Genomic DNA, 56877 nt, shown 5'->3' with positions numbered 1-56877 from the left:
TCGGTCGCGCCATCCCTGGCGCTCCACGTTTTTGGGAGCCCCTTTCCCACACCCTCTCGAACAACGGCGTTATCGCAGGCAACATAACCTGCACCCGTAGGTCGGATTAGCGAAGCGTAATCCGACAAATGTCATTGATACGGACTCATGATGTCGGATTACGCTTCGCTGATCCGACCTACGTTCTGGCGATATCTGTGAGGCCGGAAGTGGTTCGTCGGGTGGGCTTTCCAAAACTGTGCGGAGCCATGGATGGCGCAGCCCAAGCGCCACATAGATGTGCTTGAGCGTGTTTTGGAAAGCCCACCCGACGAATCACATCCCCCACAACTATCAGGTCTAAAAGCAGGCAAAACTCAAACATCCCGCCGCAAATCCGAAGGAATCGGAAAATCCGGAACATGGGGCTTCTGCCCGCGCCCCTTGCGGAACTGGCGGAGCTGGAACACATAGGCCAGAACCTGGGCAATGGCCATATACAGGCCATCCGGGATTTCACCGCCCACTTCGGTATTGTGATAGACAGCGCGAGTCAGCGGCGGCGTGCGGAGGATATCCACCTTGTTCTCACGGGCGATCTCCATAATCTTGAAGGCGGTCTCGTCAGAGCCTTTCGCTACCACAATCGGCGCTGCCATTTTGTTCTGGTCGTATTTCAGCGCCACCGCGTAATGGGTCGGGTTGGTGATCACCACGTCCGCGCCGGGCACGTCCTGCATCATCCGGCGCTGGGCCATTTCACGCTGCAGCTGGCGGATTTTGCCTTTCACTTCCGGTTTGCCTTCGGTGTCCTTGTACTCGTCTTTCACTTCCTGCTTGGTCATGCGCAACTTTTTCTGGTGATCGAAGATCTGGAACGGCACGTCGATGGCGGCAATGACGATGGTGGCACAGGCGAGGATGAAAAAGCTCCAGCCCAGGGTCCACAGCACGTGTTCCATGGCGGACCTGGCCGGTTCTTCGGAGATGCTGAGCAGGTCTTCGGTGCGCAGGTTGAGAATCAGGATGGCCACAGCCATGACCAGGCCTACTTTGAGGATGGCTTTGACCAGTTCGATCAGTGAGCGCACGGAGAACATGCGCTTCAGGCCTTTGAGCGGGTCCATGCGATTAAGCTTCGGAGCAATGGCCTTGCCGCTGACCAGCAGGCCGCCGATGCCGATGGAGCCGGCGACGGCGGCAATCAGCAGCAGGATGAGTAGCGGTGCGAGAGACCAGGCAGCTTCTTTCGCCGACGCTATCAGCTGGACGCTCATGTGCCGGGTGTCGAAGATGGCGGAGCGTTCGATGATGAAGCTGTCCCGCATGATGCTTTCCATGGCAGCGCCCATTGACGCTCCGAACACCAGCAGGCCGCCGGCGCCAGCTATCAGGACGGCCATGGTGGCCAGTTCCTTGGAGCGCGCGGTCTGGCCATCCTCCTTGGCTTTTTCAAGCCTTCGGGGGGTGGCCTCTTCGGTTTTTTCCTGGCTGTTGTCGTTTTCTTCGGCCATGTTTTGCTGTCTTAGCTCTGGTGTGTCGGTCGGTGGGGATGGCTATCCAAAACACGCTCCTTCGGCACATCCATGTGGCGCTTGAGCTCCGCCATCCATGGCTCCGCACAGTTTTGGATAGCCATCCCCACCGCCCTCTGCGAACTCCAGCGTCAAATCCGCCTCAATACCATCTTTCCTGTCATTTGATGGTTAACGGTTACGGCTGGCCCTGCAGGTTTCGCATGAATTCGAACGTTTCCCTGGTGTACTGCTCGAAGTGCGGCAGAAAATTGGCGTGCAGTACCCATATGGCAAATAATCCAAAAATCAGGCCAATCGGGAAGCCAAGGGCAAAAATATTCATCTGGGGGGCGGCGCGGGTCATTACGCCGAAGGAGATGTTGACGATGAATACCGCGGTTACTGCCGGCAGCGCCAGCAGCACTGCGGATACGAACATCCAGCTGATGCGGTGTGCCAGTTCCCAGACGCCCCTCTGTCCCAGGCCTTCAAGACCGATGGGAAGGGTGCGGAAGCTTTCGATGAACACTTCGAAAGCCACCAGGTGTCCGTTCATGGCCAGGTACAGCAGGGTGATGGTGATGGTGTAAATCTGCGCCAGTACGGGCACGTTTATGCCGTTGGCGGGGTCGACCATGGAGGCGAAGCCGAGGCCCATCTGCATGGCGATCATCTGTCCGGCCACCACGAATAACTGGAACAGCGCGGTAAGGGCGAAGCCCATACCGACGCCGATCAGAATCTGCTGGAGAGTTATTATGACCGCATCTGCACTGAAGGGATCCACCTGGGGTACCGGCGGGATCATCGGTACCACCAGGATGGTAATCAGCAACGCCAGTCCCAGGCGGACCCGTGCAGGGACCAGTTGGGTCCCGATAAAGGGGATCACCATCATGAAGCTGGCCAGGCGGAACAGCGGCCACAGGTGTTGCCCAATCCACTGGCTAATCAGGTCGGCCGGTATTTCCGTGGGCATGTCCGGTCAGCCGATCAGGTAAGGAATGCTGGTGATCAGCCGTTCCGCGTGATCAAGCAATTGGGTCAGCATCCAGGGGCCGGCAACAATGATGGTGATCAGGGTGATCAGCAGGCGCGGCAGAAAACTCAGGGTCTGTTCGTTAATCTGGGTGGCGGCCTGGAAGGTGCTGACCACCAGGCCAATGACCAGGCCGGGGCCGATTATCAGGCTTGATAGCAGCACGATCATCCACAGCGCTTCGCGCAGGATATCGATCACGGTTGAAGGCGTCATGGGTGCATACCCCCCTATATCCCGTAACTGGCGGCGAGGGTGCCCATGATCAGCGCCCAGCCGTCTACCAGTACAAACAGCATGATTTTGAACGGCAGCGATATGATGATCGGCGACAGCATCATCATACCCATGGCCATCAGCACGCTGGCGACCACCATGTCGATAATGAGAAACGGAATGAACAGAATGAAACCGATCTGGAAGGCGGTTTTCAGCTCGCTGGTCACGAAGGCCGGCAAAAGCACCCAGAAAGAGACGTCCTCGGCGGAGTCGTATTGCTCATCGGCAATCCGCATGAACAGCCCCAGGTCGCTCTCCCGTGTCTGGGCCAGCATGAAGTCGCGGAACGGCTGACTGGCCTGTTCCACGGCTTCCAGCGAAGACAGCTCCTCCTGCATATAGGGCTGAAGGGCCACTTCGTTCACCTCTTCCAGAACCGGCTTCATGATGAAAATCGTGAGAAAGAGTGTCAGGCCCAGAAGGATCTGGTTGGACGGCGTGGACTGCAGGCCAAGGGCCTGGCGCAGTATCGCAAACACCACGATGATGCGGGTAAACGAAGTCATCATCATCAGCATCGCAGGCAGGAAGGTCAGCGCGGTCATCAGCGCCAGGATCTGCAACGATACCGAGTATTCCTGGACGCCCTCTTCCTCTCCCGGCGTTACCGTAAAGGCGGGAATACCCGGAATATCCGCCAGCGTGGCTGGCGCCCAGGTGGTGAGAAACACAAGTACCAGTAACGCCAGGCCCCGCCCCGACACATGCGCCAACATCTCAGGAATCTTCCTTCGATGAAGGCCCGGAGCCCCAGGACTTGCCGATCATACCCTGTAGCTTGCGGGCAAAATCACCGGATACAGGATCACCGGCGCTGACTACGGGTTCGTCGAATACATGGAGAGTGCGGATTGTGGAGGGAGTGACACCTACCAGTATCTGGGTACCGCCTACTTCGATCAGTGCTACCCGCTCCCGTGTCCCCATGGCCATCACCGAGACCACCTTGATGGCGCGGCTATTGCCTCCGGTCATTCCGCCCATGCGCCGCACTATCCAGGCACAACCGAAAATAAGGGCGAGCACCGCCAGCAGGCCGACACCCAGGGTCAGCATGGTGATCAGGGTATCGGGTGCTGATGTCACTTCCTGCGCGGGGGTTTCCTGCTCCTGGGCTGTTGCCAGGGCCGGTACCAGCAGCGTCAGCAAAAGCGCGGTAACCGTGTTGCGCATCAGGAGACCGGATAGCAACGCCATATCACTTCTGCAACCGCTTGATGCGTTCGCCGGGGCTGATCACGTCCGTCAGGCGGATGCCGAACTTTTCGTTGACCATCACCACCTCGCCATGGGCAATAAGAGTTCCGTTAACCAGCACATCCAGCGGCTCGCCCGCCAGACGGTCCAGTTCAATCACCGAGCCCTGGTTCAGCTGCAACAGGTTGCGAATCGGAATCTGGGTGTTGCCAACTTCCATGGAAATAACGACCGGAATATCGAGAATAACGTCCAGATCCGGCGCCGGGCCGGTGCCCTGAGTGAAGTTCGATCCTTCCGGAAATTCTTCCATGGGCGCGGCACGGACATTGTCCCTGCTACCACCACTGGACTCATCGCCGTCATCGGTTTCACCGGCTTCCGCCATTGCAGCCGCCCATTCATCCTCGCGATCGTCGTCGGCATCGCCAGATTCTTCCATGGCAGATTCCCACTCGGCAGCGAGCTTCTCGTCCTCACTGAGCTCCTGCCCGTTTTTCTTGTCGTCATCAGCCATTGCTGCGTCCCACCTTCAGTTGCTTTTTCAGCTTGGGCACGGTTGCCCGCTCATGAATTCTCAGTGCCAGCTTGCCATCGCGGGTGCCCATCGTGGCTTTGTAGATGGGGATGCCGTTGGCAGTCAGGGTCAGTAACTCGGGGATTTCCACCGGGATAATGTCACCCTCTTTCAGCTTGGCAATCTCGCGCAGGGAAATGCGGCGCCTGCACACCGTGGTATTGATGGGAACGTTGACTTCCTTGATGTCCTCCTGGAGAGCGCTGACCCAGCGCTCGTCGACATCATCAATATCACTCTGGACACCCGCGTCCAGCACATCCCGGATCGGCTCGATCATCGAGTAAGGCAGCGCCATGTGCAGCTCTCCGCCACCGCCATCCAGTTCGATATGGAAGGTGCTGACCACCACCACCTCGCTGGGGCTGACAATGTTGGCCATGGCCGGGTTCACCTCGGAGCTGAGGTACTCGAAATCCACCTTCAGCACGGCATGCCAGGCTTCCCGCATGTCGTGGAAAACCTGGTCCAGCACCATCTGCACGATGCGGGTTTCCGTGGGCGTGAATTCGCGGCCCTCGATCTTGGCGTGGCGGCCCTCGCCGCCAAAGAAGTTGTCCACCAGTTTGAACACCAGCTTGGCATCAAGCACAAACAGCGAGGTGCCCCGAAGTGGGCGAACCTTGCAAAGGTTCAGGCTGGTGGGCACATACAGGGTGTGGATGTATTCCCCGAACTTCATGATCTGAACACCACCGGTGGACACATCGGCATTGCGACGCAACAGATTGAAAAGACTGATGCGGGTATAACGGGCAAAACGCTCGTTGATCATTTCAAGCGTTGGCATCCGGCCACGGACGATACGATCCTGGCTGGCGAGATCGTAGGACTTGATACCGGCTTCGTCGGCTTCCTCGTAGGTATCGATATCGCCGTCGTCCACACCGTGGAGGAGCGCGTCGATTTCGTCCTGTGACAGTAAGTCCTGCATACGTTTCTCTGCCCCCGTGTCCGCCCTGGCCGGGCTGTATTGCGCTATCTGTTGCAGTTATTGAACGACAAAATTCCTGAACAGCACCCGTAGCAACGGAGGCTCTCCCTCCTGTTCGAGAGCGCTGTTGACCGCCATCAGCATATCAGCGGCCAGCGCCTGCCGGCCTTCGGGTGTCTGCAACTCATCAAAATTCCGGTCCCCCAGCACACCGATCAGCCGGCTGCGCAACAATGGCATGTGCTGGCGGGCGGCCGCCAACGCCTGCGGATTATCCGCTTCGAAAGCAAGATGAGCCTGCGCGTAACGCTGCCGACCCTCAGCCTGTACTGTTGTGACCAGCGCCTTTTGCAACACGGTATAGGTGCTGGGGACAAAGACCTCGGCCTGCTCCGTCTCCACTTTCTCGTCACCACCCGTGAGTCCGGGAATGCTTCCCCCCAGGAACCACATTGTTCCGGCCACAGAAAGCCCGATAGCCAGAATAACTACCAGTACCAGCAGTAAAACAAGCTTGAGTCTGCCTTTCTTTGCCGGCGCCGCCGCGGGCGCATTATCTTCAGCCATAACGTGCTTCTGCCAGAAATCCGTCAACCGGACAGTTTATATGAAGATATAAGCAAAGGACGGGCCAGGTTTCCCCCATCCTCCTTATCCGGAGAGCAGTCTAGCGTTGCTGCGGAGGATGGGCAAAAGAAGAATTACGCGGGAAGCAAATTCGCTCAGGCAAAGATATCAACTTCGCCTTTCCAGGTCAGATCCAGGGAATCGGGTTGCAGGTCCTGATCCTGGCCGCCCGTGTCTGCCAAAGCACCGCTGCCTTTCCCGTTATTTTCATCGGCGCCGTTCTCCCCTGCCTGTTGCTGCGGGGAGTCGGATACATCGAACTGTTCAAGAGACAGCCCCTGCTCGTTCAACATATCCCGGAGGCGATGGCTGTGAAGTTCCAGCTGGTCCCGTACAGCCGGGTTGGCCGAATGCACGGTGATATTGGCCTGTTCCTGCTGAACCTGGACGCGCACTTCCATAGGTCCCATATCCGGTGGTGTCAGATGTATTTCCGCGACAGACATATTGCGCGCCGTCAGCCAGGTCAGCTTGCCAACCAGCTTGTCGCCCCACTCCGCATGATTGACCGGTACATCGATGGAAGTGGTATACCCCCGCAAGGCAGCTACGTCAGCTGGCAGCTTTGCAGTGTCGGGACCGGTCAGCTGCTGGCTGGCCAGTTCTGCCGCTGCCTGAAACCGAATGCCCCCCTGAACCGGCGGTGTTTCCTGGGTACGGCTGGTGTCAGCAGCGACGCCAGACATCAGCGCTTCGGTCAGGGCCATCCCGGCTCCTGTCCCGGCACCCTGCGCCCCCTGGCCGGGTTTACTGCCGGCTGCGCCAGGCAGTCCCGGCATGATTCCGGCAAACGCCTGCATCCCCGGCATTACGCCATTAGCGCCGGCCTGGCCCCCGTTTGGCCCTGGCGCTGACGGCAGAGTACCGCCATCAATGCCGCTGGCCGGCATCAATAAAGCCTGAAGGCCGGCAAAGGTCAGTGGCATGCCCTCTTCCGGCAATGTCTCATCAGTATTGCCTTGCCGAATGACCTCTTCGGCCCCGGCACTGTCGCCGTTGTTGCCGGTTGCCGTTGCCGCGGTGGCTTGCTTGTGATCATCCGCGCGGCTGTCGCTGCTCTTTTCCGGGCGCGCCGCCTCGTTACGGGCATTCTCGTCAGTATGCGCCTGCTCCCGTTTTTCGGTCTGTTTCTGGTCGAGCCGCTGCTGCTCGGAACGGGAAACAGTATCAAAATCACTGTCACCGTTTTTTTCACGGCCGCCCGGAGCCGGCTTTACGCCCTTATCGGACTGCGGCCCCTGCGGGGATGTCTGGGGAAGAACCATTTGGGACATGGCAACCTCTTGCCGCTTTTTGCTGATCGGAGCGCATTTTTCTGCGCTACCAGAGTATTTAGCAAAAGCGATGCCATTCCGGGCAACAGCGGTGTCATTCTGTATTGCTATTCCAGAAACCGTCGGAGACTGTCCTCTACCTGCCGGAATTCGTTTTCAATGGCTTCGACCATGACAGCGGCTTCACTCAGGCGGTTGCTACGCCCGGCCTTTTCAGCCTCAGAGCAGAGTTCGCCCAACCTGGGCGCGCCAATATTGATGCAACTGCCCTTGAAGCTGTGTGCGGACCTGGAAAACCTGTCCGCGTCCTCCTGTTCCAGGGCCGAACGCAGGTGAGCGATGCGATCGGAGGAATCCATGATGTAAGTGTTGATCAGGATATCGAACTCATCCTCCATCACATCCTGCAACTCGGCCAGTGCTTCCTGGTCAAGGTGTGGCTTGTCTGTCATGGCCAACTCCCTTTTTATGTGTTGGTACTGCCCTACCGGGCAGCGACCTCAGAAAAATCCCAGTCGTATACGATTTCCGCCCGGGTGCCCTGTTCCCGGAAGTTGAGGGAGTGCCCCAGCTTGCGTAGCAGCATCAGCCCCCGTCCGGAATAACCACCCTCGTCAGTGACAGTGAACGGATCAAGATAATCGAATCCACTGCCACTGTCTTCGCACACGATGGTTAGCTGGCCGCCCCGGTCAGTCGTGGTATGGGTCAGGGTAAACCGGACATAGTGCTCCGATACCGACTTCAAACGCCGCTCCCGCTCGGCATAATAGCGACCGAACCCCTCGGGCGTTGCCTTCCAGTGCGAAGACAGGCCCAATACACCGTGCTCCAGGGCATTGGTATAAAGCTCTGATAACAATGTGTAGATCTCGCCACTCTTGCGGCGCAATCCCGGCACCTCCATACAGATATGGAGCAGCAATGGCAGCGGGTTGAACTGTGCCAGCGAACGGTCACGGATCTCATAAACACAGTGCCATTCCGCGGGACCTTCCAGTGCCGACTGCGGTAGCCGGTCCGACACCCCGACCAGCTCGGCCTCCTTCACCATCTGCAAAGACAGCAAGGTTACGTCATCCTGCTCAGGTTGCCTGCCGGTGAACGCATTAATGCCCGCCATCACCGCGTCGAAAGCTGAACCGCCACTGCCGCTGTCATCAAGCGACTGCTTCAGACGTTCTTCCCCGTACATTTCGCCGTATTGATTCTCGGCTTCCATAACACCATCGGTCATCATCAGCAGAGTATCCCCCGGCTCGGTGCGAAACACCTCCGTTCGGGCATCGAAACGCGCAGCGCCAAGCACACCCAGCGGCAGATGCCGGGATACAATGCTCTCAAACATTCCATCCTTTCTTATCAGGACGCCATCCGGCAGCCCTCCGTTCCATACCTGCAACTGATTGAGGTGAAAATCTGCCTGAATCATCGCTGCGCAACAAAACATTCCGGTAGGCAGGATCCGCACCAGCTTCTGGTTGATCTCCCGCAGCACGTCGCTGCCGCTGAAGCCCTTGCTGGTCATGCCGTAGAAAATCTCGGCCACCGGCAAGGCACCGACTGCGGCAGGCAGTCCATGGCCGGTAAAGTCGCCAACCAGTATCTGCATGCCCCCCGCGGGGCGCGGACAGGCGAAGAGAACGTCGCCGTTAAAAATGGACATGGGAGAGGCGTGATAGCGAATATTCGGCGCGTTCAGACAGCCGGTGTGGGCGACATTATCGAATACCCGCTTGGCAACTTCCTGTTCTTCAAGAAGCTGGCGGTTGCGGTCGTGGATCAGATCGCGATGCTGGCTCAGGGTCCGGTGCATCAGCCTCATGCGGTTGAACGCATTGATCTTCGCTTCAATGATGACGCGGTTGTAGGGCTTCGTCAGAAAATCGTCACCACCGGCTTCCAGACAGCGGGCCAGTGCGTCGGCATCGGACAGGGAGGTCATAAAGATAAGCGGTACCAGACGCTCTCCGGCCAGAGCCTTGATGTGATGGGCGGCCTCCATTCCGTCCATAACCGGCATCAATGCATCCAGCAGCACGATGTCTGCGCCGGACCGGCGGAAAATATCGACAGCGTCCTTACCATTTTTTGCGTCTTCAACCTCATGGCCAAGACGGCGGAGAAGGGTTTTGAGAATCAGACGGTCACTGTCACTATCGTCGGCAATCAGAATTCTCAGCGGCCGACTGTCCGAGAGTGAATGATCCACGGCGAACCTCCGCAGCCCTGCGATGTGGTGATTCAGCGAATCGAAAACAACTGATCGAAATTGGATATGGACAGTATACGGCGCACGTCGCTGTTGCAGTTTTCGATGCGGATTTTCGCACTGTCACCACCTGCGTAATCTCTGAGCAACAGCAGCATACCCAGCGCCGAGCTGTCGAGGTAGGTCGTGTCGGAAAGGTCCACCACAAAGTTCGTTACGTTTTCATCACCATGTTCATAGGCATCACGAAAGGCCTGATGGGTACTGAAGTCGAAGCGACCCTCGATTTTTATGGTCAGGGTCTTACCGTCCTCACTGCGATGCGTCTGAATCGGCATTACGGAGCCTCCATGAATTGCGAGAGTGTAACAGGGAACAGCGTAAGCCTCGGGGGCATCCTGCATTAAAGGATAGTCCACCATACCGGATTTGCCTCCGTATTACATATCTCAGCCACACCTTTTAGCGTCGCCTTGACAGAAGTCGCCCGGCGGCCTCGTCCATCTGTTTCTGTTCCCTCAGGTCCTGCTCCCGCTGCTCCTGCCGGCGGCAGGTTTCAATATACTTTTCCATCCCACGGCGCCGTTCCCAGGCCTGTTGCCACTCCTCCCTGCGCACCCGAAGCCGGTCTTCCGCCTGCTCAAGCAGTTTCTGTTGCTGGCCAATCACCTGATCCAGTTGAGCGATGAAAGCCTGCCAGCCCTGTAGCCTGGCGACTGGCACCACGCCCTGCTGATTACTTCGTATCTGGTCCCGGTACTCCTTCTGGTAACGCTCCAGGTTTTCTATCTGTTGGCGCTGGGCCTCGTAGTGTTGCCCGGCCTCCGCCATTTTTTCAAGAGCGGTTTTTTCCTTGCGCTCCTCAAGTGTCAGTACCACTGCCAGACGCTGTGATCGCAACATCAGTTATTCCCCCGGGCAACGGATGGCGGGATTTTGGCGCGGTCGGGCGAGCGCCTTTCCGGCACTACCGCCAGCAGTTGCTGGATACTTTCCTCAAGGGGGGCGCTTTCATTCAACCCCTGTTGCAGAAACTGCCCCATGTTGGCGATGTGGGCAATGGCAAAATCGGTTTCCGGATCCGACCCCTTCACGTAGGCGCCAACGCTGATCAGATCCCGGGCCTGCTGGTAGCGGGAGTAGACCTGTTTGAAACGCTGGGCGCGGGCGAAGTGCTCTGGCTGCGTTACCTGGGGCATGACGCGGCTGATCGACGCCTCGACATCGATGGCGGGATAGTGTCCCTCTTCCGCCAGCCGGCGGGACAGCACAATGTGACCGTCCAGAATGGCCCTTGCGGCATCGGCAATGGGGTCCTGCTGATCGTCACCTTCCGTCAGCACGGTATAGAACGCGGTTATCGAGCCACCACCGGGGCGACCATTGCCGGTTCTTTCCACCAGTTGTGGCAACTTTGCGAACACCGAGGGCGGGTAGCCCTTGGTGGCAGGCGGCTCGCCCACCGCAAGCGCAATTTCACGCTGGGCCTGGGCATAGCGGGTGAGGGAGTCCATCAACAACAGCACCCGCTTACCCTGATCCCGATAATACTCCGCAATTCGGGTAGTCAGCATGGCGGCGCGCAGCCGCATCAGTGGCGAGTCGTCGGCGGGAGAGGCCACCACCACGGAGCGATCCAGGCCCTCATCTCCCAGAATATCCTCAATAAATTCCTTTACCTCGCGGCCGCGCTCACCGATCAGCCCGACCACGGTTATATCCGCGTCGGTAAAACGGGTCATCATGCCCAGCAACACACTTTTGCCGACACCACTGCCGGCGAACAGCCCCAGGCGCTGCCCCTGACCCACCGTCATCAACGCATTGATTGCCCGTATGCCCACATCCATGGACTGGCGAACCGGGGCCCGGTCCAGCGGGTTGATGATATCGCCACTCAGCGACACGCGGGCTTCTGCCTGCAACGGCCCCTTGCCATCAAGCGGCTCGCCGTTACCGTTCACCACCCGCCCCAGCAGTTCTGGTCCGACCGGCACCCGGCTGGCGGCCGATAACGGCACCACTCTGGCCCCGGGACGCAATCCTTCAATGGCGGTCAGCGGCATGAGATAGACGCGATCATCCTCAAAACCCACCACCTCCGCTTCCACGGTGCCGGCACCCTGCCCGGTAATCACGCAGCGGTCACCCACCACCATGGGACAACCCACACACTCAAGGGTGAGGCCGACCATCCGCGTCAGCCGGCCGGAAAGTTCCGGTTGTGGTGCTTCGGTGAAACAGGACTGCAATCTTGCGAGGCGTTCAGCCAGATGTGCCGTCATCGCCCTCTCCCTCACCTTTGCCTTTGCCTGCATCCCTGTCCTCGCCGGAATCAAGTACGCCATGCTGGAAGTCGGTGAGGTCGCTCATCATGGCATCGATTTCTTCGGCCTCACCGGTTTTTTCGGTATCCAGCTGTTTGTCCAGCATCCCCTGAACGGCTTTCTGGAACCGCTTTTCCACGGTGAAGTCCACCAGGCTGTGGCGGGTTTCCAGCTTACAGCCACCCCGCAGAACTGCCGCATCTTCCAAAATGGACGTGACTGCCTCGAACTTCCCGGCAATCTCGCTGACCCACTGATAATCGTCAGGATGGATATGAATGCGCACGTTTTCGGTCGTTGAAGGCAGCGACGCCATGGCGCGACGGACTACTTCAGCGATATGGGACGAGTCCAGCGACAGCTCGCGAAACACCACAGCACGGGCAAGCGCCGTAGTCAGGTTCATCAGGGCGATTTCCACTTCGTCTTCGTGGCGCTGGATGGGAATCAGCAATTCGCCCAGCAAATGCTCCAGCCGGTCCAGCTTGGTGTCCACTTCCTTGCGGGTTTCCGCCAGACCCAGTTCGCTTCCCCGCTCGCGGCCTTCTGCCAGACCTGCCTCATACCCTTCCTGATACCCTTTGTCCCGACCCTCATCAAAACCGGCCTGATATCCCGCTTCCCGACCTTCCGTATGCCCGTCTTCATGAGCAGCCTGCCGGATTTCGTCGATGTCGGCAGCGGTCAGGGGCTTTACCTCACGCTCCTCTTCCTGGACAACTTCGTTGCCCCGGGCATCCAGCAACGGCAGTTCCCAGCGCTCATAGGCGGTGAGATTTTCCCTGGGGATGCGATCGAGATTGCGGCGGGGATCTTTCATCACATCATTTCTTCGCCAGCACCACCGAGGGTGATTTCACCGGCTTCAGCCATACGACGGGCAATGGTGATAATGTCCTTCTGGGCAGATTCCACTTCACTGACCCGCACCGGCCCCTTGGCTTCCAGGTCATCCTGCAGCAGTTCCGCCGCCCTTTTGGACATGTTCTTGAAAATTTTCTCCTGGACACCATCGTCCGCGCCCTTGAGAGCCACCACCAGTACTTCCGATGAAACTTCTCGCAGGAGCGCCTGGATACCGCGGTCTTCGATGTCTTTCAGGTTATCGAAGACAAACATCAGGTCTTCGATGGTGGAAGCCAGGTCAGGATCCATGTCCTTGATGGAGTCCATCAGGCCACCTTCGATATTGCGGTCCATGAAGTTCATGATATCCGCGGCTCGCTTGACCCCGCCAATGCGGCTGGTCTGGGCAGCAGAGCCGCCGGAGAACTGCTTCTCGAGGATGTCGTTGAGTTCCTGCAGGGCCTGGGGCTGGATGCTTTCCAGGGATGCGACACGCATCATCACGTCCAGGCGCACCTTGTCATCCAGCGTGCCCAGAATCTCGGCCGCCTGATCCGGATCAAGGTAGGAAATGACAATGGCCTGAATCTGCGGGTGCTCATAGCGGATGATGTCACCCACGGCACGGGGCTCCATCCACTTCAGGGTATCCAGGCCGGTGGTGTTACCACCAATGAGAATCCGGTCAATCAGGCTGGAGGCCTTGTCGTCACCCAGTGCCTGGGTGAGCATGGTGCGGATGTAGTCATCATTGCCAACACCCAGGCCGGTCTGGCCGCCAACCGCCTCAACGAACTGGTTGAGCACGTAGGTAACGTCGTCCTTGCTGACGTCTTTCATCTGGGCCATGGCCACACCGACCCGCTGCACCTCTTTCGGCCCCATATGCTTGAGCACTTCGGCAGCGTCGTTTTCGCCCAGCGACATCAGCAGGATTGCCGCCTGCTCTACCCGCGGGATTTTCCGCTGGAGCTTTTGCGGCGCATCAGGCTGGAGGTTGTTCTCATCAGTCATCGACATTCACCCACTGGCGCATCACCTGGGAGACCCGTGCCGGGTCTTCCGCAATCAGGCCTTTCAAAGCATTCAGCTGCCTATCATAACTGTCTGTTGCGCCGGGCAAAAGCAGATCATCCTGGGAATGCATGGCCTCCCGCATGGCGTCGCCACCCTCAATGCCCTCCAGCCCCTCGTAGCCACCATCGTCGGAATCGCCCCTGCGTTCGCTGCGGCCACCGCCGGACAGGCTTTTGAGAGTCGGGCGCAGCAGCCCCAGCACCAGCACAAGGATCACCAGTCCTGCCAGCACCTGCTTCATCAGGTCCCAGAACCAGGGCTGTTCCCAGAATCCCGGGGCCTCGAACTCTACCTGCTCCTGCGCTGCAAATGCGGTATTCATCACGGTAACGCTGTCGCCCCTGGCCGCTGAATACCCCACCGCATCACGGACCAGCATGGTCAGCCGCTGCAACTCCTGTTCAGGCCAGGGTTCATAGCTGACCTCGCCGGTCTGGGGATCCACCACCTTCATATCATCGACGGCCAGCGCCACCGACAGGCGCTTTATGCCGCCAAGCTCCTGGCGGACATAGCTGACAGTCCGGTCCATTTCGTAGTTGCGGGTTGACTCCTCACGCACGTTTACCGGAGCTGCCTGGCCTTCGCCCTCCCCATTACCGTTGGCCTGCTCCGGCACGGTCGCCTGGGCCGGTGGCTGATTGGCCAGGGCGCCGGGAATACCGCCTGCGACGCCGCCGACGCGTCGTTCGGACATCTGGCGCTCACTGCGTACTGCCTGCTGCTCGGGATTGAACAGTTCCTCCGCCTGCTCCACCGAGGAAAAGTCGAGATCTGCTGTAACTTCGGCCCGGAACCGGCCATCACCAACGACGGGGCGTATCAGAGAGGCCACCCTGCGGGTGAGCCGGTCCTCGACACGGGCGGTAAAGTCGTACTGATCCTCCATCTGGCGGCTGTCACCCTTGTCCTCGCGGCCAGTCAGCAGATTGCCGCTCTGATCAACCACGGTGACATTGTCCTTGCTCATTTCCGGAATGCTGCCGGCGACCAGATTCACAATCGAGGCAATCTGTTCCTGCTCCAGGCGGCGGCCGGCAACGACTTCGAGAAAGACAGACGCCGTTGGTGTACGGGCATCCCGGACGAACACCGAGCGCTCGGGGATGGCCAGATGAACCCGCGCCGCCCTGACCGTTCGCATGCTGCCGATGGTGCGGGCCAACTCTCCCTCGAGGCCGCGGCGGAAGCTGATGGTTTCCATGAACTGGGAGGTGCCCAGACCGCGGTCCTGGTCAAGAATCTCGTAGCCCATGGTCTGCTCGTCAGTTACACCTTCGGCCGCCAGCTTCAAGCGGGCGTTGTAAACCTCGTCGGAAGGCACAAGCAAGGCACCGGTGCGGGGCTCCATACGGTAATCGATACCATTGGCCTCGAGGATGGTGGTGACATCCCGGGGATTGTAGCCGGACATATCTCCCACCACGGGCTGGTAATTGGGTTCCTGGGCCCAGAGCACCACGGCAACACCAAGGGCGACGCTGGCAGCAAGCCCGACCATCAGCCCCACCTGCCGCAGCAGGTTCAGCCGATTAAACCCGAAGATCAGATCACTGCGGCTCTCGCCGGTGTCGTCATCCCGCGACGCGGGCATATTCGAGGATGAGGTTTCGGCAGGTAAAGTGGCCATGGGTCTGCTCCGCTATCAAACCGGCATGTTCATGATGTCTTCGTACGCTTTCACAACCCGGTTGCGAACCTGGGTCATTGCCTCGAAGGAGATGGATGCTTTTTCAGACGCGATCATGACCCGGGTAATGTCCACATTGGGGTCACCCATGTCGTAAGCAGTCTTGAGATTACTGGACGACTGCTGCAACTCGTTGACGGACCCCACGGCCTGGCTGAGCATGTCACTGAATTTCGGAGTGTCAGAGGTTTCCTGAATCCGCGAGGGCCCGTCCATCCGGCCACGGATATTGTTATCCTGCTCTACCCGCTGATTTTCCATCATCTGCGAGCGCATGTTGCGGATTTCAGAAAGAACACTGTTGATGTCAGCGCGCTGGACCATGATTCACTCTCCCGGGTCGCCTCTTAGCGGGCAAGCCATTGAACTGGATATTGCTTTGCGGGAATTAAAGCAAACCACAGGCCAATATGAATTATTTCCGGTTTTTCATAATGTTAATGAGGTTTCTGGAAGGAGACCCGAGCGCAACGACAGTCTTTTGACGAACCCATAAAAAACGGCACCCGCAGGTGCCGAACGAAGGAGTTCTCAGGGAATTCAGGCGGCAGACAGCTCGGCATCCAGATCGATGCCAGCGTCCCGCATCTGGGCCAGCTTGTACCTGAGTGTCCGGGGACTGATGCCCAGTTGCTCCGCAGCCCGGTTGCGGCGGCCACGTTCCTTTTTCAGCGCCTGGATAATAATCCGGAACTCACGCTGCCGGACCTCGTCACCAAGAGACGTCGGCGACAGATCCTCAGCGCCGGGCCCGGCGAATTCTTCGGCTGACTGTTCAATCTCGTCCGAAAACGGCTCCGGGGCAGCATGCCGGGGATTATCCGATGCCGGACTGCTGTCCATCCGCCCGGTAATGCCCAGCTCCAGGCACAGATCACAAGCATGGATAACATTACCCTGATGCAGCACCAACGCCCGCTGGATGGCGTTGTCCAGTTCGCGGACATTACCCGGCCATTGATGCGCCATCAGTGAATTCCTGGCGTCCGGCGCAAAGGTCACACCGGTCAGTTTCATCTTGCGACAGTGGTTTTTCAGCAAGGCACTGGCCAGCGGCATGATATCGAGAGTGCGCTCCCGCAGCGGCTGCCAGTGCATGGGAAACACCGTCAGCCGGTAGTACAGGTCTTCGCGGAATTTGCCTTCGCGCACATAGTCGGACAGATCCCGGTTGGTGGTGGCAATAACCCGTACGTCCAGGGTAATGGTTTTGCGACCACCGACCCGCTCAACCTCACGCTCCTGCAATACCCGCAACAGTTTCGACTGCAGGCCCAGTTCCATTTCCGAAATCTCGTCCAGCAGGATAGTGCCACCGTTGGCCTGCTCAAACTTGCCGGGGGACGTCGCCACGGCACCGGTAAAGGCACCCTTCTCATGGCCAAACAGGATGGCCTCCAGCATATTCTCGGGAATCGCCGCGCAATTGATGGCAACGAAAGGCTGCCCGGACCGTGGGGACTGCTGATGAATATAACGGGCCAGCACCTCTTTGCCGGTACCGCTCTCACCGGAAATCATCACTGTCGAGTCGCTGGCCGCCACTTTTGCGGCCAGCTGGAACATACGCTTGCTGACAGGATCCTCTGCAACCGGCTGATCGCCACTTTTCTGGCGGCCACCGCCCACTACCTTGCTGACAGCATCCACCAGCACTGCCGGCTCAAACGGCTTGACCAGATAATCGATGGCGCCTGCCTGCATGGCGGAAACCGCATGGCTGATCTGGCCGTAGGCGGTGATCAGCATCGTCGGCAGGCCGGGATACAGGCGCTGCACTTCATGTAACAGATCATGGCCGGACATGCCCGGCATATTGACATCACTCACCACCATATCCACCGGTGACTCGGCCAGCTGCGCCAGCGCCTGCTGCGCATTGGCGGCTTCCCGCACGCGGAACTTTGCCAGCTCCAGCGTCGTCACCAGCGCTTCACGCAGATCGTGGTCGTCCTCAACTATCAGAATCTGGGCTTTGGCCATGATTGACTCCGGTCAGTGTTTACTGGGTGCCTGCGAGTGCCGGCCACCGGCCGACAGGGAACGCAACAATGGCAGCGAAATGGTTGCAACAGCGCCTTTGCCTGAGGGCGCTTCAATCGTAAACCGGCCCTGGTGCGCCTTGACCACCGCCTGGACCACCGCCAGCCCGAGGCCAGTGCCGTGGGACTTGGTGGTATAGAAGGCTTCCAGCAACCGATGGGCCTGCTCAGGCGAAAACCCGGGGCCGTTATCCGCTATCCGAACCACCAGCTCGCCACCGGCTGAAGCAATGGCAACCGTCACCTTCGTTGCACCCGCTTCCACACTGTTATTCACCAGGTTGGTACAGGCGCCGACCAGGGCATCGCGGTTACACATCAAAGACTCGTTATCAGCTTCGTTGTCCAGTTCCACGGTAACGCCGGCAGGAAGCTTCAACCCGTCCAGTGCGGAAGCGAACGCCTGAACCAGCACACCAGCAGACAACTCCTCTGCCAGCCGGGTTTCCCCGCGGGCGAAAATCAGCATGTCGCGAACCTGCTGCTCCAGGTGCGTCAGACGGGACATTAACCGGGAAGCGCAACGCTGTCGCATCTCCTCATCAAGATCTTCCTGGCTGAGGTGCCCGCCATACAGAATGGCGGCCGACAGCGGCGTGCGAATCTGGTGAGCCAGGGAAGCCACCATCTTGCCCATGGCGGAGAGACGCTGGGCATGGGCAAGCTGAGCCTGGAGGTGACGGGTCTCGGTCAGGTCCGTCAGCAGGATCAACTGTCCTGGCTGGTTCTCCATGGTACGGATTTCGATACTCACCCGACGGCCATCCTTCAGCGATACCTCGTGGCCATCATCCCGCCGCGGCGCGAAACAGCGGCGAATCACATCCACCCAGCGCTCGCCATCCAGAGGCTCGCCCAGCAGGGTAATCGCCGCCGGATTGGTCTGCGTGACCACCCCCTGGCTGTCGAGCACCACAACACCGGCCGGAAGCGCATGAAGCAGGGTGGAAAGCCGGTCCGCCAGCTCCTCCTTCTGCTCCAGCTCAGCCTGACGTTGCCGCGATTCCGCCGACAGCTCACCGGACAACTGGTTAACACGGGACTCCAGGGTGCGATAGGAATCAGTAATCTGCCGGGACATCTGATTGAACAGATCCAGCGCCGTACCCACCGCCTCATCATCCTGCTCCGGGAACAACGCTGTTACCTTGTCATTGACATCCGCTGCCGCATTGCTTGAGGGCTCCCTCTTATTAGCTAAGGGCTCCTTGGCCGACGACAAACCAACAAATTGCAACTGACTCATACACTCGCCCTCTGACCGGACCAGACACCGGCCCGTACCAATCGGATGGATCGTTTGAGCGTATCCAAGCCAGCACTGTGCCAACTTTAATTTTTGTTTATATTTCAAAGGGAAGGGAAATCACTGAAAGGACAGACGACGGGTTTACGTCACCCGGAAAACAACAATGGCGCCGAAGGTTACAAACCTTTGACGCCATCTGGAAAAGCAGAGAACCTCAGCCTTCCCCGGACTCCTCATCCCGAAGCCCGTACTTCCTGACCTTCTCCACCAGCGTGGTACGCCGAATCCGCAACTTCTCCGCGGCCCGGGCCACCACACCCCCCGCTTCATCCAGCGCCTGCTGAATCAGCTGCTTCTCAAGATTGGAGAGATAATCCTTCAGATCGATACCATTTACCGGCAGCAGGGCCGGCGCGTCCAGCCCGACGAGCCCGGGAATATTCGAGGGCATGCCGGAATCATCCACCGGACGGTTCTCATCATAGTCATCCACATAGCGGAACTTCTTGGGCAACTCCTGCACCCCGATGACACCGTAGGGATGCATGATCGCCAGGCGCTCCACCAGATTTGCCAGCTCGCGGACATTACCGGGCCAGTCATGGCGGCACAGGCTCATGATCGCTGCCGAATTCATCCGTAGTGAGCCGCGCTTTTCTTTCTCCATACGGGAAATCAGCTCATTGATCAGCAGGGGGATATCCTCCACCCGTTCCCGCAGGGCCGGCATCTCGATGGGAAACACATTGAGGCGATAGTACAGATCTTCCCGGAAATCGCCGCTTTCAATCATGTCTTCCAGAACTTTGTGGGTTGCCGCAATCACTCTTACATCGGCGGATTGGGTGCGATTACTGCCAACCCGCTCGTAGGTGCGCTCCTGCAATACCCGCAGTATCTTCACCTGCATGTTCAGGGGCATATCACCGATCTCATCAAGAAACAGCGTGCCGCCCTCGGCCAGCTCAAAGCGGCCAACGCGAGCGGTAATGGCCCCGGTAAAGGCCCCCTTCTCGTGCCCGAACAGCTCGCTTTCCAGCAATTCCGCGGGAATGGCGCCGCAGTTGACCGGCACAAACGGCTTGTCACGTCGGGCCGAATGGTAATGCAGATTACGAGCCACCACTTCTTTACCGGTCCCCGATTCACCGGTAATCAGCACACTCACATCCTTGTCTGCCACCTGCTCCATCAGCTGACGCACCGACTGCACTTTGCGGCTGGTACCCACGAGACTGCGAAACAGCTGCAACCCGCGCTGCTGGCCACGTTCCCGGGAGCGGGCGAACTGGGCACGGTAAATCTGGGCGCGATAAAGCGAATCCACAAACTTGGTGTAATTCAGGGGCCATTCCATACGGGCGATCACCCGGCTGGCATGATCCTCGGACACCCCCTTCAGGTCGGGATTCCCCACCATCAGAACGGGCACACCCTGAGTGGCTTCACACACCGCGGAAACAGTCTTTTGGATACCGTTGTCCTCCCCATTGAGGATAACAACGGAGACTTCGTCCAGAGTTTCAGGATCGCCACTGGCGAGCAACGAACGCGCTTCTTCGCCGAAGAGGACATCTTCCTCACCAATAAATTCAACGATTGTGGCAATGTCGCGCTTTCTTGACTCGTCCTCGCTGAGCACCAGAACCTTGTTATTCTTCAACATCCAAACGAATCTCTTGCGGGGATTTGTGCGGTATTTAAGACTGAAAGAGTGCCTGAGTCAATTTTATGACGCTATTTGCGGCGATTGGAGGAGACATTCTGATAGGCTTTTGCCGCGCTCCGGTTCTGGTTGACCCCCTTGAGCGCCTGCCGGGCTTCAGCCTTTGCCTCATTTGCCGAAATATTGGCACGGTCACAAAAGGTCTGCAGTGTTGCCAACCTCTTCCGGACCGGCTCCGGGCTCAGCTCTCCTGCTTCCAGAGCCACCATCACCGGTTCGATTGTCGGTTTGACCTTTTCGTTAAGCCGTGACAGCTCCTCCCAATTCTTCTCTGCAAGGGCCGTTTTCAGCTGCTCTACCAGGGTATCCACTGCTTTCAGTTGCTCCGGCACCGACATGACTGCATCTCCGTTATCATTGTTTAGCCCGGGCAATGGCCGGGGGATCGGCGAGAACCCCGGCACTGGCTGCAATCAGCGCCTGGCCGCCCTGCGGGCTGCAGATGCCGAAAACTCATTGCCACGGAAGCCAGGATTGAAATCGTAGGCCCGGAAACCATCATCCAGACCATCAATATAATAACGCTGGGCTTTGAGGTCGTACGTCATCTCCATGGTAGTCCAGAATACAGGCTCACTGTAATAACTGATATTGTGTGCCTCCGACAGTCGCCACAGCTCACCTTCACTGTCGTATTCCTCACTGGCGAGAATCTGCCAGCTATCCTCGTCCACGTAAAACACCCGGCGGGGATAGATGTGGCTGATCCCTGTACGCAGTTTTGCTTCTACGACCCATACCCGATGCAGCTCGTAGCGGGCCAGCTGCTGATTGATATGTCGCGGTCGGATGACATCGTCAGGCCTGACGCTTTCATCGTGAAGTCTGTAGGCATTATAGGGTACAAACATTTCCTGCTTGCCCTTCAACTCCCAGTCATACTGGTTCGGCGCACCGTTGTACATATCCTTCTGATCCACAGACCTCAGTGACGAAGCGTTCGGCAGATCGGTTTCGTAGGCCAGGTTCGGGGATCTGCGCAGCCGCCGCGAACCTGCATCATAGCGCCAGGCCAGACGCGGCGAGCGGATCTGGTCAAGTGTCTCGTGGACGAGAGTAATGGTACCCGCCAGGCTTGAGGGCGCTATAGTGTCGGTCTTCAGGTAAAAGATCTTGTTATCGATATCAGTCAGATCGGCTCCCCTGCGACTGTACGCAAAAAAGTAGTCGTACTGGTTCACAACCTGGTTATAGGAGCCATTAACCTGGGGGGTCGCGGAAGAACTGCGAAAGGAAAGTTCTTCACCACGGTAACGCAGGATATGGTTCCAGATCACCTGAAGCCCATTCTCCGGAATCGGGAAGGGACTGGTCATGACAGCGTCCCGCACCCCGTTGCCATTACTCAGCAGCTGCGCGCTGAGGGCATTTTCCCGTGACTTGTCATACACGTCGTCGGGAAAGGCTGCCGTGCGGCGCGTTGTATACACCGGCATCACAAATTCCGGGCCATATTGCTCCAGCATCCGGATGTGTCCGTCAGTCAGCTTGTTGCGGTAAAGATCCACGTTGTCCGCGGTAATCACAAACAGCGGATCATCCCGCGGGAATGGATTGATCTCCACCTGCCCCGGTTCCCAGCCAGCCGGCGGGGAACCCAGCCCGCCGGTCCATTCCGGAATGCTGCCAGATACATTGCCTTTTCTTTCCGCACCAACGGGAGTGAGCTCATTGCCCAACCGCTCGGCCTCGGATTCACTGACCTTCGCGTACACGCTACCTGCAAACCCGATCATTGCCACGGTAAAACCCGCGACCAAATGGTTCCGCATTCCCTTCCACCTCCACTGAAACTGATCCGGATGCCCTGCCCTGACGGCGTCCGGTTAACGGGAAGCCAAAGCCGGGCGATCATAAGTTACTAAAAACGAGCGCCTTTTTGCCAAATTCAAACGACCGTTTCAAGTGAATCTTTGTAGTTTCTTGTCAAAGGCCCGCGGATTAACAGGAAGGAGGAAATTCACATCCGGAAATGTTATCATTGGCAGTTAATTCATCGCGCGACAAAGACACCACCTAAAGGTATTTCCATGGCGTCACCGTGGCACTCACTGGTTTCCCAGAAGATCTTCCTTGCCAGGACCCTCCTGGAGCATCTGGATGGGAACGACCCTGTTCCGATGCGTGAAGCCCTGACCCAGGGCGCCGTTGAGCTTGCGTTGCGGGCGCGGAAACTGATTCTGGTGATGATCGCAAGAATGTACCAGGACAAGGAGGGGCAGCCTGGCAACCTGACGGCTTTGACGGAACTGCTCGGGGATGACATTCCGGAAACCGCAGAACTGAACGTGCTGGCCATGGATACCGGGAGCTGGTGGAACCATCTTGAGCAACTGGAGCGGCATCAGGGCAACCCGCCGGTGGCCAGGAAAACCGTGAGTGACGAAAACGTGATCGCCGTGTCTGCAGATACCGGCCCGGACAGGTCGAAAGAGGCTCTCAAGCAAACCCTGAGTGCGATCAAACATTTTACCGATACCCTTGAGGAACGACATAGCGAGTGGTGATGCCACGGCATGTCAGAATCAGGGGGAATGAACTGAAAGGCTAACTGAATGTCACCCTCATTTTTCGAGATTGTACAACTGAGCAATGGCGATTATGCACTTCGCAGGATCGACGACGACAGCGCACCACTGGTAAAAATATCGTTCTCAGACGAAGCCAGGGAAATGATGCAGGACCGGGATATGAACGTGGCCAAAGCCATGATCGCCGCCGGCATAGAGGCTGCTGGAGATGTTGGCCACGATATTGACTGGGAAGAGGAAGAGCCAGACGCCCATCAAACCCGGCCCTCCTACACACTTCACTGATCCAGGTGCTTTACTGGCCGGCGTTTTACTCAACCGTCAGCGCTACTGAGCCATCAACGTTGGCGCAGGACAACGCCGTGGCTGTTGCCCCGGGCTGAGGCCTGCTCCAGTGAAGTCAGGGCTTCGCGCCCAAGCTTATGTGTCCACATCACTACGGCATGACAGGTGCCTGCACTCAACGCCCGCTCAGCCAACTGTCGGGCCGGATAGTCTGCAGTGGAGCGCAGGACCAATAACTCACCAGCCACAATTCCACGCATGGTCTGCCACTTACTGACCAGACTCTGGGGTGGGTCGATCCACGCCAGCCAGCGCTTTTCCTGGTTCAGTTGGGTCAGCATCGGCAGCAACAGCTGGAAGTTTTCGACCTGCCCTTCAGGCAGGATGATTTCCGTCACGTTGCCTGTCGGCTGTACCGGACGTGTCCGGGAAGATGTCGCCCTGTCCACATCATGGCTGCTCACACCGGCAGCCTCCGGGCCGACGAATCTGCGGCCTCCCTGAGAGCGTGCCAGGTTCTGATTAAAGCTGAGTTGTTCCATGATAACCTCACCTGCCTTTGAGCTGCGTCGCGCAGTGATCAACCCACCGCGCAGCACTGCCTGAAATGTCCGGATACCCGGGGTATCAGTGAAGATCCGACCGGCGGATAACGCCCACTCCCAGACCTTCAATGAATAATTCCTGTTCTGTCAGATCTACCTCAATGGGTGCGAACTCTTCGTTCTCCGCGACTAGGTAAACCTTCGAGCCATCCTTGCGGAACCTCTTCACAGTCACCTCTTCGCCGACCCTGGCCACCACAATCTGGCCATTGTGTACGTCGCTGGTCCGATGCACTGCGAGCAGATCGCCATCCAGAATGCCAATGTCCTTCATGCTCATACCGCGCACACGCAGCAGGTAATCAGCCGAGGGCGAGAAGAATTCCGGCTGCAGAGTGCAGTGGTCTTCGATGTGTTCCTGGGCAAGAATCGGACTGCCAGCAGCCACCTGACCTATGACCGGCAACCCCGGGTCCGCCTCGACGTCTGGCAGGCGTATACCGCGGCTGGCACCGGGAACCATCTCGATGGCTCCTTTTCGGGCCAGTGCCCTGAGGTGCTCTTCAGCAGCATTGGCTGAACGGAAGCCGAGTTCGGTGGCAATCTCCGCGCGGGTAGGCGGATATCCGGTCTCGTCGACATAGCGACGGATGATCTCCAGTACCTGTGTCTGCCTTGCTGTCAGCTTCATGAGTCGTTGGCCCCGGTTAGTGCTGTTTTTATATACAGTGGTTTGACTATATACAGTGTTTTATCCAGTGTAAAGCCGGTACCCTGAATTTTTTCTCGCGCCAGTCTATTTGCCCGGCGGCTGTCGCTTTCGGGCCATTCCACTGTGATAGAGTAACGCTAACCCTTTGCGGAGACGTGTTAATGAGTAACAGATGCAGTATGCCGGACATCATGAAAACCGATGACGGCAAGGAACGACGGGTTGGTGTCGAGATAGAACTGTCCGGCCTCGGGTATCAGGACCTTGTATCACTTTCCTCCAGGCTTCTCGGCGGAGAAGGCAAATCTGTTGCGCGTTACGTATCGGAAATTGCGACCGATGTTGGTACGTTTGTCGTCGAACTGGATTCAGCTCCTATCAAAGATCTCGACCTCCGGGACCCGCGCCTTCCGGAATCGGTCCGGGAACTGGGAGGGCAGGCAATGACCGTGATAGACGCGGCAGCAGAAAAAATCGTGCCGCTGGAAATTGTCAGCCCGCCAATGCCGTTCGCCGAACTGGAGCGCATCGAGACCCTATGCGACGAGCTGCATAAAGCAGGCGCCCGTGGCAGCCGTGAAGCCCTCTACTTCGCGTTCGGTCTGCAGCTGAACCCGGAGCTGCCGAATCTGAAAGCCTCAACCCTGGTGCGCTACCTGCAAGTGTTTGCAGCTCTGTACGAGTGGCTCAAGACACGCCACCAGATCGACTTCAGCCGCAAGGTGACCAGCTACATTGAACCCTGGAGCAGCACCTACATCGATCTGTTGATTGCCGCGGACTATGATCCTGACATGGATCAGTTGATGAAGGATTATCTCCACTACAACCCCACCCGCAACAAAGCACTGGATCTTCTGCCGCTGTTCGCACATCTGAACGGCAACCTGCTTGCCAGGTACGTAAAAGACGAGCGCATAAAGAGCAGGCCTACCCTGCATTACCGTCTGCCGGATTGCGACATCGACAACCCGCTCTGGCACTTTTCCACAGTGTGGAATGACTGGGTGGTACTGGAACAGCTGGTAGCCAACACGACGGATCTTTCGGCGCTGGTCACGGCATTCCGCAACAGTCGCAAATTCAGCTTTCACAACCTGACCCATAGCTGGGCCGAGACTTCTACCCAGTGGCTACGGTCGAGGAACTATGTCTGAGACCGTGGCGGAAAAACCGGAACATCCGGGCCTCACCATCGGAATCAGCGGGCCTGCCCGGCGCAGCCTGGCGCACCGGCTGATCAGTTTCGCCCTGCGCATGCACGGAGCACGCACCCACTTCATTCGCCCCGGTGCGAAAGTGGACGTATCGCTGCTGGATGGTCTGGTGCTCTCTGGCGGAACCCACGTTCATCCATCCAGGTATGGCCAGACACCGCAGGTTACAGCCCGTTATGACACCCGCCGCGATGAAACCGATGTTTACCTGCTTTCCCGGGCCGAGGAACTGAACATTCCTGTGCTGGGCATCTGCAGGGGCGCCCAGCTCATCAATATTTTCCGTGGCGGTTCTTTATGTCAGAACGTAACACCACTGCGAATAAACACCCGCCACCGCCCACTGCTGTTACCCATGCAGACGGTGCGTGTCGTCAGTGGCAGCCGCCTCGGGCAGGTAATGCGCCAACCTGTCATTGGCGCCAACCGCATTCACAGTCAGACCATCAAATGGCTGGGAAAAGACCTCCGTGTGGTCGCCCTGGATAACGATCATTTCGTGCAGGCGATAGAGAACACCCGCGGGCAGTGGCTGATGGGTATTCAGTGGCACCCGGAATATCTGCTGTACCACGGCGGCCACCGTCGCATCTTCAGACACTTTGTCCAGGCTGCAGAAGAAAGAAAACTGATCAGGCTGGATAAACCGACAGAAACAGATAACAGCGATGATGGTGGGAATTAAAGCGGCAGGTGGCGCTGCAGCACCGCCTTGATTTCCCGTATCTCCCTGGCATCACCCGGCAGGGCTTCCAGATGGCGCGCAGCCCACTCTTTCAGTTGGTCACGGGTCGTCACATAATGGGGATCGCTTCCGGTCAGCCTGAGCAGGATGTCACGCTCGCGGGGAGTCAATCTGACCTGATTATTATGTAAAAGCATGGAGTTTCCACAATGTTGTCAACCGCCCAACGATATCTGCTACCGGCTGCCGCCGTGGCAATCCTTCCCCTGAGCGCAATGGCCGGGGAGGTCAGCCTGAGCGGCCAGGCCTCCGTAAAGTATACGCCAGACAGCGCAAGGCTGCAGTTTACCGCGAGTGCCGAACACAACCTGCCGGAAACAGCGACCCGGCTCGTGAACGAACAGATGGAACAGTGGCGGGATGGCATCAGCGACTACCGTGACCAGCTCCATGCCTACAGCGATGCCTCTGTTAACCTCTACAGTCGATCTGTTCCGGTTCAGGACCGTAGCCAGGAGCCGGAAAAGGTGGCAGTTGCCTCACAGACCGTGACATTCACCATTGATGACCTCTCCCTGCTCAATCCGATTCTGGAGCAGGCCCAGACGCTGGGGATGGATTATAACGTGGGCCCGCACCAGTTTTTCCACTCCGACGAGAGCAGCCTCCGCAAACAGGCGCTGGCCGGTGCTATTGCCGACGCCAGGGCAAGATGCGAGTTTGTTGCCAACGAACTGGACAGGCAATGCGGGGAGGTGATCAACATCAATATTGATAATGGCCACCAGCCGCCGGTTCCGATGATGGCGGAAATGCGTGCTTCTTCTGCCACCGTGTCCGCGACAGGCCCGCGGGAACTGACCGCCAGGGTCAGTGCCACATTTGAACTGGATTAACGGCCCCGGTCAGAAATCCCTCGTGTAAAAAATATCCAGGGAAGCGGCCAGCCCGCTGGCGGCTTCCACGTAGAAATACCGGCCAAGATCATAACGCAGGGCAACGGTAGTGATCGGCTCGAAGATGCCCACGCCGTAGCGGATACTGAGCTCATCGGTCAGGTAGCCGCTGGCAACCACGGCGGATTCGTCTCCGCTGCCTTCCGCTTCCAGAGTGAGATTCCGTATCCCGAATTCTTCGCCAAGGCCCTGGGTAACCTTGTTGGCCTGGGTCAGGCCCAGGGAAATGGCAGCCCGGCTCATCTGTCCTTCGTCGCCCTGGCTTTGCGGGGCCCGCCCCAGAATGAGATAGGACAGGGCGTCGGTCTGGGGCATCTCCGGCTCTGAAAACACCTCCGTCCGGGGAGCGCTGACCGGGCCGGTGAGCCGGATCCCGGCCACTACGGTGTCAACCTGCCGAACGGCTTCGATATCCAGGTAAGGTTCCGTCAGTGGCCCCACAAACTGCAGCCTGGCCCTGCGCAACTCCAGTTCCTGGCCGTAGGCTTCATAGCGGCCATCAATCAGTTGCAACGCACCCCGGGTATCCATGTCATTGCCGATCCGCAGGGTCCCCTTCAGGTTACCGGTTACGCCAAAGCCGTTGAAACTGACCTCGTCATCGCCCACCACCACGGTCACGTCCATGTTCAGGGAGCGCAAAGCCGGCTCTTCCTGTTCCGCACCTACAATAACTTCGTCTTCCGACACTGAAACCGCCTGGGCGGGCAATTCCCTGACTTCAATCTCACCACGGGGAACCTCCAGGCGACCCGTAATCGCCAGATCACCCCCGCCATAGGTTACGGTAATATCCGGAACCAGTTCTACGCGTGCGTAGGGGTCGTAGCTGAACGGCAACCGTTCGCCCGTCACATTGATTTCCACGGAAGGCTCCGATGCCCAATCCAGAGTGCCCTTGAGGTTACCGGTACTGCGTGCGTTGCTGCGCCAGCGGCCGGACAGATCCGCGGAATACCCGTTCAGGTCGAGGCTGACAACCATGTCCTGCAACGGTATGGGAAGCTGTGGGTCCGAGACCCGGCCCCCGGTCAGGGCAATCTCACCGTTAACCGCCGGCTTCAATAGCGGGCCGGAAAGCGTACCTTCGCCGTTGAGCTCGCCCTCAACCGCCTCGAGCCCCGCAAAGCCCCCGGCCATCGCAATATCCAGACCCTCGATACGGAACCGGCCATCCACCTCCCGTTCGCTGGCATTCGGATCAACGGCCATTGATAGCGAGAGATTACCCAGCTCTGGTCCCTTCAGCCGGACATTCAGCTCAGCGATGTCCGGTTTCAGGCCAAGAGTTGTGGTGAAGGTGTCATATCCCAGAGTTTGCCAATCGTCCCCCACCATAACCTCAAACTCGCCGGCACCGGCATCGACGGACACCTCGCCATTCGGGCCATTTTCGGTCACCGTCAGGCGGATATCAGCGTTGAGAAGGGTATCCCAGCGTAGTGTTTCCGGCATCAGCGGCGACAGCGCGGTGGTGGGGAAGCTCTCAATCTGATAGGCGATGTCCTGGGTCGGTAGCAAGGTCTGCTCGCCGGCACAGACCGAGGCCTGCTGCCACTGCCAGCAGTGGCTGCCGAAGGTCAGCCTGCCGGTGTCGGCATACGCCAGTGCCGCCGGCTCCGCCAGTATCCATTGCTGACCCTGCTCCGGAACATCGATGCGCCCCTGCTCCAGCGCACCCTGCCAGGCGCTCCAGTCGCTGGAGGCATTGCCAGCGAATACCAGTCCGACTTCGGCCTCCTCATGAACGGCATTGACCTCCAGCCGGTGGTTTTCCCGGGTACCCGACAAGGCCAGCGTCAAAGACTGCAGCAACTGCCCGCCATAACGGAGCTTCTTGGCCTCAACATCGCCACTCACGCTCAACCCCTCTCCGAGGGTGGCGCTGATGTCCACCCTGGCGAGGCTCAGTTCGTTCTGCCACGCCAGATCGGAACCCGCCACATTGACGCTGCCCTGCGGCTGATCAGGTGTCCCGGAGACCGAAGCAGTGCCGTTCAGTGAACCGGCCAGGCCCGGGAGAAAAGTTTCCGGAGACGGCACATCGAGCGCCAGGCTGCCTGCAATCTCGTTACCCCACTGGCCGTCACCGGTAATCCGGTTATCGCCCACATCGAGCTCCAGGCCGGATACTACCCATGCTCCGGCATCGCTGTTCAGCGCACCGCGAATGATGGCGTCATTCCTCTGCCAGGTTCCGGACAGGTCCCACTCTGCCTGAAGCGATGGGGTGCCACCCTCCGCCAGCTGCCCACTGGTGTTGATATCGCCATTCAGGCTGGCCTCCAGAGCCGGCAGCCAGTATCCCGGATTAAAGCTGTCGAGCTCCAGGCTTGCATCCCATGCCAACCGGTCAGCAAACGCCACGCTACCCTTTCCGCCCAGGAAACCGGCGCCGGTATTGACCCTTAGCTGACGGATATCCACTGACTCCATATCGCCATCCAGCTCCCCCGCCAGATCAGCATTACCGAGAGGGCCGCTAACGCTTGCTTCAACAGTTGCCTGATAAGCGCCGGACTGATAACGGACCTCGCCGTTGAACTGGCGCAGGGAAACAGGCGGCTGTTCAAAGTCCGGTATCAGGCTGTACCAGGGGAATGCGTCCATCGCTAACCGGGCATCTACGGAAAAGGCCTGCTGCCAGTCCATGGTTCCTGTCACCGAGGCCTTCCCGGGCCCGGCATCGCCGGTTTCCGGGCCCGACAGGGAGAGCTCGAGATCGTCGACCCCGGCGGTTGTCACCAGACCTTTCAGCGAAACTCCGATGTCGCCGGCGGTACCGGGCAGCAACGCTCTGGAATCGGAACGGAAACCGTTCTCAAGACTGCCCTTCAGAGTGACCACCGTGTTCTCCAGCACCAGGGTGTCGGGCAAACCCCGGGCGGGAACAAAACTTGAGGACTCAACAGTCAACTGCGCTGGAAGCGCACTGTCCAGGGGAGCGATACGGCCAGCCAGCGTGGCCTCAAGGTAGCCCGTGCTTTCGCCCCGCACTCTCAGGTCCGCTGCGCTTCCGGTCAGATTGAGAGCCAGTTGCCAGTCGGAGCCATATGGGGGCGGCAGGCTTATGTCAACATCCAGGTCCAGTGGCCAGTCACCGCGCGTCTCAATCCAGCCGGACCCATCAATTCCGATATCATCACGGACAAAGCCGAGGTTCTGCAGATGCCAGTCCGATCCTGAGCCCTCGGCCCGTAACTGCAGCTGGTCCCAGATCTTGCCATCGTTCAGGGTGAAGGTGCCGAGACTCACCTCCCTGACAGCCAGGCCAAGTGGAAGGTCAAGTTCGGGCAGGCTGACGTCGCCGCGCTCATCCTGCTGATCCGCGGACGGTTGCAGACTCAGGTCAATGGTGTCCGCCCGCAGGGCTTCAAGACACAGCTGCTTGTTGAACAGACAGGTAGGCGACCAGTCCACAAACGGCGCGGCTACCTGAAGCCCGACACCGTAACCCTGCCACTGCAGCGACTGTGCCTGCCATTGTCCCAGCAGGGACCCCTGGCCCTGCTGCACATCGAGGCCGGGAATCTGCTCGATCACCCACGCGGTTCCCGTTTCCGAACGCAGGGCCAACAGCAGTGTCCCCAGCAATAGCAGGGGCAACAGAATGACAATTGCCAGCGTAATCAGCAGGGCATTCCTCAGGCGCCTTGGCTTGCGGGCCTTTTCTGTTGCCGCCTCGGTCATAACTCGGGCCCCATCGAGAAGTGAATACGCCATTCCCCGCCAAACTCGGGGTCCAGCCCTTTTGCGATATCCAGTCGCAGAGGTCCCACCGGGCTGATCCAGCGGATGCCGAGGCCAGCACCGGTGGCCAGGGGGTCCGTCAGATCATCAGTAGCATTGCCTTCATCAACAAAGGCGGCAATCCGCCAGTTGTCGGCAAACTGGTACTGATATTCGGCACTGCCTACCATCACAAAACGCCCACCAACAGCAACATCCTCGTCGTCTCGCGGCGACAGGGTTTCATAACCATAACCCCGGACGCTCTGATCACCACCGGCAAAAAACCGCAATGACGGTGGCACATCGGAAAAACGGTTGGTTGCCACGCCTCCGAACTGGAAGCGGGTCAGGAATCGGTGGTTATCCGCCAGCGTATAGAGCCCCTTGACGAGAAAATTGACATGAAAAATGTCGACACTCGACAGGGCGGCCCGATGCGAACCCGTCATATCAAACTGGATCCGATAGCCCCTGGACGGATCGAGGGGCGAATCTGCGTGCAATTTGGAATACCCCAGCCCGGGCAGCAACAGGGCGCTCTGCTCCCTGTCGCCGTCACCAATCCGGAAACGCTCCCCCTCCCACCGGATAGACGCCACTTGCCGCCAGCCGTCGTCGAGTTGATGTTTCCATTGCTGACCCAGGGTCAGAAGTTCCGATTCCACATCTTCTATCTCTTCCCGCTGATAACCAGCAGACAACCGGATAGAGTCGGTCATCGGCGGGTCCAGGGGCAATTGGTACCAGGTACTCAGGTTCTGTCGCGGAACCGAAAGTTCCGTTTCGACACCACGGCTATGGCCCATGGGGTTGACCCAGTGTTCCCGCCAGTTGGCCCGTAAACGTGGCCCCACGTCGGTGGAAAAACCAACACCTGCAGCCACTGAACGGGGCGGGCGGGTAGTCAGGCCCACTTCCACCGGAATCACACCGTCCTCAGCATTGCCGGGAGACGCATTGACATCCACTCCGGAAAAATAGCCACTGCTGGACAGGTCGGTGTTGAGCCTGGCGATCTTGTCGGCATGAAAAATTTCCCCCGGTTCGAAACGCACGAAGCCCTCCAGCAGCTGTTCCTCGAAGCCATGGCCCTCACGGAAACTGACCTCTCCCAGCCGATAACGTTCACCGCTGCGATAGATCAGCGTAATATCAGCAACTCTCTTTTCAGGATCCACTTTCAGAGTGCGGGTGGTGAACCTGCCATCAAAGTATCCCAGCCGACTGGCGCGATTCTGGATCGTCTGGCGCAAGGAGTTGTACTCACCATGGTTGAGCACATCGCCTTCGGACGGTTTCTGCGGCAGAGAAGCCGTAAAGTCAGAGTCCTCCCTGGCGGGGCCCTCAATCTCGACCTTACGGGAACGGACACGCACCGGCTCACCGGGTTGAACGGTCAGAACCAGGCGCGCCGGCTCCTCCTGTTCACCGGACGGCTCGATGACCTCCCAGCGGATAACCGGATCGTAATAACCGAGCGCGCGCAGAGCGTTCTCTACCTGTGCTTCGGCTGTGTCGGCATAGCGCCTCAGGCTGTTGGCGCTGCGGCCCTCAACCTCGCCGATAAATGCCTCGGCGTTGTCCTGGAGCTGCGGATAGTCGCCTTCCACGTCGACCCGCACCTGCTGCGCCAGTACCAACGACGGCAAGGCCCAGACAAACAGCGAGACGATCAGGAAGCGGTGGTTGAAACGAAATCGCAAGTGGAGAGGCATCCAGCGGTATAACTTCAGTCAGAGTGAGTTAAAGAAGCGCATCATCAAAGCGAGTGTAGCGGGTAGTAGTGGGTTTAATCCATCGCAAGAAGATTACCGGGCCAGTCGTCGGCGGCGCTGAAATAAGCTAACCTGTGTGAAAGCATCGAAAAATCAGTCGGGTGCAACAGGTTTCCATCGCAGACTCCCCACCCGCAGTCATGGGCCAGTGAATGCTGAAGATAAACAGAGAAAACCTCAAAACCAGCCACCAACTGATCTGGTTCACCATAGACTTCCTGATGCTCGGCCTGCTCATCGTCAATCTGGCCTTCATCATCTTCGACTCGACCTACAATTTCGTCGCTGTCCAGAATCTGTTGGCTGAAAACGTCCCGGCGCTCAAAGAGTTCTATCACCCCATCCACCTCAACTTCATCTTCTACGACCTCATTTTCGTCGGCATCTTCCTGACCGAATTTGTCGTGCGCTGGGGCTACTCCATCAAGGCAAAAGTCTACGACCGCTGGTACTTCTACCCTTTCATCCACTGGTACGACATCATCGGCTGCATTCCCGTCGGCACTTTCCGCTTCCTGCGGGTACTGCGGGTCATCTCCATCGTCTACCGACTGCACCAGTACAAGGTCATCGACGTCACCCAGACGAAGACCTTCAAGTTCTTCAACTTCTACTACGAAGCCTTCATGGAAGAACTCTCCGACCGCATCGTCATCAAGGTGCTGTCTGGTGCCCAGGACGAAATCCGTCAGGGTTCGCCCCTGTTTGATCGCATCCAGAACGACATTCTCTACCCCCGACGGCAAATGCTCTCTGACTGGATGTCCCAACGCGTGGCAGACGCGGCTCAGGAGGGCTACATACCCAATCGCGGCGCCCTGCGAAGCTACCTGGAAACCCGTGTGGACAATGCCCTGAAGCAGAACATGGAACTGTCGCGGCTGAAATACCTGCCGGTGGTCGGGCCCACCATCCAGGAAACCCTGGAAGACGCCGTGGGGGATATCGTCGCCAACGTTATCCATCAGATTCTGGAAGATCTGGCATCCGCCTCCAACCACGCCTTTATCGAAGACATCGTCAATGTCTTCCTGCCCACACCGGATGAAAACCGCAAAGAAGAAGCGCCCAACGAGGCCCTCATTAACCTGATTATCGAGATACTGGATGCCGTCAAATCGCAGGTCAGCGTCAAGCACTGGCGCTCCGAGCTGAGCTGACCGCAGACGGAGAACAGCACCGGGGAAAACATGGATCCACTGCATTACCGTTCTGCCACCGACCTGGTGAGCAACCTCCGAGACGGCAGGCTGACCAGCATGGACGTTACCCGCGCCTTTCTGGACCGAATCCGCCAGCACAATGTCAGTATCAATGCGGTTGTGACACTGGACGAAGAAGGTGCCCTGAAAAAAGCCCGAAGCGCGGATAACGCCCTGGCAAAGGGCGAGCCCGCAGGCCCGCTCCACGGCCTGCCACTGACCCTCAAGGACACCTGGGAAGTCGCCGGCATGGCCTGCACCTCCGGTGCGTCCGCACTGAAAAACTACATCCCCAGGAGACACGCGGATGTGGTGCAGCGCCTCGAAAACGCCGGTGCCATCATTGTTGGCAAGACCAACGTTCCCGTCTACACCTCCGATCTCCAGAGTTACAACAAACTCTTTGGCGTCACCAACAATCCCCACAATAGGGCGCGGACTCCCGGCGGCTCCTCAGGCGGTGCCGCCGCAGCGCTGGCAGCGGGCATGACACCTCTTGAGGTGGGCAGTGACCTCGCCGGCTCCATCCGCACCCCTGCCCACTTCTGCGGCATTTTCGGCCACAAGCCATCACGGGCACTGGTGTCTTTACGCGGTCATATTCCGGGGCCTCCGGGCACGGAATCGCGGCCGGACCTTGCAGAGGGCGGCCCTATGGCCAGGTCGGCAAAGGATCTGGAACTGCTGCTCAAGGTGATTGCCGGGCCCGGCGAGCGGGAGCGTAACAGCTGGCAACTGGCCTTGGCGCCGGCAACACTCGACTCCCTGGAACAGTTCCGGGTGGGGTTGTGGTTAAAAGATCCGCTGTGCCCGATAGACGACGAACTGCTGGACGGCTACCAGCGGCTGGGTCGCGATCTGGAAAACAGGGGCTCGTTGGTGGCAGAAGCCCGTCACAGCCTGTTGAATCTGGACCACATTTTACCGGTTTATTTCAACCTGCTTGGCAGCCTGCTCAGCGCCACGCTGAAACCCGCCCAGCGCCGGCAGATGAAGTGGATTGCCCGGCTGCAAAGGTGGCTGCACCTGTTCGGGCCGGTGACGGCCCATATCGGCGAATATGGCCGCGGGGTGAATCAACCGGTGTACCGGTGGATGGCCTGGAGCGAAATGCGGGAAAAGATGCGGGCAGAGATAACCTCACTGTTTGATGAATTCGATGTGCTGTTGACACCGATTACGCCCACCACAGCCATCCGTCACGATCACAGCCAGCCGGTCTTCAAACGGCAAATTACCGTAGCCGGTCAGCCCCGGGCCTATATGGACCAGTTTTGCTGGATTGCCCTGGCCACGCTTCTGGGCCTGCCTGCAACCTCGGTGCCTGTTGGCAAGACGCGGGAAGGTTTGCCGTTCAACGTGCAGGTGATTGGTGCGCCGGGAATGGATCTGACCACAATCCGGTTTGCGGAATTGCTGGAACGGGCAGGACTGGCAGGGTTCAGGACACCAGAGGGGCTCTGACCGCACCCGGAAACCTGGCTGACCGAACGCCCACAAAAAAGCCGGTCTGATGGACCGGCTTTCTATAATGGTAGCGGGGGCTGGATTCGAACCAACGACCTCCGGGTTATGAGCCCGACGAGCTACCAGACTGCTCTACCCCGCATCAACTCTTCTCTTCAAAACCTGTTGTTGTCCGGGGGAGGAAGCCCCGATCAACGAGGTGCGCATACTACGGGGAGAAACCGGTCCCTGTCAAAGGGAAAATGAATTCTCCGATGGATTACCGTTCCAGAATCGCGGTCACACCCTGTCCGCCGGCGGCGCAGATGGATATAAGCCCACGACCACTACCCTTCTGTTCCAGCAGCTTCGCCAGGGTCGCCACAATCCGCCCGCCAGTCGCGGCGAAAGGATGCCCGGTAGCAAGGCTGCTGCCCTTGATGTTCAGCTTGTCACGGTCAATGCTGCCCAGAGGTTTATCCAGCCCCAGACGCTCCTTGCAGAAGTCCGGATCCTGCCAGGCCTTGAGGGTGGAAAGTACCTGGGCGGCAAAGGCTTCATGGATTTCGTAGAAATCAAAATCCTGCAGGGTCAACCCGGCCTTCTCCAGCATGCGCGGCACCGCATAGGCCGGCGCCATCAGCAGGCCTTCTTTCTTATCCACGAAGTCCACCGCGGCTACCTCGGAAAAGGTCAGATAAGCTTTGACCTCCATATTATTCGCCCTGGCCCACTCCTCGCTGGCCAGCAGCACACAGGAGGCTCCATCGGTCAGGGCAGTACTGTTAGCGGCCGTCATGGTGCCTTTTTCCCGATCAAATACCGGCTTGAGTGTCGCCAGCTTTTCAAGTGTGGTGTCCGGGCGCAGGATGTTGTCCTTTTCCAGGCCAGCCAGGGGCGTCATCAGATCCCTGAAGAAACCTTCCTCGTAGGCGGCAGCCAGTTTCTGGTGGCTTTCATAGGCCAGCTTGTCCTGCTCAACACGGGGAATCGACCATTCGTGGGCGGTGATCTGGCAATGGCCACCCATGGACAGGCCGGTCCGGGGTTCACCATTTTGCGGAGTTTCCGGTTTCAGGTAACCCGGCCGGAAACTGCTGAGAATCTTCAGGCGTTCACCGATGGTTTTGGCCCGGTTCAGGTCCAGCAGAATCTCCCGCAGGCCCTCGCCAACGCCAATGGGCGCGTCGGAGGTGGTGTCGGCGCCACCGGCAATGCCGCACTCAATCTGCCCAAGGGCGATCTTGTTGGCCACCAGAATGGCCGCTTCCAGGCCGGTGCCACAGGCCTGCTGAATATCGTAGGCAGGGGTTTCCGGGGCCAGGCCGCTGCTCAGGGCAGACTCCCGGGTGAGATTGAAGTCCCGGGAATGCTTGATCACCGCGCCGGCGACGACTTCCCCCATACGCTGACCCTGCAGACCAAAGCGATCAACCAGGCCCCGCAACGCAGCGGTTAGCAACTCCTGGTTGCTGACCTTGCTGTAAGCCGTATTGGAACGGGCGAAGGGTACCCGGTTACCGCCAATAATGGCGACCCGGCGAACGCCACTTCTGGCTGCTGTGGTTTCGCCGGGTGCCGTGGTTTTCTTTTGGGCGCTTTTCGGTGCCTGTGCCATGATGTTGTCCCTATATGACTGATGTATTCATTGCGTTGGATCTGTCCCAAAAAGGAAAATGCCATGTCCGATATCTATCTCAAATTCGTCAATACCCCGATGGGCAGAACCACTGCCCAGACCCTGGGGCTACCCTCACCTGTTCCCCTGAAACGCTGGAAGCGCACTGACCAGCCGTTCATCGAGGGCGACGTACTGGTTGGTGCCGTCAATGGCAGCAAAGCCGTTGGCGCCATTGCCAGCTTACTGAGCGCGAGCCCGGCGAAACTGTTCCATGCCAGTGCTGTGGATACTCTGAACGATTCTTCCAGAAGCGGCAACAGGGCCGAAGCCCTGCCGCTCAATACCGACATTGACCTGAAATTCTCGGCGCTGGTGCTGGATGCCACCGGCATCAAAGACACCACCGACCTGCGGGCGGTTTACGACTTCTTCCACCCTACCATCCGTAAGCTGGCAGGCAATGGCCGCGTGCTGGTCATCGGGCAGAACCCTGCGACCTGCCGGCAACCGGCCAAAGCGGCGGCACACCAGGCACTGGAAGGTTTTGTGCGCAGCGTTGGCAAGGAAGTGGGCAGGAAAGGCGCCACCGCCAACCTGTTGTGGATGGCGCCCGGCGCGGAAAAACAGCTGGAGTCCAGCGTACGCTTCTTTCTATCTCCCCGCTCAGCCTATGTATCCGGCCAGGTGGCCCGCATCGGCAAGAGCACCGATGCGCCAGCCACCAACCCGGTGGCACCGCTGACCGGCAAAGTGGCTCTGGTCACCGGCGCCTCCCGGGGCATTGGCGCCTCCATCGCAGAAACCCTGACCCGGGACGGGGCAACGGTAATTGGCCTGGACATTCCCCCGGCTATGGAAGACCTGCAGAAAGTCATGAATGCCATCAAAGGCAAAGCGCTGGCCTGCGATATTACCGACGAGAAAGCCGCCGGGCAGATCGCAGATTTTGTGAAGGAGCACTTCGGCGGCATTGATCTCGTTGTCCACAACGCCGGCATCACCCGCGACAAGACTCTGGGCAATATGCCGGAGCACTTCTGGGACATGACCATCGCCGTAAACCTGACGGCGGAGGAGTTGATCGATGAAGAGTTGATGCACCGGCAGCTTCTGCGGGAGAACGGCCGCATTGTGTGCATTTCCTCTATCAGCGGCATCGCCGGCAATTTTGGCCAGACCAACTACTCCACCGCCAAGTGTGGCGTGATCGGTTACGTGGAAGCCATGGCAAAACAGGTAAAAAACGGCGTGACCATCAACGCCATCGCCCCGGGTTTCATCGAAACCCGGATGACCGCCGCCATGCCCATAACCGTCCGCGAAGCAGGCAGACGCATGAACAGCCTGTCCCAGGGTGGTTTGCCCATAGACGTTGCCGAGGCCATTGCATGGTATTGCAATCCCGCGTCGAACGGCGTGAACGGAAATGTGGTTCGGGTTTGCGGACAGTCGTTGATTGGCAAGTAGGGGGATTGGCGCAGACGGGGTGCGGGTTTTGGCGTAGGTCGGATTAGGCGCAGCCGTAATCCGACAACCCAAACCATCAGGCTGTAAACAGAACTTCAAGGGGAAGAAATATGGTGGGTGGTACTGGGATCGAACCAGTGACCCTCGCCTTGTAAGGGCGATGCTCTCCCAGCTGAGCTAACCACCCGGGATCTGGAATCAATAAAAATGGCGGAGCGGACGGGACTCGAACCCGCGACCCCCGGCGTGACAGGCCGGTATTCTAACCAGCTGAACTACCGCTCCGCATCGATCCCGGCCAGAAAGGCCTTTGGGATCCTGAACCGGGCGGGGTGGCCCGGTGATGCTGAAAAGTGGTGGGCGGTACTGGGATCGAACCAGTGACCCTCGCCTTGTAAGGGCGATGCTCTCCCAGCTGAGCTAACCGCCCACTTTCACAGCACACTGGCAAGTCAGCGTTGCTGTCTCGACCAAGTGAGCTGCGCATTTTAAGCATTTGTCCGGCGGTGTCAAATATTTTCCCGGTTTTTTTTTGGCGCTTTCTGCCCCGCCTGCCTGGCCTTGTGATCAAGCGAAAGCTCGCTGACCCGCGCCTTACGGTCTTCCGGCAAAGCCTTCTCGGCCAGCGAGCAATTGAGATTGTCCAGATGCTTTCTGAGGCGGTCTATACGGTGACCGGCGTTTTCAAAGGCATCCGGGAGCATCTCTCCGGAAAAGCGGCGGAGCGTTTGTTGTAATGAATCTCTGAGCGACATGGCCTCACCTTCCTCTGGATGCTCTGACTACCAACAGTCTAGTAATCAAAAGCGGAAGCGACAAAGAACCCGCCGCTGATTATTGGCCGGACACCCGTGAACGCAGCTCATTGACCTCTTGCGACAACCGAACCAGTCTTGATGTCAACTGGGCCCGCGATGAATCGATGGCCGAGACGGTTTCTCTCAACCCTGCCAGATCTTCACGTACTGCATCCAGTTGGCGACTGCTCGAAAGGTTGTCGGTGGCCTCCTCCAGTGCCGCAATTCGGCTCTCCAGGCCATCAATGGCCAACTGCTGCTCGCGCTCAAACCTCACCAGCTGGCGCTCGACCATCTTGTCAACGCCCGACAGGGATTCATCGAGCTCGGTCAACCTGGAGGCATTCTCCTGACCGGTTTCACGTACGGCGGTGATCTGCCTTTCCAGATCAGTCTCGACCTCGTCGAGCCTCGAGGTCACACTGGCCTCAAGTTCCTCAACGGATGCCATTAACTGCTCGCGCTCACGCTTGCCGCTGTCAACATCCGCCCGCAACGACTCCAGGCTGGCTTCATGGTCGTCCAGCCGCTTGCGGTTGCGGTCATTGGCCACACCCCAGAGCTTGCGGATTTCGCTGTCGGCAGTATCCAGCCGCTCTTCCTGGACGGCCAGCCTGTCTTCAATCGACTCACCTTTTTCCTGCAGGTTCTCACCGGTTTCGGACAGATCGCCTTCAAACCGCGCCAATGCCAGTTTACTCTGGCGCGCCCAGTAGTCTGCCTCTTCCAGCTGGCCTTCAAGCATCTGGATTCGCTGTTCCTGCTGGTACCAGCCAGCGCCTGCGGCGCCAGCCACAATCAGCAGGCCAATGGCCAGCATCACACCGCGGCCGGATCCACCGCCCCCGGAGCCCTTGCCGGGTTTGCCTGCCGGCTTTCGGGTGCCACCATCTCCGCCAGCACCTCGCCCGGCTGCTTCAGGCTTTCTGTCCCGGGCTGCCTTTTCACTATTTCGCGGTTCCCGCTGGGCAGACAGCCCCTGTTCCCGCTTGCTTCCTGCGGTGCCAGTGCGTACTTCATCATCATCCGGACGGATCGGTTCCATAACAGCTCCAGGATATGGACGGTAAGGGTCACAAGGCCTGATAATACCCGTACCTTGCGACACCGCAAAATAAAGGCCAGAAAAGACGTTCCATGCGGCGCTGGACTATCGTCTGTTTGCATGGTCACAGGGCCTTACATACAATGGCCGGCTTTCTCACACATCAGGACTGTTGCATATGCAGCCGCTTGTAGGACTCATCATGGGCTCGAAGTCAGACTGGCCCACCATGGAACACGCCGCCGGCATGCTGGACAAGCTGGGTGTGCCTTACGAGACGAAGGTTGTCTCTGCCCACCGCACCCCTGACCTGTTGTTTGATTACGCCAAAACCGCTTCCGAGCGGGGCCTGAAGGTGATCATCGCCGGTGCCGGCGGCGCGGCTCATCTGCCGGGCATGGTCGCTTCGCAGACGTCACTGCCGGTGCTTGGTGTTCCTGTCCAGTCCAGGGCGCTCAACGGTCTTGATTCGCTGCTCTCTATCGTGCAGATGCCCGGCGGCATTGCAGTGGGCACCCTGGCTATCGGCAAAGCCGGTGCCACCAATGCCGGGCTATTGGCCGCCCAGATCATTGGTACTTTCAATGACGATGTCCGCAAGGCCGTTGATGAATTCCGCGCGAAGCAGACACAGACCGTTCTGGACAACCCTGATCCCAGTGATCAGTGATCGGCCTGGGTGCAGGAGCGGGTGGGAAGCGCTTTCCAAAACACGCTGTAAATACGTCCATGTACGCTTGGGCTCCGCCATCCATGGCTCCGCACAGTTTTGGAAAGCGCTCCCCACCCACTCCCCCAAACTTTTGCGAACGCCTGATAATGGCAGGAGATGACAGATGAGAATTGGTGTACTAGGTGCTGGACAGCTTGGGCGCATGCTGGCGCTTTCTGGCTACCCACTGGCCAAGACGTTTGTTTTCTATGATATGTCGGGTAGTCCCAGTGCCGGACTCGGTGAGGTTATTATCGACCGGGACGGTCAGTATCTGGATGACTTTATTTCCCGGGTGGACCGGGTTACCTATGAATTCGAACACTTGCCGGTGGACGTGGCGGAGCGAATTGCAAAAGACAGGCCGGTTCACCCCTGCCCCAGAGCACTGCAGGTTTGCCAGAATCGCGAATTGGAAAAACTGTTGTTCGGCGAACTCGGCATCCCGACGCCGGAATGGAGAATCGCGGACAGTGCAGAATCGCTTCAGGTTGCCGCCGAAGAACTCGGCTGCCCGGTTGTCGCCAAATCCAACACCGAGGGTTATGACGGCAAGGGGCAGGCAGTTCTGCGGTCACCCCAAGAAGCGGCAGACGCCTGGAATTCCATCGGGCACCCGCGGCTGATCGTGGAAAAGTTCGTCGACTTTCGCCGCGAAGTGTCGATTATCGCGGTACGCGCCGTGGACGGCGAGCTGGCCTTCTATCCGATGGCCGAAAACACCCATCATCAAGGCATCCTGCGCTACTCCATCGCCCCGGCTCCGAAGCTCGAGAAGCACGTTCAGGAAGATGCCGAGCGTTATATCAAGGCGCTGTTGAACGAACTGGATTATGTGGGCGTGCTGACCCTGGAGCTGTTCGAGACAGCCGAAGGACTGGTGGCCAATGAAATGGCACCGCGGGTTCACAACTCCGGTCACTGGACCATTGAAGGCGCCATGACCAGCCAGTTCGAGAACCATATTCGTGCGGTCAGCGGCCATCCCCTGGGCAATACAGATCCGCGAGGCGTCAGCTGCATGATCAATATCATTGCCGAGCATGGCGACATTGAACGAATTCTCGAACTGCCCTACGCTCATATACACCTCTATAATAAAAGCGAGCGCCCGGGGCGGAAACTTGGACATGTGACCATTCTGGCGGACAGCTACGAAGAACTGGTATGGCGAGTGAAAAACTGTTCGCAGTTTTTGCCCGGCTGTCCGGAGTTTGACAGCACGCTCACGGCAAGGGGTTGATTTAGCTCAAAGCGCCCCTATATTTATAGTTTACATCCACATAAACAGAGAGAATCAGGGAGAACGACCTCATGGCATTTGAACTTCCCGCACTGCCTTATGAAAAGAATGCACTGGAACCGCACATCTCTCAGGAGACTCTTGAATACCATTACGGTAAGCATCACAACACCTACGTTACCAAGCTCAACGGCCTGATCGAAGGTACAGACAACGCCAACAAGTCGCTCGAAGAGATCATCAAGAGCGCCAGTGGCCCGCTGTTCAATAACTCAGCCCAGGTCTGGAACCACACCTTCTACTGGCACTGTCTGAGCCCGAACGGCGGCGGTGAACCTACCGGTGCAGCCAAGGACGCTATCGAAAAGGCCTTTGGCTCCTTTGAAGACTTCAAGAAAGAATTTAACGAGAAAGCCGCCGGCAACTTCGGTTCAGGCTGGACCTGGCTGGTCAAGAAACCAGACGGCAGTGTCGCCATTGTGAATACCAGCAATGCCGAAACGCCGCTGACCACGGCCGATAAGCCGGTACTGACCGTTGACGTCTGGGAGCACGCGTATTATATCGATTACCGCAACTCCCGGCCGAACTACCTGGAAGCCTTCTGGAAACTGGTTAACTGGGATTTCGTCAACGAAAACCTGGCTTGATCACGTTGTAGATCGTCTGCAGTGAAAACTGCATCTGAAATGCCCGCTCCCACGCGGGCATTTTTGCATCTGGAAAAAATCCGCATTACAAAATGATACACCCCGACCCTGAAATATCTGGAAGAATTGCCGATACTTAATCCGGCGTCCGAAAACCGATCCATGCTTTTTACAACAACAGACCGGGAGCCCTCTCACCCGGCAACATGCGGTGCCGGATCTCATTCCGTGGGAACCAATTACACAGGCCTCCATGCAAAATTCCTTTGAGGTAGAACATCGGCTGGGGTTCCGGGTGCTGCGATGGGTACTGGCTGTTGCACTGATAAGCGGGGTTCTGGTCAGCACCGTCCAGGTGATTCTGGATGCAAGACGGGTGTCCGGTTTACTGGACGAGCAGGCAGAACAGACCATGGCACTGGTCAGGGATGCCTCAACCCAGGCCGTTTTCAGTATCGATTCCGCTCTGGCGCAACAGGTTGTCGATGGCCTGTTTGCTCAGGAAGCCATTCATCTGGCACGTATCACCCATCCCGACGGCGAGGCGATTGGCGGCCGTGACCGCCCGCTTCAGCAGAGCGCCTTTCGCGTCATAACCGACCCGATCTTTGGCGCGGAGCGATCCTACCGCCAGGAACTTTCCCGCAGCGGCAACGCCGGCGGCAAAACCGTTTACGGCTACCTTGAACTGCACTATGACACCGGCCCGGTAGCGGGCACCTGGCTTGAGCGCGCTTCAATAACCTTCGCCTCCGGTATCGCCATTGCGGTGATCCTTGGCCTGGCCCTGTTCGTGGTTTTCCACCTGTTGCTGACACGTCCGTTATTACGCATCGTCCAGTCTGTCAAACAGGTGGACCCGGACCATCCGGAAGACAACCTCATCCGCCTTCCTCACGGCCACCAGAATGATGAACTGGGTCTCTGGGTGAATGCCACCAACAACCTGCTGATGGCCATTGGCGACAGCCAGACCCGCCACCGGGAAGCAGAGGATCGGGTCAATCGACTCGCCAGATACGACCAGCTCACCGGCCTGCCCAGCCGGGATACCTTCATGGAACTCCTGCAGACAGATATCGAAGAGGCCCGTGAGGGGAAATCCGTCCTTTCCCTCGTTTGCTGTGGCATTGATGACTTCAAGTCCGTCAATGAGCAATGTGGCTTCCGCACCGGCGACCTGGTGCTTCAGGCGATCGCCGATCGGCTCACCCACCTGTTGGGTGGCACCCGTTTTACCATCGCCCGCCTGGGCAGCGACCAGTTTGTGATCGTGGAAAAGGGCCTGCGTGACGGTTTCCAGGCGGCAAATACCGCAGACCGGATTCTCGCGGCCCTGAGCAATCCGATGATTTTTGATGACCAGACCGTCACCATGACGGCAACGCTGGGCATTGCCCTGTTTCCGGGCGATGCCGAAAAAGCTGACAGGCTGCTGCAAAGCGCTGAACAGACCATGGCCCTGGCCAAGGAAAGTGGCCACAACTATTTCCAGTTCTACGTTGCCAGCATTGACCGCGAGATCCGTGAGCGCAAACAGCTGGAGAAAGACCTCTCCGTTGCCCTTAACAGTCATCAGTTCCACCTGGTATACCAGCCGCAGATCAACCTGGAGACCCGCCGCATTATAGGTGCCGAGGCGCTGATCCGCTGGCAGCATCCGGAAAAGGGCCTCATTCCACCAGACGACTTTATTCCCGTTTCAGAGATGAACGGCAGCATCGTCGAGATTGGCCAGTGGGTACTTGATCAGGCCTGCCGGCAGGCAGCCCGCTGGGCCAGCGATGGCATGCCCCTGAGGATTGCCGTCAACCTGTCGGCGGTGCAGCTTCGCCAGGATTCCATCGTGGATGACATCCTCGACACCCTGGAGCGGCACAATATTCCCGCCGGCCGGCTGGAACTGGAAGTAACGGAAACCAGCTTCATGACCAACCTGGAAGAGGCCGTGGATAAACTGAAACGCCTGCGCAGGGCCGGCATCAGTATCGCCGTGGACGATTTCGGAACCGGCTACTCGTCGCTGACCTACCTCAAGCGCATGCCGGTGCAGCATCTGAAAATCGACAAACAGTTTATCCGCGACCTGCTGGTGAATGAAGAAGACACCCGGATTGCCAATACCATCATCGACCTGGGCAAGAGCCTGAATCTCAGCGTTGTCGCGGAAGGTGTCGAAACCGCGGAGCAGGAATACTATCTCGCCCAGAGAGGCTGCCAGCTGGCACAGGGATATTTCTTCAGCAAACCGCTCAAACCCCATGATTTTGAGAGGTTCGTGGCCAGTTTTCACGATAACATCATGGCGAATAACTCCTGAACAAGAATCATCCAACCTGATCCCCCAGTACTCAAGGAGTCGACATGGGAACCACGCTGATCGGCCTGATTGTCATTGCCGTTGTCATTGTTTATATCGTCTTTGTCTACAACCGCCTGGTTTCCCTGCGCAACCAGCTCAAAAACGGCTTTGCCCAGATTGATGTCCAGTTGCAGCGCCGCCATGACCTGATTCCCAACCTGGTGGAGGCTGCCAGGGCCTACCTCTCCCATGAGCGCAACACCCTCACCGAGGTGATGGAAGCACGCAATAATGCCGTCAGTGCCCAGAAAGAAGCCGCCGGCGACCCCGCCGACGGAGGCAAGATCCAGCGCCTCGGCAGTGCCGAGAACATGCTGTCCAAAGCCCTCGCCAATTTTTACGCGGTGGCGGAAAACTATCCGGAGCTGAAAGCCAACGAAACCATCCAGCAACTGATGGAAGAGCTTTCCAGCACCGAGAACCGGGTTTCGTTCGCGCGCCAGGCGTATAATGACGGGGTGATGAGCTACAACATCGCTCGCGAGCAGTTCCCCAACAATATCGTGGCCGGACTGTTCGCCTTCAGGCCCTCCTCCCAGCTGGAACTGGAATCTCCTGAGGCACGCCAGGTACCGAAAGTCGCCTTCTGAGGCCCGCTACCATGGCACATCAGGGATTTTTCCAGCGCCAGGCCAATGCCCGCCGCAATACAGGTGTACTGGTGATCCTGTTTCTGGCGGCGGTAGCCATCATCACGCTCAGTGTCTGCCTTGTAGGCTATCTGGTTACCCGCAGTGAAACCGCAGGCCTCGGCTTTGCTGACTGGCTGCTCAGCCGCCATGGCCTGCTTACCGCGCTTGCGGTAGTGGGTCTTATCGGAGCAGGGTCACTGATCCGCTTGGCCGACCTGGCCGGTGGTGGCGAGCGGGTGGCAAAAATGGTCGGAGCCAGGGCCATTGACCCCGCTACCAGGGATGCAGACGAACGCAGGTTGCGCAATATTGTCGAGGAAATGGCCATCGCCAGCGGTGTCAGTGTTCCGCAACTTTACGTGATGGATCAGGAGACCGGCATTAACGCCTTTGTCGCCGGCTACACGCCCGGTGAAGCCGTTATGGTGGTCACCCATGGTGCCCTGACCCAACTGACCCGTGACGAGCTTCAGGGCGTGGTTGGCCATGAGTTCAGCCATGTCCTCAATGGCGATATGCGGCTCAACGTGCGTCTGATTTCCATTCTGGCCGGTATTCTGATGATCGGGCAGATCGGTAACTTCCTGCTGCGTATGTCGTTCTACCGCCCCGCTCTCTCGACAAGAACATCCCGAAGCAGGCGCGGCGAAGCCATATTCGCACTCCTGGGGCTGGCGCTGCTGGTCATCGGCTACGTGGGCGTATTTTTCGGCCGGTTGATCCAGTCAGCGGTTTCACGGCAGCGGGAAATGCTGGCGGACGCCTCCTCGGTGCAGTTTACCCGCAATCCCGAAGGTATTGCCGGCGCCCTGTTCAAAATCGGCCTCAAGGGCGGTTATCTTGACACCACCAGCCACGCCAGCGACATGAACCACATGTGCTTCGGCGAAAGCACGCGGATGAAATTCACCGCCCTGCTGGCGTCTCACCCGCCGGTCTGGGAACGCATCGAAGCCATACAGCCAGGTATGTTTGCACGGCTCCGCAGCCGCTTGCGGGATACTGAGCCGGACAGGGCCTTGCGATCAGCAGGCTCAGCCTCTGCAGGCTCTCCTCTTCCGGACGCTGCAAGCGGATTTGGCACTGGCAATACGTCGCCGCTGAACAGTCAGGAGCCACAAAAAATCTCGGAGAGTGCAGGTACTGTTAACCGGCACAGTGAAAACTACGCGATAGCGATCCTGAACAGCCTGCCGTCGACCTTCCGCAACCTGCTTTACACCCGTGCCGGTGCCATCCAGCTCTGTTACGCACTCCTGGTTTATGAGCTACAACCTCAGACAAGGCAGCAGCGGCTGGCATTGATTGAAGCCGGCTCGATCTTTGCGCCCAACCCGGAGTTGCTGGACAGACTGTTACCCGCCCTGGATTCGCTGGGCCAGGGCGTGCGGTTCCCGGCACTGGAACTGGCCATGCCTGCCCTGCGCAAACTGGATCCGGACGAGCGCGCGCAGTTGATGTCCGGCATGGAGGCTCTGATCAGGGCGGACAATCGTCTGGGTCTTTTCGAACTGGCCATGCACAGCTTTCTTCGCCGCCATCTGGCTGATGACGCGGCCCGCGTGGTACCGGTGCGTTATCGCAGCTACCGGCCAGTAACAACCCAGTTGCAGGTGGTGTTCAGCCTGATGACAAGGGCCGGCGTTAACGCCGAACATGACAGCCAGGCGCTCTTCAAAGAGGCCATGGCTGGCTTCATATCGAATGGGGATAAACCGGAGCTGCTGACGGAAGTGTCGGTAACACAGTTACGGCAGGCACTGCTGACCCTCAATAGCCTGTCACCCCTGCTCAAACCCGGTATTATCGATGCCTGCGGCCATTGCATACTGGCAGACGGCAAGGTCAACACCCGCGAATACGAACTGATCCGCCTGGTTGCCGATCAGCTCGACTGCCCGTTGCCGCCACTCAGGGCCTGAACCACCGACGGCTCAGGGCCCGGCAACGGTTCAGTCCAGCCGCGGGTTGAACAGGGAGTCTTTTGTGGGTGGGCTTTCAGGATCCGGCAGGCCCAACTTCCGCCGCACTCCGAGATTGATCTCCCACAGGCTCTGGAACTTCTCATCCGTGGCCGCGATCGACTCCGCCTTGCCAAGCATGATGGTGGGCCTGAGGAAAACCAGCAGATTACGCTTCACCCGGCGCTCGGATTCCGACGAGAACAGCCGCCCGAGCACGGGAATGTCACCCAGGAAAGGCACCTTGCTTTTGTTGATCTGGAGGTCGTCCGTGGTCAGGCCACCGAGAACAATGGTTTCCCCGTCATCCGCCAGCACGGTGGTCTTGATTTCACGCTTGTTGGTGATGATGTCCGAAGCTGACTCGACACTGTCGCCAATATTCTCCGTGGTCTGCTCCACCACCAGTCGTACCAGGCCGTCAGCGCTGATGGTCGGTGTTACCTTCAGGGTCAGGCCGATATCCCGGCGCTCAATGGTGGTAAAGGGGTTGGTGGTGCCGTCACCGGTAACGGTTGACTGCCCGGTACGGAAAGGCACGTTCTGACCAACGATGATTTCCGATTCCTGGTTATCCAGGGTAATGATGCTCGGCGTTGACAGCAGGTTTGCTGCGGCGGAGGTGGACAACGCCTGCAACAGGATGCCCCAGGAAATTCCGTCCTCATCACGCTGACCGGCACCGACAGTAATACCCCCCACCGCTGGAGAAATGAACGACTCTGAAAGGATGGCGCCAAGCACGTCACCCAGGCTGTTGCCAACATTATTGAAACTGGTTCCGGCCACCGGTGTGGACTCGCCCGATTCATCACCGACCGCCAGTTGGACCCCAAGGTCCTGACCCAGCTCGTCACTGATCTCGACAATGGCCGCCTCGATCATCACCTGGGCGCGCCGCACGTCCAGCGCCTGCACGATCAGTTCGGCTTCCTGCATCATCGACGGCTCGCCCCGTACTACCAGCGCATTGAGGCCCTCGTCGGCGAATACCGCAAAACCAGTATTACGGTTTCCGCCAGAGCCCCCGCCCGACGATCCGCTTGCGCCGGGCGATTCTTTCACCAGTTCGCCCATCACACCCTTGAGAATTTCCGTCAGATTGTTCGCATCGGCGTGGCTCAGGCGGATCACCTTGGTGGTGCCCCCGGTGGCCGACGGCTGGTCAAGCTTGTTGATCAGAGTACGCATCTTGTCGCGGAACGTTTCATCGCCACGAAGAATCAGCCGGTTGCTGCGCTCGTCCGCGGTAACACTGTATTTACGAGCGGCGTTTTCGCCACCGCCCTGGCCGAGTTCATCCGGCGCAAGCTCCTGTAGCAGCTCAACCATGTCGCCTACCCAGGCCTCTTCAAGCTGGATCACTTCCACTTCGTACTTGGAGGGGCTGTCCAGTTCCCTGACAATCTGCTCGATGCGGCGAATGTTGGCCGAATGATCACTGACAATCAGGGCATTCGCCGCGGCAACACCGGCAAGGTGGCCGTATTTCGCCACCAGCGGCCGCAGGATGGGCACCAGCTCCAGGGCATTGGCATTATCAATCTGGATAACGCGGGTAATCAGTTGTTCCGAGGGAATCTCCGTGAACCGGTCCAGGGATTCGGCGGACTGCTTGGCATCCACCTGTTGCACCACCTTGATCACTTCTTCCCCGGGGATGGCAGTAAAGCCATGGACCTGGAGCACTGCCAGAAACAGATCGTAAATTTCATCCTTGTTCATGGGCGCACTGGACAGCACCGTCACCTTGCCCTTTACGCGCGGGTCGACCACGAAGCTGTAACCGGTTATGTCCGCCACCTGAGTCACGAAGGCACGGATATCGGCATCCTTGAGGTTCAACCGCCAGGTTTCCTCCTGCCCGTAAGCAAAAGACATCAGGGGCAGCAACAGGGCTACAACGAAAGCCCGGAATAGATTGGATCTGTGGTTCAGCATCTGGCGTTCTTGTCCTGTATTGTTAAATCTGTTCAGCGCCACTGTTCGGGGATGGCATAGCTGACGGTCAGAATGGAACCGTCCCGTTCAATTTCAATATCCAGTTGCGGCTCCGACCGCCAATCCTCAAGAAGCACCATGTCCTGTTCGAGATCGCCCAGAGGCTGCCCGTTAATGGCGGTAATCACGTCACCCCCCCTGAGGCCTACGGCGTTGAGCATGGCACTGGAGCCATCGTAAACATAGCCGGCGCTACCGTCATCGCCTGCCGGGCTCAGACCATAGGGGACAAGAGCGGCAACACCCTGGGAGTCAAGCTGTTCCCGGGCATTGCTGAGGAACTGCTCCGGCGATGAGGCTGGCGGTTGTTCCGCCACATTCTCAACCAGGCCGGCTGGCACCTCATCATCAAAGGTCAGGCTTTCGTATTGTCCGTTCCGGCGAATCAGCACCCGGCCGGGTTCTACTTCCGCAAGTTCCGCGTTGCCCGGCAACAGATCCCCCACGCGGTAGTGCTCTGTCACGCCATTGCTTCCCGCCACTATAGCACCGGAGTCTTCCGGCTGCTCTGCTACCATTACGCCTTCCAGCCTGAGATTAAGCCGGGTTTCGGGAGCAGAACGACGAACCACCTCCGCCACCCGGGCCTGCCCCTCGGCCCTGCCAAAGATCTGGTGGGCGGCCATGGGTTGCAGGCGTCTTGAAGCGGCAGCGGAAGCACTGGTATCTGCGGCTGATGACGCCACTGCAACCGGGCGTTCATCCCACGCAATCAGCCAGGTCGTCTGCGCCAGCACCCAGGCAAGATAAACCACCAGCCCCGCCAGTAACAGATTGGCCAGCAGGCGCGGAAGTTTCCGGCTGCCCGGCGCCGGCGCTGCGGCCATCACAAGACACCTCCCGGAACAAGGGCCTGCCTGACCCGGAACACCACATCGCCCGGCCGGGCCGAGTCCGGCCATGGTTGCCCGGCAAGATCCACCATGCGCTTATACACCCGTAAATCCATCATGCCATTCCAGCGTATTTCCACATCCGCCGCCGGGCCATCACCGCCCTGCTCCGCAATAACCAGGGCAACGCCGTCGGCAGTACTGTCGAGGGTCGCTTCCATGGGTGGAAACTCCGCCTGCCCCACGCTGTCGCCCATGGGCCAGGTAACCTCACCGCCGGCCCAGCGGCCGATCCCGTCAGCGCTGGTGATACGGCCATCCTGCCAGGCCAGCGCCAACCGATCGATGATGACATCCCCCTCAATCAGCGCGCCACCACTGCGCCGTATCAGGTCCCCGAACTCGGCGACCGCCAGCCTGCCCTTGGCATCCAGGGAACCGTTGCCTTCCCGGTTGAAGCTGACACGTCCATCGACAGAAGATTGTGATGACACTACCGAGAAAACCACCGGTAATGACAGCCCGGGCAGGGATGGCGTGCCTAGCTGCCATTCCAGCGTCACGGGGTAGCCGGCTACCACGGCACCAGCGGCGCCTGACCAGGCTTTACCGGACACCTGCCCCACCTGTATTTCCGGCGGCAGCTGAATGTGTGCCGAGGCCTGATGCCACAGCCACCCGGCGGGAACAAGAACCACCAGCGCCACCAGATAAACCAGCACACCGGCAAGGGTCAGCAGGAACACTTTGCCGGGTCTGAGAAAGGCTTTTGCCTGGGTTTCGCTCATACAGTGTCACACAGATGAATGGACGGTTGCCGAGTCTAGCAAAGCCATTTCGCAAGTTCATGACAAAAAAAACAAAAAACCCCGCGTCGGTGTGAACCAACGCGGGGTTTTTGGCTTGACGGGGCCATTCCTCAAAAAGCGGGGAATGATCCGGGGCAGGCCGGCATTACATCATGCCGCCCATGCCTCCCATTCCGCCCATACCACCCATGTCCGGCATACCGCCGCCGGCACCTTCTTCTTCCGGCTCATCCGCAATCATCGCCTCGGTGGTGATGATCAGGGAAGCGACGGAAGCAGCTGCCTGCAGTGCAGAGCGGGTGACTTTGGCCGGGTCAAGGATACCCATCTCCAGCATGTCACCGAACTCTTCGGTAGAGGCGTTGTAGCCGTAGGCGCCCTCGCCTTCCAGGATCTTGTTGACAACAACGGAGGCTTCACCACCGGCGTTGGTCACGATCTGGCGCAGCGGCGCTTCCATGGCACGGCGCAGGATGTTGACGCCAGCCTTCTGCTCTTCGTTGATGGCGTCTACCTTGTCCAGGGCCGCAATGGCACGGATCAGAGTCACGCCGCCACCCGGTACAACACCCTCTTCAACCGCAGCGCGGGTAGAGTGCAGGGCGTCTTCAACGCGGGCTTTCTTCTCTTTCATTTCCACTTCGGAACCGGCGCCAACCTTGATAACGGCAACACCGCCAGCCAGCTTGGCCACACGCTCCTGCAGCTTTTCCTTGTCGTAATCGGAAGAGCTGTCTTCGATCTGCCTGCGGATCTGCTCAACACGGGCTTCAATATCACCCTGGGCACCGGCGCCATCAATGATGGTGGTGTTTTCCTTGGTGATGTTGATGCGCTTGGCAGTACCCAGATCATCCAGAGTGGTGTTCTCCAGAGTCAGGCCGACTTCCTCGGAAATCACGGTACCACCGCTCAGGATGGCGATATCCTGCAGCATTTCCTTGCGACGGTCGCCGAAGCCGGGTGCCTTGACAGCAGCCACTTTCACGATACCGCGCATGTTGTTCACAACCAGGGTTGCCAGCGCTTCGCCTTCAATATCCTCGGCGATGATCATCAGCGGCTTGCCAGCCTTGGCGACAGATTCCAGCACCGGCAGCAGTTCGCGGATGTTGGAGATCTTCTTGTCGACCAGCAGGATGTACGGATCATCCAGCTCGGTGGACATGTTTTCCTGGTTGTTGATGAAGTACGGCGACAGGAAACCACGGTCGAACTGCATGCCTTCAACCACGTCCAGCTCGTCGTCCAGGCCACGGCCTTCTTCAACGGTAATGACGCCTTCCTTGCCCACTTTTTCCATCGCGTCGGCGATAAGCTTGCCGATGGTCTCGTCGCCGTTGGCGGAGATGGTGCCTACCTGGGCAATGTTGCGGTTGTCATCGCAGGGCTTGGAAAGGTCACGGATCGCCTGGACTGCGGCGATGGTAGCCTTGTCGATGCCACGCTTGAGATCCATCGGGTTCATGCCGGCTGTAACCGCCTTGATACCCTCTTTCACAATCGCCTGCGCCAGAACGGTCGCAGTGGTGGTGCCGTCACCGGCGGTGTCGTTGGTCTGGGAAGCCACTTCCTTGACCATCTGGGCGCCCATGTTTTCGAACTTGTCTCGCAGCTCGATTTCCTTGGCGACGGACACGCCGTCCTTGGTGACGGTCGGCGCGCCGAAGGACTTGTCCAGAACCACGTTGCGGCCTTTCGGGCCCAGGGTTACCTTAACTGCGTCTGCCAGAACGTTAACGCCCTGAACCATACGTTTACGGGCGCTGTCACCGAATCTAACGTCTTTTGCTGCCATGTCTTCTATTCCTGTTCGTTAAACCCAATTTGCTTGTTCAATCGGATTGTTGCGTAACCGAGTGTTTACTCGAGAACGCCGAAAATGTCGTTTTCGCTCATGATGAGCAGTTCTTCGGTATCAAGCTTCACGGTATTACCGGCGTACTGGCCAAAGACCACGATATCGCCAACCTTGACCGCCAGTGCACGGGTTTCGCCATTGTCGAGAATACGGCCATTACCTACGGCGACAACTTCGCCCTGGGATGGCTTCTCCTTGGCATTGCCCGGCAGCACGATGCCACCAGCTGTTTTCTCTTCTTCTTCCTTACGGCGCACGACAACACGATCGTGTAGCGGACGTATCTTCATTGCTCGATATCTCCAATGTCAGGTTAGGTTTGGCAATGATGGTTGCGTTAAAAGCCGGGGCTTTTAACCAACTGTTTTACAGCGGTTATTAGCCCGCAGCGAACTTGTGAGACCTATGTGGGGGTGGTGCATCCGTTTTCAACACCTGGCGAAAAAAATTTTCACTTTTTTTCCGGCGAATCGTCATCATCCCGGTCCAGGCGCTGATGATCCTGTTCGGTCTCATCCCGGTACTCACCCTCGATGATGTCACCGTTGCGGTCGAACGGGCCCCGGCGGTCAAAAGGGCGCTGACGGCCGAACGGGCTCTCGCCATCACCGAAAGGCCCCTTGCCGTCGAATGGTCCCCGCTGGCCGGCAGTAAACGTGAATCTGCCGCCCTGCCCAGCCACTACCATGCGCTTGAGGGCCTGGGCTGCAAGCCAGTGGCGGGAACCGGGAATCAGGCACAGGAAACCAATAGTGTCAGTCACAAAGCCGGGCGTCAGCAGCAGCGCACCACCCACGGCCAGAATCAGGCCCTCGGCCACTTCTCTCGCCGGCAGTTCACCGCTATTGAGCCGCTGGTTCGCTCTCAACAGGGTGGCAAGACCCTGCTGCCGCAGCAGCGCGGCGCCGATAACAGCCGTCAGCAAGACCAGACCTACGGTGTTCAGGGCTCCGATAAGGGTTCCCACCTTGATCAGAATCGTCATCTCCACAATCGGCATGACAATAAACAAAAAAAGAAAAACGCCCAAAAGAGCCTCCCGGGGTGCGCTGTGCCTGGTTGCGGCGGCGGTAAAAAAGCAGTGGTATACTCGGTTCCACCATTTATCCATTACCTTAGGGCAAAACATGAAACTTCAAGATTCCGTGATTGCGATTACCGGCGGCGGCCAGGGCCTCGGCCGAGCCATGGCAGAGCATCTGGCCGCCAGGGGTGCCCGCCTGGCGCTGATTGACCTGATGCCGGAAAGGCTGGAAGAAGCGGCCGCTGCGTGTGACAAAGCCGGGGGCGACGCCAAAACCTACGTCTGCAACGTGGCGAAGGAAGAAGATGTCCAGAAGACGTTTGCGGCCATCGTGGCGGATTTCGGGCAACTCAATGGCCTGGTCAACAATGCGGGCATTCTCCGGGACGGGCTGCTGGTGAAGGCGAAAGAAGGCCATGTCGAGAAGCGCATGGAACTGTCCGAGTGGCAGGCGGTGATTGACGTAAACCTGACCGGTGTCTTCCTGTGCGGCCGCGAGGCGGCCACCCGGATGATCAACAACGGCGACCAGGGCGTGATCATCAACATCGCCTCCATTGCCCGCGCCGGCAACATGGGGCAGAGCAACTACTCCGCCGCCAAGGCCGGTGTTTCGGCACTGGTCCCGACCTGGGCCAGGGAACTCGCCCGCCACGGCATCCGCTGCATGGGCATCGCACCGGGCTTTGTCGAGACCGAAATGACCGCCTCCATGAAACCGGAAGCCCTGGAAAAAATGACCGCCAGCATTCCCCTGAAGCGCATGGGCAAGCCGGAAGAAATCGCCTCTGCCGCGGTGTTTATCTTCGAAAACGACTACATGTCCGGCCGGATACTCGAAATTGACGGTGCGCTTCGGCTGTAAACATTCGCCTGCGGGTTCGGGGGCTGGTCCGGCCGATAGCTCCCGCGTAGGTCGGATTAGGCCCAAAGGGCCGTAATCCGACAAGTAAACCGGACTTCAAAATAAACGACCAACCATACAAGGACGTATGATGAACTACCGCCGCAACCGCCTCCCCGGCGGCACCTACTTTTTCACCGTGGTAACCGCCAACCGCACCCCGCTTTTCAACAACCCCGCCGCCGTCCAGCACCTGCGAACCACCCTCCGCACCGTCATAAACCGCCACCCCTTCACCATCGACGCCATGGTTGTCCTCCCCGATCACATCCACTGCCTCTGGACCCTGCCGGCCGACGACACCAACTACTCAACCCGCTGGCGCCTGATCAAAGGCGGTTTGACCAAGGGGTTCCAACAGCATTCACCGGGAAAAGCCGGCAAGCCGGAATCACTCTGGCAAAAGCGCTACTGGGAACACACCATTAAAGACGAAAACGACTTCAACCGGCACGTTGATTACATCCACTACAACCCCGTAAAGCACGGCTATGTGGCACGCGCCGCAGACTGGCCGTATTCCAGTTTTCACCGCTTTGTGCGGCAGGGGATATTGCCGGCGGATTGGGGAATTGATGAGGAAGAACTTGCGGGGGTTGGGCGAGAATAGGTGAGTGCTGTTGTCGGATTACGGCCTGACGGCCTAATCCGACCTACGGTTTGCTCGGAGTTGTCCGTTAAATGTAGGTCGGATTAGGCGCAGCCGTAATCCGACAAAAAACCCGACATTACCCGGGAACTGACGGATTCCACCCATACCGCCGCATCGCAACCCTTCCATTAACCACTTCCACCCCCTCCTCCCGCAAACTCCGGGCCTGCACCTCGAATGCCTCACTCCCGATGGGAAACGCAATCCGTCCATCACTCCGGATCACCCGATACCAGGGAATGGCATGCCCCTCAGGAAGCTTGCCCAGAGCCCTACCTATATACCGCGCCTGCCGACCAAGGCCCGCCATGTGAGCGACCTGGCCATAGCTGGCTACCCTCCCTGCGGGAATGGCAGCCACAACTTGCCAGATTTTCTGGTCTTTGGTGGGTTCGGTCATGGAGTTCGTGTGTTGGTGGTTGGTGGAGTTTGTGTTGTCGGATTACGGCTTCGCCTAATCCGTATATGGTCTCCTCCCCGTTTGCAAGGTCTCAGTGCTCGATGTCAGGGACAGGTTTGCGCCCGTATATCCGGCCTGTTTAGCGAGGCGGCTTTGTCGCCTCTGGCCTTGATGGAAGATCCGCGCCTGCCGTCCTTATCGACCTAACGGCCTGTTGGGCCTTCG

At 58.5% G+C, this 56877-nt stretch carries 54 protein-coding genes and 4 tRNA genes; 16 read left to right on the top strand and 42 right to left on the bottom strand.

Features of this window, described 5'->3' with window-relative positions; translation table 11 throughout:
- Window positions 1-356: 356 nt before the first annotated feature.
- The 23 genes from flhB to DIT72_RS14940 all read right to left on the bottom strand — a co-directional run bounded on the left by flhB (window position 357) and on the right by DIT72_RS14940 (window position 22364).
- The gene (flhB, locus tag DIT72_RS15050) at window positions 357-1493 is read right to left on the bottom strand and encodes a flagellar biosynthesis protein FlhB (protein WP_135956068.1); all 1137 of its coding nucleotides are present in this window, start codon (window positions 1491-1493) and stop codon (window positions 357-359) included.
- 199 nt (window positions 1494-1692) lie between these two features.
- Entirely contained in the window at window positions 1693-2475 is a 783-nt protein-coding gene (gene fliR, locus DIT72_RS15045; RefSeq protein WP_135956067.1) for a flagellar biosynthetic protein FliR, read from the bottom strand.
- A gap of 6 nt (window positions 2476-2481) precedes the next feature.
- Window positions 2482-2751, bottom strand: a complete 270-nt coding sequence (fliQ, locus tag DIT72_RS15040; protein WP_135956066.1) for a flagellar biosynthesis protein FliQ — start codon at window positions 2749-2751, stop codon at window positions 2482-2484.
- 14 nt (window positions 2752-2765) lie between these two features.
- A complete protein-coding gene (gene fliP / locus DIT72_RS15035; protein ID WP_135956065.1) occupies window positions 2766-3530 on the bottom strand; it encodes a flagellar type III secretion system pore protein FliP in 765 nt (254 codons plus the stop codon).
- A 1-nt stretch (window position 3531) separates the two neighbouring features.
- Window positions 3532-3987 (bottom strand): flagellar biosynthetic protein FliO, encoded by a 456-nt coding sequence (fliO, locus tag DIT72_RS15030; RefSeq protein WP_169450025.1) that lies wholly within the window; start codon window positions 3985-3987, stop codon window positions 3532-3534.
- Between the two features lie 25 nt (window positions 3988-4012).
- Window positions 4013-4528, bottom strand: coding sequence for a flagellar motor switch protein FliN (gene fliN, locus DIT72_RS15025; RefSeq protein ID WP_135956064.1), 516 nt, complete (start codon window positions 4526-4528; stop codon window positions 4013-4015).
- On the bottom strand, window positions 4521-5522 hold the full coding sequence (gene fliM, locus DIT72_RS15020; RefSeq protein WP_135956063.1) for a flagellar motor switch protein FliM: 1002 nt from the start codon (window positions 5520-5522) through the stop codon (window positions 4521-4523). Before fliM ends, fliN begins: the two co-directional genes overlap by 8 nt.
- Window positions 5523-5579: 57 nt before the next feature.
- Window positions 5580-6089, bottom strand: coding sequence for a flagellar basal body-associated FliL family protein (locus tag DIT72_RS15015; RefSeq protein ID WP_135956062.1), 510 nt, complete (start codon window positions 6087-6089; stop codon window positions 5580-5582).
- 155 nt (window positions 6090-6244) lie between these two features.
- The gene (locus tag DIT72_RS15010; RefSeq protein WP_135956061.1) at window positions 6245-7423 is read right to left on the bottom strand and encodes a flagellar hook-length control protein FliK; all 1179 of its coding nucleotides are present in this window, start codon (window positions 7421-7423) and stop codon (window positions 6245-6247) included.
- Window positions 7424-7530: 107 nt separating this feature from the next.
- Window positions 7531-7875 carry an Hpt domain-containing protein gene (locus DIT72_RS15005; RefSeq protein WP_135956060.1) on the bottom strand — a complete coding sequence of 115 codons (345 nt, stop codon included), beginning with the start codon at window positions 7873-7875 and terminating at the stop codon, window positions 7531-7533.
- Window positions 7876-7907: 32 nt separating this feature from the next.
- Window positions 7908-9635 carry an ATP-binding SpoIIE family protein phosphatase gene (locus tag DIT72_RS15000; protein WP_135956059.1) on the bottom strand — a complete coding sequence of 576 codons (1728 nt, stop codon included), beginning with the start codon at window positions 9633-9635 and terminating at the stop codon, window positions 7908-7910.
- Between the two features lie 32 nt (window positions 9636-9667).
- Window positions 9668-9973, bottom strand: a complete 306-nt coding sequence (locus DIT72_RS14995) for an STAS domain-containing protein (RefSeq protein ID WP_135956058.1) — start codon at window positions 9971-9973, stop codon at window positions 9668-9670.
- 124 nt (window positions 9974-10097) lie between these two features.
- Window positions 10098-10538 carry a flagellar export protein FliJ gene (gene fliJ, locus DIT72_RS14990; RefSeq protein ID WP_135956057.1) on the bottom strand — a complete coding sequence of 147 codons (441 nt, stop codon included), beginning with the start codon at window positions 10536-10538 and terminating at the stop codon, window positions 10098-10100.
- Window positions 10538-11920 carry a flagellar protein export ATPase FliI gene (fliI, locus tag DIT72_RS14985; protein WP_135956056.1) on the bottom strand — a complete coding sequence of 461 codons (1383 nt, stop codon included), beginning with the start codon at window positions 11918-11920 and terminating at the stop codon, window positions 10538-10540. Before fliI ends, fliJ begins: the two co-directional genes overlap by 1 nt.
- Window positions 11901-12782 carry a flagellar assembly protein FliH gene (locus tag DIT72_RS14980; RefSeq protein ID WP_135956055.1) on the bottom strand — a complete coding sequence of 294 codons (882 nt, stop codon included), beginning with the start codon at window positions 12780-12782 and terminating at the stop codon, window positions 11901-11903. The genes fliI and DIT72_RS14980 overlap by 20 nt, the downstream gene beginning before the upstream one ends.
- Window positions 12782-13822, bottom strand: a complete 1041-nt coding sequence (fliG, locus tag DIT72_RS14975; protein WP_135956054.1) for a flagellar motor switch protein FliG — start codon at window positions 13820-13822, stop codon at window positions 12782-12784. The genes DIT72_RS14980 and fliG overlap by 1 nt, the downstream gene beginning before the upstream one ends.
- Window positions 13815-15515 carry a flagellar basal-body MS-ring/collar protein FliF gene (gene fliF, locus DIT72_RS14970; RefSeq protein WP_135956053.1) on the bottom strand — a complete coding sequence of 567 codons (1701 nt, stop codon included), beginning with the start codon at window positions 15513-15515 and terminating at the stop codon, window positions 13815-13817. The genes fliG and fliF overlap by 8 nt, the downstream gene beginning before the upstream one ends.
- 15 nt (window positions 15516-15530) lie before the next feature.
- Complete coding sequence (fliE, locus tag DIT72_RS14965; RefSeq protein WP_135956052.1) at window positions 15531-15899, bottom strand: flagellar hook-basal body complex protein FliE; 369 nt, start codon at window positions 15897-15899, stop codon at window positions 15531-15533.
- Between the two features lie 216 nt (window positions 15900-16115).
- Complete coding sequence (locus DIT72_RS14960; RefSeq protein ID WP_135956051.1) at window positions 16116-17558, bottom strand: sigma-54-dependent transcriptional regulator; 1443 nt, start codon at window positions 17556-17558, stop codon at window positions 16116-16118.
- A gap of 12 nt (window positions 17559-17570) precedes the next feature.
- The gene (locus DIT72_RS14955) at window positions 17571-18863 is read right to left on the bottom strand and encodes a sensor histidine kinase (protein ID WP_135956050.1); all 1293 of its coding nucleotides are present in this window, start codon (window positions 18861-18863) and stop codon (window positions 17571-17573) included.
- Window positions 18864-19080: 217 nt separating this feature from the next.
- Window positions 19081-20532, bottom strand: a complete 1452-nt coding sequence (locus tag DIT72_RS14950) for a sigma-54 dependent transcriptional regulator (protein ID WP_135956049.1) — start codon at window positions 20530-20532, stop codon at window positions 19081-19083.
- Between the two features lie 71 nt (window positions 20533-20603).
- Entirely contained in the window at window positions 20604-20930 is a 327-nt protein-coding gene (locus tag DIT72_RS14945) for an SOS cell division inhibitor (RefSeq protein ID WP_135956048.1), read from the bottom strand.
- A 75-nt stretch (window positions 20931-21005) separates the two neighbouring features.
- Window positions 21006-22364: a DUF1329 domain-containing protein gene (locus DIT72_RS14940; RefSeq protein WP_135956047.1), complete on the bottom strand. Its 1359-nt coding sequence runs from the start codon at window positions 22362-22364 to the stop codon at window positions 21006-21008.
- A gap of 258 nt (window positions 22365-22622) precedes the next feature.
- Between DIT72_RS14940 and DIT72_RS14935 the strand changes: the two genes are divergently transcribed.
- A complete protein-coding gene (locus DIT72_RS14935) occupies window positions 22623-23099 on the top strand; it encodes a DUF6586 family protein (RefSeq protein WP_135956046.1) in 477 nt (158 codons plus the stop codon).
- 48 nt (window positions 23100-23147) lie between these two features.
- Window positions 23148-23408, top strand: coding sequence for a hypothetical protein (locus DIT72_RS14930; RefSeq protein WP_135956045.1), 261 nt, complete (start codon window positions 23148-23150; stop codon window positions 23406-23408).
- Between the two features lie 53 nt (window positions 23409-23461).
- Here the strand turns inward: DIT72_RS14930 and DIT72_RS14925 are convergent, their stop codons facing one another.
- Together DIT72_RS14925 and lexA are read right to left on the bottom strand one after the other, a co-directional pair.
- Complete coding sequence (locus tag DIT72_RS14925; RefSeq protein ID WP_135956044.1) at window positions 23462-23950, bottom strand: cell division inhibitor SulA; 489 nt, start codon at window positions 23948-23950, stop codon at window positions 23462-23464.
- Between the two features lie 85 nt (window positions 23951-24035).
- Window positions 24036-24644 (bottom strand): transcriptional repressor LexA, encoded by a 609-nt coding sequence (gene lexA, locus DIT72_RS14920; RefSeq protein ID WP_135956043.1) that lies wholly within the window; start codon window positions 24642-24644, stop codon window positions 24036-24038.
- A 176-nt stretch (window positions 24645-24820) separates the two neighbouring features.
- Between lexA and DIT72_RS14915 the strand changes: the two genes are divergently transcribed.
- A complete protein-coding gene (locus DIT72_RS14915) occupies window positions 24821-25822 on the top strand; it encodes an amidoligase family protein (protein WP_407657991.1) in 1002 nt (333 codons plus the stop codon).
- Window positions 25815-26567 (top strand): gamma-glutamyl-gamma-aminobutyrate hydrolase family protein, encoded by a 753-nt coding sequence (locus DIT72_RS14910; RefSeq protein WP_135956041.1) that lies wholly within the window; start codon window positions 25815-25817, stop codon window positions 26565-26567. The genes DIT72_RS14915 and DIT72_RS14910 overlap by 8 nt, the downstream gene beginning before the upstream one ends.
- Here the strand turns inward: DIT72_RS14910 and DIT72_RS14905 are convergent.
- Complete coding sequence (locus DIT72_RS14905; protein ID WP_135956040.1) at window positions 26564-26764, bottom strand: hypothetical protein; 201 nt, start codon at window positions 26762-26764, stop codon at window positions 26564-26566. The genes DIT72_RS14910 and DIT72_RS14905 overlap by 4 nt on opposite strands.
- Window positions 26765-26776: 12 nt before the next feature.
- Between DIT72_RS14905 and DIT72_RS14900 the strand changes: the two genes are divergently transcribed.
- On the top strand, window positions 26777-27463 hold the full coding sequence (locus tag DIT72_RS14900; RefSeq protein WP_135956039.1) for an SIMPL domain-containing protein: 687 nt from the start codon (window positions 26777-26779) through the stop codon (window positions 27461-27463).
- Between the two features lie 9 nt (window positions 27464-27472).
- On the opposite strand, the gene DIT72_RS14895 is transcribed toward DIT72_RS14900, so the two are convergent.
- On the bottom strand, window positions 27473-31213 hold the full coding sequence (locus DIT72_RS14895) for a translocation/assembly module TamB domain-containing protein (RefSeq protein ID WP_228260837.1): 3741 nt from the start codon (window positions 31211-31213) through the stop codon (window positions 27473-27475).
- Window positions 31210-32970, bottom strand: coding sequence for an autotransporter assembly complex protein TamA (locus DIT72_RS14890; RefSeq protein WP_169450023.1), 1761 nt, complete (start codon window positions 32968-32970; stop codon window positions 31210-31212). Before DIT72_RS14890 ends, DIT72_RS14895 begins: the two co-directional genes overlap by 4 nt.
- Window positions 32971-33182: 212 nt before the next feature.
- Here DIT72_RS14890 and DIT72_RS14885 point away from each other — a divergent pair, with 212 nt between their 5' ends.
- Together DIT72_RS14885 and DIT72_RS14880 are read left to right on the top strand one after the other, a co-directional pair.
- The gene (locus DIT72_RS14885; protein WP_135956038.1) at window positions 33183-34190 is read left to right on the top strand and encodes a hypothetical protein; all 1008 of its coding nucleotides are present in this window, start codon (window positions 33183-33185) and stop codon (window positions 34188-34190) included.
- A gap of 30 nt (window positions 34191-34220) precedes the next feature.
- The gene (locus tag DIT72_RS14880) at window positions 34221-35696 is read left to right on the top strand and encodes an amidase (RefSeq protein WP_135956037.1); all 1476 of its coding nucleotides are present in this window, start codon (window positions 34221-34223) and stop codon (window positions 35694-35696) included.
- 68 nt (window positions 35697-35764) lie between these two features.
- Here the strand turns inward: DIT72_RS14880 and DIT72_RS14875 are convergent.
- Window positions 35765-35841 (bottom strand) — tRNA-Met (locus DIT72_RS14875).
- Between the two features lie 117 nt (window positions 35842-35958).
- Window positions 35959-37296 (bottom strand): acetyl-CoA C-acetyltransferase, encoded by a 1338-nt coding sequence (locus tag DIT72_RS14870; RefSeq protein ID WP_135956036.1) that lies wholly within the window; start codon window positions 37294-37296, stop codon window positions 35959-35961.
- Window positions 37297-37359: 63 nt separating this feature from the next.
- Here DIT72_RS14870 and DIT72_RS14865 point away from each other — a divergent pair, with 63 nt between their 5' ends.
- Window positions 37360-38766, top strand: coding sequence for a 3-oxoacyl-ACP reductase (locus tag DIT72_RS14865; RefSeq protein WP_135956035.1), 1407 nt, complete (start codon window positions 37360-37362; stop codon window positions 38764-38766).
- Between the two features lie 111 nt (window positions 38767-38877).
- Here the strand turns inward: DIT72_RS14865 and DIT72_RS14860 are convergent.
- The 5 genes from DIT72_RS14860 to DIT72_RS14840 all read right to left on the bottom strand — a co-directional run bounded on the left by DIT72_RS14860 (window position 38878) and on the right by DIT72_RS14840 (window position 40608).
- Window positions 38878-38953, bottom strand: a tRNA-Val gene (locus DIT72_RS14860).
- 21 nt (window positions 38954-38974) lie between these two features.
- Window positions 38975-39051 (bottom strand) — tRNA-Asp (locus DIT72_RS14855).
- Between the two features lie 69 nt (window positions 39052-39120).
- Window positions 39121-39196 (bottom strand) — tRNA-Val (locus tag DIT72_RS14850).
- Window positions 39197-39275: 79 nt separating this feature from the next.
- The gene (locus DIT72_RS14845; RefSeq protein ID WP_135956034.1) at window positions 39276-39521 is read right to left on the bottom strand and encodes a hypothetical protein; all 246 of its coding nucleotides are present in this window, start codon (window positions 39519-39521) and stop codon (window positions 39276-39278) included.
- 79 nt (window positions 39522-39600) lie between these two features.
- Window positions 39601-40608 carry a hypothetical protein gene (locus DIT72_RS14840; protein ID WP_135956033.1) on the bottom strand — a complete coding sequence of 336 codons (1008 nt, stop codon included), beginning with the start codon at window positions 40606-40608 and terminating at the stop codon, window positions 39601-39603.
- 178 nt (window positions 40609-40786) lie between these two features.
- Between DIT72_RS14840 and purE the strand changes: the two genes are divergently transcribed.
- From purE to DIT72_RS14810, 6 genes are all read left to right on the top strand, one after another.
- Complete coding sequence (purE, locus tag DIT72_RS14835) at window positions 40787-41278, top strand: 5-(carboxyamino)imidazole ribonucleotide mutase (RefSeq protein WP_135956032.1); 492 nt, start codon at window positions 40787-40789, stop codon at window positions 41276-41278.
- Window positions 41279-41444: 166 nt separating this feature from the next.
- The gene (locus tag DIT72_RS14830) at window positions 41445-42563 is read left to right on the top strand and encodes a 5-(carboxyamino)imidazole ribonucleotide synthase (RefSeq protein WP_135956031.1); all 1119 of its coding nucleotides are present in this window, start codon (window positions 41445-41447) and stop codon (window positions 42561-42563) included.
- A 71-nt stretch (window positions 42564-42634) separates the two neighbouring features.
- Window positions 42635-43213 (top strand): superoxide dismutase [Fe], encoded by a 579-nt coding sequence (gene sodB, locus DIT72_RS14825; protein WP_135956030.1) that lies wholly within the window; start codon window positions 42635-42637, stop codon window positions 43211-43213.
- Between the two features lie 253 nt (window positions 43214-43466).
- Window positions 43467-45533 (top strand): putative bifunctional diguanylate cyclase/phosphodiesterase, encoded by a 2067-nt coding sequence (locus DIT72_RS14820; protein ID WP_135956029.1) that lies wholly within the window; start codon window positions 43467-43469, stop codon window positions 45531-45533.
- Between the two features lie 44 nt (window positions 45534-45577).
- Window positions 45578-46165, top strand: a complete 588-nt coding sequence (locus DIT72_RS14815; protein ID WP_135956028.1) for a LemA family protein — start codon at window positions 45578-45580, stop codon at window positions 46163-46165.
- Between the two features lie 11 nt (window positions 46166-46176).
- The gene (locus DIT72_RS14810) at window positions 46177-48129 is read left to right on the top strand and encodes a M48 family metallopeptidase (RefSeq protein WP_135956027.1); all 1953 of its coding nucleotides are present in this window, start codon (window positions 46177-46179) and stop codon (window positions 48127-48129) included.
- A 30-nt stretch (window positions 48130-48159) separates the two neighbouring features.
- On the opposite strand, the gene gspD is transcribed toward DIT72_RS14810, so the two are convergent.
- From gspD to DIT72_RS14780, 6 genes are all read right to left on the bottom strand, one after another.
- Window positions 48160-50109, bottom strand: a complete 1950-nt coding sequence (gspD, locus tag DIT72_RS14805) for a type II secretion system secretin GspD (protein WP_135956026.1) — start codon at window positions 50107-50109, stop codon at window positions 48160-48162.
- A gap of 32 nt (window positions 50110-50141) precedes the next feature.
- Complete coding sequence (locus DIT72_RS14800; RefSeq protein ID WP_135956025.1) at window positions 50142-50996, bottom strand: type II secretion system protein N; 855 nt, start codon at window positions 50994-50996, stop codon at window positions 50142-50144.
- Window positions 50996-51790 (bottom strand): type II secretion system protein N, encoded by a 795-nt coding sequence (gspN, locus tag DIT72_RS14795; protein WP_135956024.1) that lies wholly within the window; start codon window positions 51788-51790, stop codon window positions 50996-50998. The genes DIT72_RS14800 and gspN overlap by 1 nt, the downstream gene beginning before the upstream one ends.
- A 166-nt stretch (window positions 51791-51956) precedes the next feature.
- A complete protein-coding gene (groL, locus tag DIT72_RS14790; RefSeq protein WP_135956023.1) occupies window positions 51957-53609 on the bottom strand; it encodes a chaperonin GroEL in 1653 nt (550 codons plus the stop codon).
- 65 nt (window positions 53610-53674) lie between these two features.
- Window positions 53675-53962: a co-chaperone GroES gene (gene groES / locus DIT72_RS14785; protein WP_135956022.1), complete on the bottom strand. Its 288-nt coding sequence runs from the start codon at window positions 53960-53962 to the stop codon at window positions 53675-53677.
- Between the two features lie 161 nt (window positions 53963-54123).
- Window positions 54124-54702: an FxsA family protein gene (locus DIT72_RS14780; RefSeq protein WP_135956021.1), complete on the bottom strand. Its 579-nt coding sequence runs from the start codon at window positions 54700-54702 to the stop codon at window positions 54124-54126.
- A 97-nt stretch (window positions 54703-54799) separates the two neighbouring features.
- Between DIT72_RS14780 and DIT72_RS14775 the strand changes: the two genes are divergently transcribed.
- Both DIT72_RS14775 and DIT72_RS14770 read left to right on the top strand, forming a co-directional pair.
- Entirely contained in the window at window positions 54800-55561 is a 762-nt protein-coding gene (locus DIT72_RS14775; RefSeq protein WP_135956020.1) for an SDR family oxidoreductase, read from the top strand.
- 127 nt (window positions 55562-55688) lie between these two features.
- The gene (locus tag DIT72_RS14770; RefSeq protein ID WP_135956019.1) at window positions 55689-56210 is read left to right on the top strand and encodes an REP-associated tyrosine transposase; all 522 of its coding nucleotides are present in this window, start codon (window positions 55689-55691) and stop codon (window positions 56208-56210) included.
- A gap of 118 nt (window positions 56211-56328) precedes the next feature.
- Here the strand turns inward: DIT72_RS14770 and DIT72_RS14765 are convergent, their stop codons facing one another.
- On the bottom strand, window positions 56329-56652 hold the full coding sequence (locus DIT72_RS14765) for an MGMT family protein (RefSeq protein WP_135956018.1): 324 nt from the start codon (window positions 56650-56652) through the stop codon (window positions 56329-56331).
- Between the last annotated feature and the right edge of the window lie 225 nt (window positions 56653-56877).

The organism is Marinobacter orientalis (assembly GCF_004792665.1).
Lineage (GTDB): Bacteria > Pseudomonadota > Gammaproteobacteria > Pseudomonadales > Oleiphilaceae > Marinobacter > Marinobacter orientalis.
This window is presented reverse-complemented; position numbering and strand designations above follow the sequence as displayed.

Bases quoted from the DNA above. Each gene is read 5' to 3' on its own strand.
- flhB (WP_135956068.1), bottom strand. From the start codon at position 1,493: ATGGCCGAAGAAAACGACAACAGCCAGGAAAAAACCGAAGAGGCCACC.
- fliR (WP_135956067.1), bottom strand. From the start codon at position 2,475: ATGCCCACGGAAATACCGGCCGACCTGATTAGCCAGTGGATTGGGCAA.
- fliQ (WP_135956066.1), bottom strand. From the start codon at position 2,751: ATGACGCCTTCAACCGTGATCGATATCCTGCGCGAAGCGCTGTGGATG.
- fliP (WP_135956065.1), bottom strand. From the start codon at position 3,530: ATGTTGGCGCATGTGTCGGGGCGGGGCCTGGCGTTACTGGTACTTGTG.
- fliO (WP_169450025.1), bottom strand. From the start codon at position 3,987: ATGCGCAACACGGTTACCGCGCTTTTGCTGACGCTGCTGGTACCGGCC.
- fliN (WP_135956064.1), bottom strand. From the start codon at position 4,528: ATGGCTGATGACGACAAGAAAAACGGGCAGGAGCTCAGTGAGGACGAG.
- fliM (WP_135956063.1), bottom strand. From the start codon at position 5,522: ATGCAGGACTTACTGTCACAGGACGAAATCGACGCGCTCCTCCACGGT.
- DIT72_RS15015 (WP_135956062.1), bottom strand. From the start codon at position 6,089: ATGGCTGAAGATAATGCGCCCGCGGCGGCGCCGGCAAAGAAAGGCAGA.
- DIT72_RS15010 (WP_135956061.1), bottom strand. From the start codon at position 7,423: ATGTCCCAAATGGTTCTTCCCCAGACATCCCCGCAGGGGCCGCAGTCC.
- DIT72_RS15005 (WP_135956060.1), bottom strand. From the start codon at position 7,875: ATGACAGACAAGCCACACCTTGACCAGGAAGCACTGGCCGAGTTGCAG.
- DIT72_RS14995 (WP_135956058.1), bottom strand. From the start codon at position 9,973: ATGCCGATTCAGACGCATCGCAGTGAGGACGGTAAGACCCTGACCATA.
- fliJ (WP_135956057.1), bottom strand. From the start codon at position 10,538: ATGTTGCGATCACAGCGTCTGGCAGTGGTACTGACACTTGAGGAGCGC.
- fliI (WP_135956056.1), bottom strand. From the start codon at position 11,920: ATGACGGCACATCTGGCTGAACGCCTCGCAAGATTGCAGTCCTGTTTC.
- DIT72_RS14980 (WP_135956055.1), bottom strand. From the start codon at position 12,782: ATGAAAGATCCCCGCCGCAATCTCGATCGCATCCCCAGGGAAAATCTC.
- fliG (WP_135956054.1), bottom strand. From the start codon at position 13,822: ATGACTGATGAGAACAACCTCCAGCCTGATGCGCCGCAAAAGCTCCAG.
- fliF (WP_135956053.1), bottom strand. From the start codon at position 15,515: ATGGCCACTTTACCTGCCGAAACCTCATCCTCGAATATGCCCGCGTCG.
- fliE (WP_135956052.1), bottom strand. From the start codon at position 15,899: ATGGTCCAGCGCGCTGACATCAACAGTGTTCTTTCTGAAATCCGCAAC.
- DIT72_RS14960 (WP_135956051.1), bottom strand. From the start codon at position 17,558: ATGGCCAAAGCCCAGATTCTGATAGTTGAGGACGACCACGATCTGCGT.
- DIT72_RS14955 (WP_135956050.1), bottom strand. From the start codon at position 18,863: ATGAGTCAGTTGCAATTTGTTGGTTTGTCGTCGGCCAAGGAGCCCTTA.
- DIT72_RS14950 (WP_135956049.1), bottom strand. From the start codon at position 20,532: ATGTTGAAGAATAACAAGGTTCTGGTGCTCAGCGAGGACGAGTCAAGA.
- DIT72_RS14945 (WP_135956048.1), bottom strand. From the start codon at position 20,930: ATGTCGGTGCCGGAGCAACTGAAAGCAGTGGATACCCTGGTAGAGCAG.
- DIT72_RS14940 (WP_135956047.1), bottom strand. From the start codon at position 22,364: ATGCGGAACCATTTGGTCGCGGGTTTTACCGTGGCAATGATCGGGTTT.
- DIT72_RS14935 (WP_135956046.1), top strand. From the start codon at position 22,623: ATGGCGTCACCGTGGCACTCACTGGTTTCCCAGAAGATCTTCCTTGCC.
- DIT72_RS14930 (WP_135956045.1), top strand. From the start codon at position 23,148: ATGTCACCCTCATTTTTCGAGATTGTACAACTGAGCAATGGCGATTAT.
- DIT72_RS14925 (WP_135956044.1), bottom strand. From the start codon at position 23,950: ATGGAACAACTCAGCTTTAATCAGAACCTGGCACGCTCTCAGGGAGGC.
- lexA (WP_135956043.1), bottom strand. From the start codon at position 24,644: ATGAAGCTGACAGCAAGGCAGACACAGGTACTGGAGATCATCCGTCGC.
- DIT72_RS14910 (WP_135956041.1), top strand. From the start codon at position 25,815: ATGTCTGAGACCGTGGCGGAAAAACCGGAACATCCGGGCCTCACCATC.
- DIT72_RS14905 (WP_135956040.1), bottom strand. From the start codon at position 26,764: ATGCTTTTACATAATAATCAGGTCAGATTGACTCCCCGCGAGCGTGAC.
- DIT72_RS14900 (WP_135956039.1), top strand. From the start codon at position 26,777: ATGTTGTCAACCGCCCAACGATATCTGCTACCGGCTGCCGCCGTGGCA.
- DIT72_RS14895 (WP_228260837.1), bottom strand. From the start codon at position 31,213: ATGACCGAGGCGGCAACAGAAAAGGCCCGCAAGCCAAGGCGCCTGAGG.
- DIT72_RS14890 (WP_169450023.1), bottom strand. From the start codon at position 32,970: ATGCCTCTCCACTTGCGATTTCGTTTCAACCACCGCTTCCTGATCGTC.
- DIT72_RS14885 (WP_135956038.1), top strand. From the start codon at position 33,183: ATGCTGAAGATAAACAGAGAAAACCTCAAAACCAGCCACCAACTGATC.
- DIT72_RS14880 (WP_135956037.1), top strand. From the start codon at position 34,221: ATGGATCCACTGCATTACCGTTCTGCCACCGACCTGGTGAGCAACCTC.
- DIT72_RS14870 (WP_135956036.1), bottom strand. From the start codon at position 37,296: ATGGCACAGGCACCGAAAAGCGCCCAAAAGAAAACCACGGCACCCGGC.
- DIT72_RS14865 (WP_135956035.1), top strand. From the start codon at position 37,360: ATGTCCGATATCTATCTCAAATTCGTCAATACCCCGATGGGCAGAACC.
- DIT72_RS14845 (WP_135956034.1), bottom strand. From the start codon at position 39,521: ATGTCGCTCAGAGATTCATTACAACAAACGCTCCGCCGCTTTTCCGGA.
- DIT72_RS14840 (WP_135956033.1), bottom strand. From the start codon at position 40,608: ATGGAACCGATCCGTCCGGATGATGATGAAGTACGCACTGGCACCGCA.
- purE (WP_135956032.1), top strand. From the start codon at position 40,787: ATGCAGCCGCTTGTAGGACTCATCATGGGCTCGAAGTCAGACTGGCCC.
- DIT72_RS14830 (WP_135956031.1), top strand. From the start codon at position 41,445: ATGAGAATTGGTGTACTAGGTGCTGGACAGCTTGGGCGCATGCTGGCG.
- sodB (WP_135956030.1), top strand. From the start codon at position 42,635: ATGGCATTTGAACTTCCCGCACTGCCTTATGAAAAGAATGCACTGGAA.
- DIT72_RS14820 (WP_135956029.1), top strand. From the start codon at position 43,467: ATGCAAAATTCCTTTGAGGTAGAACATCGGCTGGGGTTCCGGGTGCTG.
- DIT72_RS14815 (WP_135956028.1), top strand. From the start codon at position 45,578: ATGGGAACCACGCTGATCGGCCTGATTGTCATTGCCGTTGTCATTGTT.
- DIT72_RS14810 (WP_135956027.1), top strand. From the start codon at position 46,177: ATGGCACATCAGGGATTTTTCCAGCGCCAGGCCAATGCCCGCCGCAAT.
- gspD (WP_135956026.1), bottom strand. From the start codon at position 50,109: ATGCTGAACCACAGATCCAATCTATTCCGGGCTTTCGTTGTAGCCCTG.
- DIT72_RS14800 (WP_135956025.1), bottom strand. From the start codon at position 50,996: ATGGCCGCAGCGCCGGCGCCGGGCAGCCGGAAACTTCCGCGCCTGCTG.
- gspN (WP_135956024.1), bottom strand. From the start codon at position 51,790: ATGAGCGAAACCCAGGCAAAAGCCTTTCTCAGACCCGGCAAAGTGTTC.
- groL (WP_135956023.1), bottom strand. From the start codon at position 53,609: ATGGCAGCAAAAGACGTTAGATTCGGTGACAGCGCCCGTAAACGTATG.
- groES (WP_135956022.1), bottom strand. From the start codon at position 53,962: ATGAAGATACGTCCGCTACACGATCGTGTTGTCGTGCGCCGTAAGGAA.
- DIT72_RS14775 (WP_135956020.1), top strand. From the start codon at position 54,800: ATGAAACTTCAAGATTCCGTGATTGCGATTACCGGCGGCGGCCAGGGC.
- DIT72_RS14770 (WP_135956019.1), top strand. From the start codon at position 55,689: ATGATGAACTACCGCCGCAACCGCCTCCCCGGCGGCACCTACTTTTTC.
- DIT72_RS14765 (WP_135956018.1), bottom strand. From the start codon at position 56,652: ATGACCGAACCCACCAAAGACCAGAAAATCTGGCAAGTTGTGGCTGCC.